This window comes from Pseudomonas sp. SC3(2021), assembly GCF_019856535.1.
GTDB classification, from domain to species: Bacteria; Pseudomonadota; Gammaproteobacteria; order Pseudomonadales; family Pseudomonadaceae; genus Aquipseudomonas; species Aquipseudomonas monsensis.
The window spans coordinates 3408569-3464362 of sequence record NZ_CP082236.1; the positions used below are offsets into that span (position 1 = coordinate 3408569).

52 protein-coding genes, 6 tRNA genes and 1 pseudogene (2 of these 59 only partly in view) are annotated in these 55794 nt (G+C 61.0%); 35 read left to right on the forward strand and 24 right to left on the reverse strand.

The genetic code is table 11. From position 1 onward, the window contains the following. The 3 genes in view from K5Y35_RS15180 to arsC are tightly spaced (at most 2 nt apart) and all read right to left on the reverse strand, a layout consistent with a single transcriptional unit that may run on beyond the window. A protein-coding gene (locus K5Y35_RS15180) for a DUF2069 domain-containing protein (protein ID WP_123466921.1) crosses the window boundary here: on the reverse strand, window positions 1-69 show its 5' end (the start). 357 nt of this gene lie to the left of the window's left edge; the window shows 69 of its 426 coding nt (coding positions 1-69); the start codon lies at window positions 67-69; its stop codon lies off the left edge, out of view. Window positions 70-71: 2 nt separating this feature from the next. Continuing rightward, on the reverse strand, window positions 72-668 hold the full coding sequence (gene wrbA / locus K5Y35_RS15185) for an NAD(P)H:quinone oxidoreductase (RefSeq protein ID WP_128615318.1): 597 nt from the start codon (window positions 666-668) through the stop codon (window positions 72-74). After that, on the reverse strand, window positions 665-1018 hold the full coding sequence (gene arsC / locus K5Y35_RS15190) for an arsenate reductase (glutaredoxin) (protein WP_123466916.1): 354 nt from the start codon (window positions 1016-1018) through the stop codon (window positions 665-667). Before arsC ends, wrbA begins: the two co-directional genes overlap by 4 nt. 114 nt (window positions 1019-1132) lie before the next feature. Here arsC and K5Y35_RS15195 point away from each other — a divergent pair, with 114 nt between their 5' ends. Further along, on the forward strand, window positions 1133-1600 hold the full coding sequence (locus K5Y35_RS15195; protein WP_123466914.1) for a TlpA family protein disulfide reductase: 468 nt from the start codon (window positions 1133-1135) through the stop codon (window positions 1598-1600). 327 nt (window positions 1601-1927) lie between these two features. Here K5Y35_RS15195 and K5Y35_RS15200 read toward each other — a convergent pair whose 3' ends face one another. Beyond that, complete coding sequence (locus K5Y35_RS15200) at window positions 1928-2332, reverse strand: META domain-containing protein (protein WP_123466912.1); 405 nt, start codon at window positions 2330-2332, stop codon at window positions 1928-1930. After that, window positions 2332-2766, reverse strand: coding sequence for a hypothetical protein (locus tag K5Y35_RS15205; protein WP_123466910.1), 435 nt, complete (start codon window positions 2764-2766; stop codon window positions 2332-2334). Before K5Y35_RS15205 ends, K5Y35_RS15200 begins: the two co-directional genes overlap by 1 nt. A 133-nt stretch (window positions 2767-2899) precedes the next feature. Here K5Y35_RS15205 and K5Y35_RS15210 point away from each other — a divergent pair, with 133 nt between their 5' ends. After that, the gene (locus K5Y35_RS15210; RefSeq protein ID WP_123466908.1) at window positions 2900-3352 is read left to right on the forward strand and encodes a hypothetical protein; all 453 of its coding nucleotides are present in this window, start codon (window positions 2900-2902) and stop codon (window positions 3350-3352) included. Between the two features lie 3 nt (window positions 3353-3355). On the opposite strand, the gene K5Y35_RS15215 is transcribed toward K5Y35_RS15210, so the two are convergent. Together K5Y35_RS15215 and K5Y35_RS15220 are read right to left on the reverse strand one after the other, a co-directional pair. Beyond that, on the reverse strand, window positions 3356-4345 hold the full coding sequence (locus K5Y35_RS15215; protein WP_123466906.1) for a 2-hydroxyacid dehydrogenase: 990 nt from the start codon (window positions 4343-4345) through the stop codon (window positions 3356-3358). An 84-nt stretch (window positions 4346-4429) separates the two neighbouring features. Further along, a complete protein-coding gene (locus tag K5Y35_RS15220) occupies window positions 4430-7183 on the reverse strand; it encodes a response regulator (protein WP_123467316.1) in 2754 nt (917 codons plus the stop codon). Window positions 7184-7403: 220 nt separating this feature from the next. Between K5Y35_RS15220 and K5Y35_RS15225 the strand changes: the two genes are divergently transcribed. From K5Y35_RS15225 to K5Y35_RS15255, 7 genes are all read left to right on the forward strand, one after another. Next, complete coding sequence (locus K5Y35_RS15225) at window positions 7404-8129, forward strand: response regulator transcription factor (RefSeq protein ID WP_123466904.1); 726 nt, start codon at window positions 7404-7406, stop codon at window positions 8127-8129. Next, window positions 8116-9540: a sensor histidine kinase gene (locus K5Y35_RS15230; protein ID WP_222832280.1), complete on the forward strand. Its 1425-nt coding sequence runs from the start codon at window positions 8116-8118 to the stop codon at window positions 9538-9540. The genes K5Y35_RS15225 and K5Y35_RS15230 overlap by 14 nt, the downstream gene beginning before the upstream one ends. A gap of 213 nt (window positions 9541-9753) precedes the next feature. After that, a complete protein-coding gene (cysM, locus tag K5Y35_RS15235; protein ID WP_177490603.1) occupies window positions 9754-10656 on the forward strand; it encodes a cysteine synthase CysM in 903 nt (300 codons plus the stop codon). Next, window positions 10656-12029 (forward strand): 23S rRNA (uracil(1939)-C(5))-methyltransferase RlmD, encoded by a 1374-nt coding sequence (rlmD, locus tag K5Y35_RS15240; RefSeq protein ID WP_222832281.1) that lies wholly within the window; start codon window positions 10656-10658, stop codon window positions 12027-12029. The genes cysM and rlmD overlap by 1 nt, the downstream gene beginning before the upstream one ends. Before the next feature lie 101 nt (window positions 12030-12130). Next, window positions 12131-14374 carry a GTP diphosphokinase gene (gene relA / locus K5Y35_RS15245; RefSeq protein ID WP_123466896.1) on the forward strand — a complete coding sequence of 748 codons (2244 nt, stop codon included), beginning with the start codon at window positions 12131-12133 and terminating at the stop codon, window positions 14372-14374. Between the two features lie 129 nt (window positions 14375-14503). Further along, window positions 14504-15337, forward strand: a complete 834-nt coding sequence (gene mazG / locus K5Y35_RS15250) for a nucleoside triphosphate pyrophosphohydrolase (RefSeq protein WP_222834465.1) — start codon at window positions 14504-14506, stop codon at window positions 15335-15337. Window positions 15338-15362: 25 nt separating this feature from the next. After that, the gene (locus K5Y35_RS15255) at window positions 15363-15905 is read left to right on the forward strand and encodes a DUF2058 domain-containing protein (RefSeq protein ID WP_123466894.1); all 543 of its coding nucleotides are present in this window, start codon (window positions 15363-15365) and stop codon (window positions 15903-15905) included. A 69-nt stretch (window positions 15906-15974) separates the two neighbouring features. On the opposite strand, the gene K5Y35_RS15260 is transcribed toward K5Y35_RS15255, so the two are convergent. From K5Y35_RS15260 to K5Y35_RS15285, 6 genes are all read right to left on the reverse strand, one after another. Beyond that, the gene (locus K5Y35_RS15260; RefSeq protein WP_003227153.1) at window positions 15975-16163 is read right to left on the reverse strand and encodes a hypothetical protein; all 189 of its coding nucleotides are present in this window, start codon (window positions 16161-16163) and stop codon (window positions 15975-15977) included. Between the two features lie 389 nt (window positions 16164-16552). Next, entirely contained in the window at window positions 16553-17773 is a 1221-nt protein-coding gene (gene fabB / locus K5Y35_RS15265) for a beta-ketoacyl-ACP synthase I (RefSeq protein WP_007968959.1), read from the reverse strand. An 11-nt stretch (window positions 17774-17784) separates the two neighbouring features. Then, window positions 17785-18300 carry a 3-hydroxyacyl-[acyl-carrier-protein] dehydratase FabA gene (gene fabA / locus K5Y35_RS15270; RefSeq protein ID WP_003227150.1) on the reverse strand — a complete coding sequence of 172 codons (516 nt, stop codon included), beginning with the start codon at window positions 18298-18300 and terminating at the stop codon, window positions 17785-17787. Window positions 18301-18547: 247 nt separating this feature from the next. After that, a complete protein-coding gene (locus K5Y35_RS15275) occupies window positions 18548-20452 on the reverse strand; it encodes an ATP-binding protein (RefSeq protein WP_222832282.1) in 1905 nt (634 codons plus the stop codon). Continuing rightward, window positions 20449-21381, reverse strand: a complete 933-nt coding sequence (locus K5Y35_RS15280) for an ABC transporter substrate-binding protein (protein WP_123466890.1) — start codon at window positions 21379-21381, stop codon at window positions 20449-20451. The genes K5Y35_RS15275 and K5Y35_RS15280 overlap by 4 nt, the downstream gene beginning before the upstream one ends. Next, the gene (locus tag K5Y35_RS15285) at window positions 21382-23505 is read right to left on the reverse strand and encodes a TonB-dependent receptor plug domain-containing protein (protein ID WP_222832283.1); all 2124 of its coding nucleotides are present in this window, start codon (window positions 23503-23505) and stop codon (window positions 21382-21384) included. A gap of 196 nt (window positions 23506-23701) precedes the next feature. On the opposite strand from K5Y35_RS15285, the gene K5Y35_RS15290 reads away from it, so the two are divergent. The 9 genes from K5Y35_RS15290 to K5Y35_RS15330 all read left to right on the forward strand — a co-directional run bounded on the left by K5Y35_RS15290 (window position 23702) and on the right by K5Y35_RS15330 (window position 31795). Next, window positions 23702-24727 (forward strand): NAD(P)H-dependent glycerol-3-phosphate dehydrogenase, encoded by a 1026-nt coding sequence (locus K5Y35_RS15290; RefSeq protein WP_128613915.1) that lies wholly within the window; start codon window positions 23702-23704, stop codon window positions 24725-24727. An 18-nt stretch (window positions 24728-24745) separates the two neighbouring features. Next, entirely contained in the window at window positions 24746-25093 is a 348-nt protein-coding gene (locus K5Y35_RS15295; protein WP_003227139.1) for a DUF4389 domain-containing protein, read from the forward strand. Further along, on the forward strand, window positions 25090-25542 hold the full coding sequence (sixA, locus tag K5Y35_RS15300) for a phosphohistidine phosphatase SixA (RefSeq protein ID WP_123466884.1): 453 nt from the start codon (window positions 25090-25092) through the stop codon (window positions 25540-25542). The genes K5Y35_RS15295 and sixA overlap by 4 nt, the downstream gene beginning before the upstream one ends. Before the next feature lie 128 nt (window positions 25543-25670). Continuing rightward, on the forward strand, window positions 25671-27326 hold the full coding sequence (locus K5Y35_RS15305) for an AMP-binding protein (protein WP_123466882.1): 1656 nt from the start codon (window positions 25671-25673) through the stop codon (window positions 27324-27326). A gap of 31 nt (window positions 27327-27357) precedes the next feature. Beyond that, complete coding sequence (locus K5Y35_RS15310) at window positions 27358-27801, forward strand: hotdog fold thioesterase (protein ID WP_186744970.1); 444 nt, start codon at window positions 27358-27360, stop codon at window positions 27799-27801. Window positions 27802-28091: 290 nt separating this feature from the next. Continuing rightward, window positions 28092-28898: an alpha/beta fold hydrolase gene (locus tag K5Y35_RS15315; protein ID WP_123466878.1), complete on the forward strand. Its 807-nt coding sequence runs from the start codon at window positions 28092-28094 to the stop codon at window positions 28896-28898. Then, on the forward strand, window positions 28895-29749 hold the full coding sequence (locus K5Y35_RS15320; protein ID WP_222832284.1) for an alpha/beta hydrolase: 855 nt from the start codon (window positions 28895-28897) through the stop codon (window positions 29747-29749). Before K5Y35_RS15315 ends, K5Y35_RS15320 begins: the two co-directional genes overlap by 4 nt. Window positions 29750-29864: 115 nt before the next feature. Continuing rightward, window positions 29865-30671, forward strand: coding sequence for a DUF4892 domain-containing protein (locus K5Y35_RS15325; RefSeq protein ID WP_123466875.1), 807 nt, complete (start codon window positions 29865-29867; stop codon window positions 30669-30671). A gap of 71 nt (window positions 30672-30742) precedes the next feature. Continuing rightward, a complete protein-coding gene (locus K5Y35_RS15330) occupies window positions 30743-31795 on the forward strand; it encodes an AI-2E family transporter (RefSeq protein ID WP_222832285.1) in 1053 nt (350 codons plus the stop codon). A gap of 1143 nt (window positions 31796-32938) precedes the next feature. Here the strand turns inward: K5Y35_RS15330 and xopAW are convergent. The 3 genes from xopAW to K5Y35_RS15345 all read right to left on the reverse strand — a co-directional run bounded on the left by xopAW (window position 32939) and on the right by K5Y35_RS15345 (window position 35741). Beyond that, window positions 32939-33787 (reverse strand): XopAW family type III secretion system calcium-binding effector, encoded by an 849-nt coding sequence (gene xopAW, locus K5Y35_RS15335; RefSeq protein WP_222832286.1) that lies wholly within the window; start codon window positions 33785-33787, stop codon window positions 32939-32941. A gap of 143 nt (window positions 33788-33930) precedes the next feature. Continuing rightward, window positions 33931-34980: a sensor histidine kinase gene (locus tag K5Y35_RS15340; protein ID WP_123466869.1), complete on the reverse strand. Its 1050-nt coding sequence runs from the start codon at window positions 34978-34980 to the stop codon at window positions 33931-33933. Next, entirely contained in the window at window positions 34980-35741 is a 762-nt protein-coding gene (locus tag K5Y35_RS15345) for a response regulator (protein WP_371921351.1), read from the reverse strand. Before K5Y35_RS15345 ends, K5Y35_RS15340 begins: the two co-directional genes overlap by 1 nt. 283 nt (window positions 35742-36024) lie before the next feature. On the opposite strand from K5Y35_RS15345, the gene pyrF reads away from it, so the two are divergent. Then, entirely contained in the window at window positions 36025-36723 is a 699-nt protein-coding gene (gene pyrF / locus K5Y35_RS15350; RefSeq protein WP_177490680.1) for an orotidine-5'-phosphate decarboxylase, read from the forward strand. Window positions 36724-36847: 124 nt separating this feature from the next. On the opposite strand, the gene K5Y35_RS15355 is transcribed toward pyrF, so the two are convergent. Continuing rightward, window positions 36848-37852, reverse strand: coding sequence for an NADP-dependent oxidoreductase (locus K5Y35_RS15355; protein WP_123466863.1), 1005 nt, complete (start codon window positions 37850-37852; stop codon window positions 36848-36850). A gap of 238 nt (window positions 37853-38090) precedes the next feature. Here K5Y35_RS15355 and K5Y35_RS15360 point away from each other — a divergent pair, with 238 nt between their 5' ends. From K5Y35_RS15360 to K5Y35_RS28250, 4 genes and pseudogenes are all read left to right on the forward strand, one after another. Beyond that, window positions 38091-38852, forward strand: a complete 762-nt coding sequence (locus K5Y35_RS15360; RefSeq protein ID WP_123466861.1) for an SDR family oxidoreductase — start codon at window positions 38091-38093, stop codon at window positions 38850-38852. A 189-nt stretch (window positions 38853-39041) separates the two neighbouring features. Next, window positions 39042-40442 carry a PLP-dependent aminotransferase family protein gene (locus K5Y35_RS15365; protein ID WP_222832287.1) on the forward strand — a complete coding sequence of 467 codons (1401 nt, stop codon included), beginning with the start codon at window positions 39042-39044 and terminating at the stop codon, window positions 40440-40442. Between the two features lie 990 nt (window positions 40443-41432). Further along, window positions 41433-41609, forward strand: a pseudogene (locus tag K5Y35_RS28245) (HAMP domain-containing protein); the annotation flags it as partial. Window positions 41610-41813: 204 nt separating this feature from the next. Next, window positions 41814-42518, forward strand: coding sequence for a methyl-accepting chemotaxis protein (locus tag K5Y35_RS28250; protein WP_410055928.1), 705 nt, complete (start codon window positions 41814-41816; stop codon window positions 42516-42518). A 309-nt stretch (window positions 42519-42827) separates the two neighbouring features. On the opposite strand, the gene K5Y35_RS15375 is transcribed toward K5Y35_RS28250, so the two are convergent. Together K5Y35_RS15375 and K5Y35_RS15380 are read right to left on the reverse strand one after the other, a co-directional pair. After that, the gene (locus K5Y35_RS15375) at window positions 42828-43091 is read right to left on the reverse strand and encodes a hypothetical protein (protein ID WP_222832289.1); all 264 of its coding nucleotides are present in this window, start codon (window positions 43089-43091) and stop codon (window positions 42828-42830) included. 451 nt (window positions 43092-43542) lie between these two features. Further along, entirely contained in the window at window positions 43543-44301 is a 759-nt protein-coding gene (locus tag K5Y35_RS15380) for a hypothetical protein (protein ID WP_177490681.1), read from the reverse strand. Between the two features lie 382 nt (window positions 44302-44683). Between K5Y35_RS15380 and K5Y35_RS15385 the strand changes: the two genes are divergently transcribed. The 7 genes from K5Y35_RS15385 (at window position 44684) to K5Y35_RS15415 (ending at window position 46862) form a co-directional block, all read left to right on the forward strand. Continuing rightward, window positions 44684-44759 (forward strand) — tRNA-Glu (locus K5Y35_RS15385). A gap of 2 nt (window positions 44760-44761) precedes the next feature. Further along, a tRNA-Gly gene (locus K5Y35_RS15390) sits at window positions 44762-44837 on the forward strand. 104 nt (window positions 44838-44941) lie between these two features. Next, window positions 44942-45017, forward strand: a tRNA-Glu gene (locus K5Y35_RS15395). A gap of 3 nt (window positions 45018-45020) precedes the next feature. Then, window positions 45021-45096, forward strand: a tRNA-Gly gene (locus tag K5Y35_RS15400). A 59-nt stretch (window positions 45097-45155) separates the two neighbouring features. After that, a tRNA-Glu gene (locus K5Y35_RS15405) sits at window positions 45156-45231 on the forward strand. Window positions 45232-45233: 2 nt separating this feature from the next. Continuing rightward, window positions 45234-45309 (forward strand) — tRNA-Gly (locus tag K5Y35_RS15410). A 191-nt stretch (window positions 45310-45500) separates the two neighbouring features. Further along, the gene (locus K5Y35_RS15415; RefSeq protein ID WP_222832290.1) at window positions 45501-46862 is read left to right on the forward strand and encodes an MATE family efflux transporter; all 1362 of its coding nucleotides are present in this window, start codon (window positions 45501-45503) and stop codon (window positions 46860-46862) included. A gap of 51 nt (window positions 46863-46913) precedes the next feature. Here K5Y35_RS15415 and K5Y35_RS15420 read toward each other — a convergent pair whose 3' ends face one another. From K5Y35_RS15420 to K5Y35_RS15430, 3 genes are all read right to left on the reverse strand, one after another. After that, window positions 46914-47552 (reverse strand): LysE family translocator, encoded by a 639-nt coding sequence (locus K5Y35_RS15420; RefSeq protein ID WP_128616052.1) that lies wholly within the window; start codon window positions 47550-47552, stop codon window positions 46914-46916. A 1-nt stretch (window position 47553) separates the two neighbouring features. Next, entirely contained in the window at window positions 47554-48324 is a 771-nt protein-coding gene (locus tag K5Y35_RS15425; protein WP_222832291.1) for a 2OG-Fe(II) oxygenase, read from the reverse strand. An 89-nt stretch (window positions 48325-48413) separates the two neighbouring features. Continuing rightward, window positions 48414-49040, reverse strand: a complete 627-nt coding sequence (locus K5Y35_RS15430; RefSeq protein ID WP_123466844.1) for an alanyl-tRNA editing protein — start codon at window positions 49038-49040, stop codon at window positions 48414-48416. Window positions 49041-49130: 90 nt separating this feature from the next. Between K5Y35_RS15430 and K5Y35_RS15435 the strand changes: the two genes are divergently transcribed. Next, on the forward strand, window positions 49131-50129 hold the full coding sequence (locus K5Y35_RS15435) for a LysR family transcriptional regulator (RefSeq protein ID WP_222832292.1): 999 nt from the start codon (window positions 49131-49133) through the stop codon (window positions 50127-50129). A gap of 79 nt (window positions 50130-50208) precedes the next feature. On the opposite strand, the gene K5Y35_RS15440 is transcribed toward K5Y35_RS15435, so the two are convergent. Both K5Y35_RS15440 and K5Y35_RS15445 read right to left on the reverse strand, forming a co-directional pair. Next, on the reverse strand, window positions 50209-50616 hold the full coding sequence (locus K5Y35_RS15440; RefSeq protein ID WP_007967565.1) for a PA2817 family protein: 408 nt from the start codon (window positions 50614-50616) through the stop codon (window positions 50209-50211). Window positions 50617-50690: 74 nt separating this feature from the next. Further along, a complete protein-coding gene (locus K5Y35_RS15445) occupies window positions 50691-53138 on the reverse strand; it encodes an acyl-CoA dehydrogenase (RefSeq protein WP_222832293.1) in 2448 nt (815 codons plus the stop codon). Window positions 53139-53386: 248 nt separating this feature from the next. Here K5Y35_RS15445 and K5Y35_RS15450 point away from each other — a divergent pair, with 248 nt between their 5' ends. The 4 genes from K5Y35_RS15450 to K5Y35_RS15465 all read left to right on the forward strand — a co-directional run. Further along, window positions 53387-54046 (forward strand): transglutaminase-like domain-containing protein, encoded by a 660-nt coding sequence (locus tag K5Y35_RS15450; RefSeq protein WP_222832294.1) that lies wholly within the window; start codon window positions 53387-53389, stop codon window positions 54044-54046. Window positions 54047-54089: 43 nt separating this feature from the next. Further along, a complete protein-coding gene (locus tag K5Y35_RS15455) occupies window positions 54090-54713 on the forward strand; it encodes a glutathione S-transferase family protein (RefSeq protein ID WP_123466836.1) in 624 nt (207 codons plus the stop codon). A gap of 133 nt (window positions 54714-54846) precedes the next feature. After that, complete coding sequence (locus K5Y35_RS15460) at window positions 54847-55779, forward strand: ABC transporter ATP-binding protein (RefSeq protein WP_222832295.1); 933 nt, start codon at window positions 54847-54849, stop codon at window positions 55777-55779. Further along, a protein-coding gene (locus K5Y35_RS15465; protein WP_222832296.1) for an ABC transporter permease crosses the window boundary here: on the forward strand, window positions 55776-55794 show its start. The gene runs 761 nt beyond the window's last position; 19 of the gene's 780 nt are visible here — the first part of the coding sequence; its start codon is at window positions 55776-55778; its stop codon lies beyond the right edge, outside the window. The genes K5Y35_RS15460 and K5Y35_RS15465 overlap by 4 nt, the downstream gene beginning before the upstream one ends.

The window sequence follows — 55794 nt, forward strand, 5'->3', positions numbered from 1 at the left end:
GATCCGCATTGCCTTGACGCGGGGTTCTAGCCACTCGACGGAGGGCAGGACTTTCGGCTTCTTCGCCACCCTCAGCCCTCCAGTTTTTGTGCGGTCTTGGCCAGGCGCAGGCCCAGCGCGCGACACAGTGCCATTTCGTGCTGATCGAGGCCTTTTTTACCGTCGGCCCCGGCGTGATGGCTGGCGCCGTAAGGCGTGCCGCCGCCCTGGGTTTCCAGCAGCGCCGACTCGCTGTACGGCAGGCCGGTGATCAGCATGCCGTGGTGCAACAGCGGCAGCATCATCGACAGCAGAGTGGTTTCCTGGCCGCCGTGCAGGCTGGCGGTGGAGGTGAACACACCGGCCGGTTTGCCCACCAGTGCACCGGTCAGCCACAGGTTGCTGGTGCCGTCGAGGAAGTACTTCAGCGGCGCGGCCATGTTGCCGAAGCGGGTCGGGCTGCCCAAGGCCAGGCCGGCGCAGTTCTTCAGGTCATCGAGGGTGGCGTAGAGCGCACCTTCGTCGGGAATGTCCGGGGCCACCGCTTCACACTCGGTGGAGATCGCCGGCACGGTGCGCAGGCGCGCTTCGAGGCCGGCCTGCTCGACACCGCGAGCAATCTGCCGGGCCATCTCGTTGGTCGAGCCGCTGCGGCTGTAATACAACACCAGAATGTACGGCGCGCTCACGGCAGCAACTCCAGGATCTGCTCCGGCGGACGACCGATCACGGCCTTGTCGCCGACTTCGAGAATCGGTCGCTCCATCAGCTTCGGATGTTCGGCGATGGCGGCGATCAATTGCGCTTCGCTGAGGTTCGTGTCGGCCAGTTGAAGCATTTTGTATTCATCTTCCCCGGTGCGCAGCAACTGGCGTGCGCTGATCCCGAGCTTGCCGAGCAGGGCCTTGATTTGCGCCGCGTTCAGCGGGGTTTCCAGGTAACGCACGACATTCGGGGTCAGGCCGCGGGCTTCGAGAAGCTCCAGTGCGCCGCGGGATTTCGAGCAGCGCGGATTGTGATAAAGCGTCAGATCGGTCATGGCGGGTCGCTTCTGGCGTAAAGTGGCGGCTATTCTAACTGTGCAGCGCGCAATCCAGAACCGTCAGAGGCGTTGGGTCGCAGGCGCATTCAATTTTTGACCAGGGAACATGACATGACACGGCGATTGGCAGCGGCATTGACGATGATCGGGGCGTTGATGCTGGGGGGCTGCGGCAATGATTACGGGATCGACCAGAACGGCCAGAAAGTCGCGTCCGAGCGTTTGGACAAACAATGGGTGGTGCTCAACTACTGGGCTGAATGGTGCGGTCCGTGTCGCACGGAAATTCCGGAACTCAATCATCTGGCTGAGGAGCTGAAAGGCAAGAACATCGGCGTGTTCGGGGTCAACTTCGACAACGTGCAGGGCGAGGATCTCAAGTCTGCCAGCGAGAAGCTGGGCATCAAGTTCACCGTGCTGGCGCAGGATCCGGCGGACCTGTTCGACGTGCCGCGCAGTGAGGCCTTGCCGGTGACCTACATCATCGACAACAAGGGCAAGGTGCGTGAGCAGTTGATGGGCGAGCAGACGGCGGCGGGGGTGATGGCGAAGCTTGAGGCGCTACAAGCGACCAAGTAACGTCAAAAGCCCCTCACCCCAGCCCTCTCCCGGAGGGAGAGGGGGCCGACCGAGGTGTCTGGCGAGCTACACCGACCTGAGAGATCGAGTCGACTGTAGATTCGCCAAAGCAAGATCCAGTCGATTATGGATTCACCAAAGGAAAATCCAGCCGATTATGGGTTCGCCAAAGCAAGGTCCAGTCGATTATGGATTCGCCAAAGCAAAATCCAGTCGATTATGGATTCGGTGAAGGCCTTTCAGGTCGGCGTACCTCTCCAATATCCCCCAATCAGTCCCCTCTCCCTCTGGGAGAGGGTTAGGGTGAGGGCTTTGGCGGCCTGAGGGTTAACCCTCTTCCAGCCACCAACGCAATGGCTTGCCTTCCGCCGGCCAGAAACGCATCTGCTCGATCGGCGAGACGTCCCAGCGTTCGACGCCTTGCAGCGCCTGCAAGAAGCGTTGTTCCTGCTCCATCAACGCGGGTGCGCAGAGTTTGCGGGTCTTGCCGATTTTGCCGAAGCTCAGCTTGTCGCCGTCGAGGGTGTACGGCGCGAACCAGTGGTTGCAGCCGCCGTTGCCATACGCACGACCATCGTCGCCGAGGGTCACGGTCAGATGGCTGTAATCCATCAATGGTCGCTCGCCGATCCACTCCAGAATGTAGCTGCGGTTCTGCTGCAACTGCACAGGCTCCGCGGCGCAGCCAACCAGGCCTGCACCGATCAGCGCAGTCAGGGCCAGGCCTTTCATCACGCGGGCTCCTGGCATTTCGGGCACAGGTGCTTGTCGCCGACGGCTTTCCAGCCCAGCTCGGCGATGCGCGCCGTGGCGGCCGGTTGCTCGGCGGCCTTGCCCAGTTTGGCGTCCACGGCGAATTCGAAGCTCAGCTCTTTGGCGCAGCTGTCGCAGTTGACCTGCCAGGTGTGAATCGCCAGTTCGCCGAACACCGGGCCCGTGGTCATCGCGGTCCATTGACCCGGCGGGTTGATCAGGTGGCGCACGGTTTCGACGGTCAGTCGCATGGACAAGTCCTTGCTGCCTTTGAGGGTCACCAACAGGGTATCGCCGATGCGGATCGAGCCACCGTTGCCGGTAACCTGATAGCGGCCGGGTACGAGGGCGCGGCATTCGGTGAGGGTGTGTTGCGGGTTCATCAGGGTGTAGCGGAAATCGTGTTCGACCATGGGTCCTCCAAATATGCGCGACATGCTAGCACGGGCTCGATTGCAGAATGGTGCACGCGTGCGACCTTCGATCCGGTTCAAATCGACCGACGCTCATGGCAAACTGCCGCCCTCGACTCTGAAGGAACGGAACATGGCGCTGATCGAATGTTATGAATGCAAGCGGAGCATCAGCTCCGAAGCCCAGGCGTGCATTCATTGCGGGGCTCCGATGGCGGAGCAACCGGTACAGGCGCACGTGCAAGCGGGGCCGGCGCAGGCATCGACAATTTCGTTCGGTAGCCTGCCGCGCAACCGGGCAGTCCCCGAGGCTGCTGCCGTGCCTCCGGTCGCCGAGCCGCTACCGAAAGTGATGCCGGCCGCCGCGGGGCGTCGCCGTCGCCAGCAAGCCGCGCAAGCGGTGGAGGCTCACGTCAATGCCGACGGCAGCCGTCCGGTGGAAGGCTGGCTGAAGATCATGGTGTTTCTGCTGCCGATGGTGTTCGTCTGGTTCCTGCTGCGCAACGGCCATTCGGCGAAACAGCGGCTGTTCGGTTTCGGCTGGCTGGGCCTGCTGATTCTGGCGTCCTCGCTCTCGCCGAAATAACCCTCAACCTTCGACCTGGTTCTGCGGCGATCCTGCCGCCCAGGTCGCGATGTTGTGCAAGGTCGTCGCCGCGATCGCGCCCAGCGCTTCATGGGTCAGAAACGCCTGATGCGCCGTGACGATCACGTTGGGAAACGTCAGCAGACGCGCCAGCACATCGTCCTGCAACGGCAGGTCGGAACGGTCCTCGAAAAACAGCTGCGCTTCCTCCTCATAGACATCCAGCCCCAGATAGCCCAGTTGACCGTCCTTCAACGCGTCGATCAGCGCCGGCGTGTCCACCAGACCGCCGCGTCCGGTGTTGATGAGCATGGCGCCCGCTTGCATGTGCGCCAGTGAGTCACGGTTGATCAAGTGCCTGCTTTGCTCGTTGAGCGGGCAGTGCAGGCTGATGATGCGTGATTGCGCGAGCAGTTCCGGCAGGCTTAGATAACGCGCGCCCAACGCCAGCACGGCGGGGTTGGGAAAGGGGTCGTAGGCCAGCAGTTCACAGCCGAAGCCATGCATGATTTTCGCGAAGGTCGCGCCGATCTGCCCGGTGCCGACCACACCGACCGTTTTACCGACCAGATCGAAACCGGTCAGGCCGTGCAGGCTGAAATCGCCTTCGCGGGTGCGGTTATAGGCACGGTGCAAACGCCGGTTGAGCGCGAGGATCAGTGCCACCGCGTGCTCGGCCACCGCATGTGGCGAGTAGGCCGGGACGCGCACCACCGACAGGCCCAGGCGTTTCGCCGCGACCAGATCGACATGGTTGTAACCGGCCGAGCGCAAGGCGATCAGCCGTGTGCCGCCGGCGGCCAGGCGTTCCAGCACCGGTGCACTGAGATCGTCATTGATAAAGGCGCAGACCACCTCGTGATGTTCGGCCAGGGCCGCCGTATCGAGGCTCAGCCGGGCTGCTTGAAAGTGCAGCTCAAGGCCGGCCGGACAGGTGGCGGCGAGAAAGCTCTCGCGGTCGTAGGTCTGGCTGCTGAAAACAATCGTGCGCATGAATTCCTCCTGGAGCAGCGTGGCCGGTCAGTGTCGACCTGCCACTACCTTAGCGTGAGCGCGCGGCATCGGCATTGTCGTGGATCAGGCGCTGATCCTCGCTTGAGCGGCGAGGCGATTGATCGCCCGCTCCAGTTCTTCCAGCGCCGCCACGGCTTTGGGGTCGCCTTGTTTGAGCAGGGTTTCGCTGCGTTGGCAGGCCGCGCGCAATTGCGGCACGCCGCAGTAACGGGTGGCGCCGTGCAAGCGATGGACGCGTTCGATCAGGGCGTTCTGGTCACGGCTTTCACACGCTGCACGAATGGCCTCGCGGTCGGCTTCCAGCGAAGCCAGGAGCATTGCCAGCATGTCTGCCGCCAGATCCGCCTTGCCCGCGGCCAGGCGCAGACCTTCTTCGTGATCGAGCACCGGCAGTTCATTGTTCGCCGCGGCGCTGTCGCTGACCCGCTCCGGTCCATGATTGCGCAGGGCCAGGCCGGTCCACTTCAGCACCACTTGCGCCAGTTGCCGCTCGCTGATCGGTTTGGTCAGGTAGTCATCCATGCCGCTTTGCAGCAGCGCACGTTTCTCGTTGGCCATGGCGTGGGCCGTGAGGGCGACGATCGGCAGCGGTGTGCAGTGCCGTTCGCTTTCCCACTGGCGGATGGCTTCGGTGCTCTGGCGTCCGTCCATGCCGGGCATCTGCACGTCCATCAACACCAGGTCGAAGGACTCGGCCTGTACCGCTTTCACCGCCGCGTAGCCGCTTTCCACCGCGAGCACCTTGGCGCCCATGTCTTCGAGCAGGGTCTGCACCAGCAGCAGGTTGGCCGGGTTGTCATCGACACACAGCACTTTCGGCGCGCGACTCGACAGCGGCTCGCCCGGCTCATTGCGCGGCTGGCGCGGGTTGGCCAGATCCGACAGCGCCCGGCGCAGCTTGCGCGTGCAGGCCGGTTTGGCCTGCAACTGGCTGTGCGGGTTCGGTACCGAGAGGTGAAACAACGTTTGCTCGGTGGTCGGGCACAGCACCAGCACTTTGCAGCCCAGGTGCTCGAGGTCCCAGACATGCTGGTTCAGGCGTTCCGGCAGCATGTCGCTGCTGGTGATGCCGAGCACCGCCAGATCAATCGCCTGATCGGTCTGGTGGGCCCCGGTGACGCCATTGGTCAGGGTTTCCAGGGTATTGAAGGTCGTGACGTCGAGGCCGCAGTCTTCCAGTTGATGCTGCAACGCCTGGCGCGCCAGTTCATGGCTTTCCAGCAAGGCGACGCGCCGTCCGAGCAGCGGCGCCGAAGGCAGGTCTTCGGCATCGTCGCGGGTTTTCGGCAAGCTCAGGCTGATCCAGAACTCCGACCCTTCGCCCGGCGTGCTGTCGACCCCGATTTCACCGCCCATCTGCTCGATCAGACGCTTGGAAATCACCAGCCCCAGGCCCGTGCCGCCGGGTTGCCGCGACAGCGAATTGTCGGCCTGGCTGAAGGCCTGAAACAACGCGCGCACGTCCTGATTCGACAGGCCGATGCCGGTGTCCTGAATGCTGATGCGCAGTTGCACGCTGTCTTCGTGTTCGTCCTCGAGCATGGCCCGGGCGACGATGGTGCCTTCGCGGGTGAACTTGATCGCGTTGCTGACCAGGTTGGTGAGGATCTGTTTGAGTCGCAGCGGGTCACCGACCAGCGACAACGGCGTGTCGCGATAGACCAGACTGACCAGTTCCAACTGCTTGGCGTGGGCGGCCGGGGCCAGAATCGTCAGGGTGTCCTGCAACAGATCGCGCAGGTTGAACGGGATATGGTCGAGCACCAGTTTGCCGGCCTCGATCTTCGAGAAATCGAGGATCTCGTTGATGATCCCGAGCAGGCTGTCGGCGGATTTTTCGATGGTGCCCAGATAGTCGAGCTGGCGCGGGGTCAGTTCGCTTTTCTGCAACAGGTGGGTGAAGCCGAGAATGCCGTTGAGCGGCGTGCGGATTTCATGGCTCATGTTGGCGAGAAATTCGGATTTGATCCGGCTCGCTTCCAGTGCTTCTTTACGCGCCAGATCCAGTTCGATGTTCTGGATTTCGATGGTTTCCAGGTTCTGGCGCACGTCTTCGGTGGCCTGATCGACGCTGTGCTGCAATTCTTCGCGGGCGTTCTGCAGGGTGCCGGCCATGCGGTTGATGCCTGAGGCCAGTTCGTCCAGCTCCTGACTGCCGAGGGGCGGCAGACGGGTTTCCAGATGGCCGTCCTTGAGTTGCGCGACGGCTTGCTTGATCTGGCCCAGCGGCCGATTGATGGTGCGGCCCATGCGCACGGCGAGCAGGGCGGCACCGGCCAGGCCGGCGGCGATCAGCAACAGGCTGGCGAACAGGCTGCGATATCCGCGCAGCAACATGCCGTTGTGCGACAACTCCAGTTCGACCCAGCCGAGCAACCGGTCGGATTCGGCTGGAATCAGTTCGCCGGCGAGGTTGCGGTGTTTGCCGAAGACCGGCATCAGGTAGCGGGTCGCGTCATTGCCACTGCGCCGTTGCAACTGCGTGCTGTCGCCGGTGGGGGCCTGATTGAGCATGGTCGGGCCGGCGTGGGCCAGCGGCGAGCGATCCGGCGCCAGAAAGGTTACCGCGCGCACGTCCGGTTGTTCGAGGGATTGGGTGGCGATGCGTTCGAGCAGGTCGTTGTTGCCATGGCCCATGGCGGGGGCGACCAGCGGCGCCAGTTGCTCGGCGATCATTTCGCCGCGCTGCATCAATTGGGTCTGCAAGTCGGACTGTTGCGTCCAGGTGAAGTAACCGCCCAGCACCAACGCCATCAGGCTGGTCGGCAACAGGGTCAGCAACAACACGCGACCTTTGATTCCCAGTTTCTTGAGCACGCCCATCTCCTGCATCCCGCTGATCCGTTGACTCATGCGTGCATCCGGCACGCGACATGGGCGCAGTGTAGCGATTTGCTCGCAGGCAATCTCCGGAAAAATGCGCGCGCCATCGGTCGCCGCGCCGGTGCGCGTTTGTCCGGCAGGTCAAGCTTGTGTTGCCCCACGCCCGGCAATCTTGAATAATCGCCGCTCAACTGAGAATGACTTGCAGATACTCATGACTCCTGTTTCCGTTGGCCAGCCGCGCATTCTTTCCATCGAAGACGATCCGGTCCTCGGCGCCTACGTTCACGAACAGCTGGGCCGCAGCGGCTTTCAGGTGACCTGGTGCCAGAACGGCCAGGAGGGCCTGAGCATCGCCCGACGCCAGCCGTTCGACGTGGTGTTGATGGACATTCTGTTGCCCGGGCTGGACGGACTGAATGTGCTGACGCAATTGCGCCAGAGCCATTCGACGCCGGTGTTACTGATGTCGGCGCTGGGCGCCGAGGCGGATCGCATCAGTGGTTTTCGCCTGGGCGCCGATGATTATTTGCCCAAGCCGTTCAGCATTGCCGAGTTGCACGTGCGCATCGAAGCGATCCTGCGACGGGTGGCCCTTGATCGGCGTCCGCCGGCGCTTGCAACGCCGTTGACCACGGGAACCCTGCGCTTTGACGACGCACAGTGCGAGGTGTTTTTCCGCGACCAGGCGGCCGGCCTGACCCGCAGCGAATTCCGCTTGCTGGAAACCCTCGAGCGCAATGACGAGGAAGTCTTGAGCAAGGCCTTCCTTTATCAGCACGTTCTGCAACGCGGCTATGCGGCACACGATCGCAGCCTCGACATGCACATCAGCCAGATCCGCCGCAAACTCAAGGCCATCGGCTACACCGAGCGGGAAGTGCGCACGGTGTGGGGCAAGGGCTACGTATTGAGTGGCCGTGCCGATGAAGCGCTCTGAATTGCCGGGGCGCCATTCGCTGTTCTGGAAACTGGCGTGTCTGCTGGTCGCGTTCTGTCTGCTGATGATCTGGCTGAGCTGGTCATGGGGCCGCTACATGGAGGAGCGCAACCAGTTTCTCTCCGATGAGGCGCGCGGCACGCTTACCCGGTATGCGGCTGAGGCCGAACGGGCCTGGCAGCGCGGTCAGCGTGACGGCATTGACAGCTGGTTGCAGAGCATGGAGTTGCGTGAGGCCGCTTGGGCTGGCGTGATCGACCGCAACTTGCAGTCGCTGAGCAGCGAACCGTTGAATGATCAGGAAGTGCAGCGCCTGACGTTTTTGCGCGGGCTTGACTGGCCAATCCACAAGCAGGGCCGACCGTGGTTGCGCGTGCCGTTTCCCCATGATCCTGCTGCCGGCAGTTTAGTGATTGAACTGCCCGAACGTTTTTTGCCGGGGAAGTACCGGGTGTTCTGGCGGGTGATCACCAACGGCGTGATCCCTGGACTGTTCACTTTATTGCTGTGCGTCGGCCTGTATCGCCTGCTGGTGGTGCCGCTGAACAACCTGCGCGAACAGGCCAACGCCTGGCGCGCCGATCAACTGAATGTGCGGCTGTCGAGCGGCATCACCCAGCGGCCGGACGAACTCGGTGAACTGGCCCGCGCCTTCGACTCGATGGCCGAGCGCCTGCAATCGACTGTCGCCTTGCAGCAACAACTGTTGCGCGATTTGTCCCATGAATTGCGCACGCCTTTGAGCCGGCTGCGTGTGGCCAGCGAAAGCGAGCAGGATCTGCGGCAACTGCGCGAACGCATCGGCCGTGAAGTCGACGGCATGCAGCGGCTGGTCGAGGACACCTTGCAATTGGCCTGGCTCGACACCGACCGCACGCCGTTGCCCGACGAGGCGATCCAGATTCAGGCCCTGTGGGAAATGCTCACGGATAACGCCTGTTATGAAAGCGGCTGGCCGAGCCTGCAATTGCAGTGTGCGGTGCCGTCGTCGTGCTGGGTGCGCGGCAACCTCAACACCTTGGCGCAGGCGTTGGAGAACATCCTGCGCAATGCCATTCGACATTCGCCCGAGGGCGGCATCGTGCGCCTCGACGGACGGCGTGACGGCGATTACTGGCATTTGTGGCTGGAGGATCAGGGCGGCGGAGTGGCGGAAGGGGATCTGGAGCGGATCTTCTCGCCGTTCACCCGCCTCGACGGCTCGCGGCCCGGAGACGGTGGATTTGGCTTGGGGTTGAGCATCGCGCGCAATGCCGTGCAGCGCCAGGGCGCAAGTATTTGGGCGGAGAACAGCGGGGCGGGGTTGCGGTTGAATTTGCGCTTGGTGGCTGATGACGGTGTTGGGCCGACTGACGCCTTCGCGAGCAGGCTCGCTCCCACAGTTGAACCCGGTTCGCCGCAGATTGTGTGACCAACGCTGATCCCCCAGGGGGAGCGAGCCTGCTCGCGAAGAGGCCGTACGCATCACCGCCCACTAAGGTGACCCACGGCAAAAGTCGCACCACTGGTGCGACTTTCAATCCCTTATTCCCATAAACCATAAGCACCGCACTTTGCGTGATATGGCCTGCGCAGGTTTGCCGGTATGATAGGCGCCCCCGCACGTCTGGATTGCGAATACGCCATGACCTTGCAGTACCCAACCATCGCCGATTGCGTCGGCAACACTCCGCTGGTTCGTTTGCAGCGCCTGCCTGGCGCCACCAGCAATACCCTTTTGCTCAAGCTCGAAGGGAACAACCCGGCGGGTTCGGTCAAGGACCGTCCGGCGCTGTCGATGATCACCCGCGCCGAGTTGCGCGGGCAGATTCACGCCGGCGACACGCTGATCGAAGCGACCTCGGGCAACACCGGGATCGCCCTGGCGATGGCCGCCGCGATCAAGGGTTACAAGATGATCCTGATCATGCCGGACAACTCCAGTGCCGAACGCAAGGCGGCGATGACCGCCTACGGTGCCGAGCTGATTCTGGTCAGCCAGGAAGAAGGCATGGAAGGCGCCCGCGACCTCGCTCAGCGCATGGAAGCCGAAGGCCGTGGCAAGGTGCTCGATCAGTTCGCCAACGGCGACAATCCTGAAGCGCACTACACCACCACCGGCCCGGAAATCTGGCGCCAGACCCAGGGCACCATCACCCATTTCGTCAGTTCGATGGGCACCACCGGGACCATCATGGGCGTGTCGCGCTACTTGAAAGAGCAGAACGACAACGTGCAGATCGTCGGTCTGCAACCGATGGAAGGCTCGGCCATTCCCGGCATCCGCCGCTGGCCGCAGGAATACCTGCCGAAGATTTATCAGGCCGACCGCGTCGACCGCATCGTCGACATGGCGCAAAGCGAGGCCGAGGACGTCACCCGTCGTCTGGCCCGCGAAGAAGGCATCTTCTGCGGCGTGTCCTCGGGCGGTGCGGTGGCAGCGATGCTGCGCCTGTCCAAAGAAGTTGAAAACGCGGTGATCGTCGCGATCATTTGCGACCGTGGTGACCGTTACCTGTCGACCGGCATTTTCGACGCGCCCAACTGATGGCCAAGCATGAGAGAGGCCTGCGCTTCCAGCCCACCGGCGGCAGCAAGGCCGCGCAAATTCCGACCGGCAAAAAGCAGCGCCTGACCATCGAGCGTCTGGCCAATGACGGTCGCGGTATCGCATTTTTCGAAGGCCGCACCTGGTTTGTCCTCGGCGCCCTCGCGGGTGAAGAGGTCGAGGCGCGGGTGCTCGGCGCCCACGGCAAAGTGGTCGAGGCGCGAACCGAGCGCGTGTTCAAGGCCAGCGAATTACGCCGCCCGGCACCCTGTCCGCACGCCGGTCGTTGCGGTGGTTGCAGCGTCCAGCATCTGCCCCACAGCGAACAGCTTGCCCTGAAACAGCGCATGCTCGCCGAGCAATTGTCGCGCGTTGCCGGTGTCGAACCTGAAGCATGGGCAGCACCGCTGACCGGACCTGAATTCGGCTATCGCCGTCGCGCCCGCATCGCCGTGCGCTGGGACATGAAGGCGAAGAAACTCGAAGTAGGTTTCCGCGCTGCCGGCAGTCAGGACATCGTCGCGATCAGCGAATGCCCGGTGCTGGTACAGCCCTTGCAACCAATCATGACCCGGTTGCCGGAGATGCTTCGTCGGTTGAGCAAACCGCAGGCGCTGGGGCATGTCGAGTTGTTCAGCGGCTCGGCGCTGGCGGTGTTGCTGCGTCATATGGCGCCGTTGTCCGAAGCGGACCTGACGATCCTCAAGGAGTTCTGCCAGTTCCATGAAGCGCAATTGTGGCTGCATGGCGAGGGCGAGCCGCAACCGGTCGATGCTTCGCAGTCGCTGGGCTATCGCCTGGAACAGTGGGATCTGGATCTGGCGTACCGCCCGGGGGATTTCATTCAGGTCAACGCCGGCGTCAACGAAGCGATGGTTGCGCAAGCGCTGGACTGGCTGAAACCCGGCAGCGACGAACGCGTGCTGGATCTGTTCTGCGGCCTCGGCAACTTTGCTTTGCCGCTGGCCAAAAGCGTGCGGGAAGTGGTGGCGGTCGAAGGTGTGCAGACCATGGTCGAGCGCGCTGCGGCGAATGCCGCTAGTAACAATTTGCATAACACAAAGTTTTTTCAAGCCGATTTATCCCAGCCTTTGAGCGATGCCGAGTGGATCGCAAACGGCTTTTCTGCGGTACTCTTGGACCCACCGCGTGACGGTGCTTTCGAGGTGGTGCGCAAGCTTGCGACCCTGGGCGCGAAGCGGTTGGTGTATGTGTCGTGCAACCCTGCAACTCTGGCGCGCGATACGGTCGAATTGATCAAACAGGGCTACCGGTTAAAACGTGCCGGGATTCTCGATATGTTTCCTCAGACGGCACATGTCGAGGCCATGGCGTTATTTGAAGCGAGCCAGGATGGCTCGTCATCCGTCTGACCTGTCCTGGCAGCGCTCGCTCGAGCCCCGCGAGCGCAAACGGGCAATGAAGGTCAGCGATTTGACGCATTGAATCTGCGTCGTAGGGAAGGTAAAGCAAGATGGTACAGGTGAGAGCACACCAGCCGATCAACACTGACGGCAGTATCAATCTCGAGGCTTGGCTCGATCACGCGGTCAGTGTCGATCTGGCACTGGATCGCGAAGCCTTGAAAGAAGCCTGCGAGTTCGCTCGCGAGGCCGAACAACAGTCCAACGCCGCGAAGAATCTGTGGTCCGAAGGCACCGGCAGTTTCAGTACCGGCCTTGAGATCGCCGAAATTCTCGCTGACCTCAAACTCGATCAGGATTCACTGGTCGCGGCGGTCCTGTACCGCGGCGTGCGCGAAGGCCAGATCGAGCTCGCGGCCGTCAGCCAGCGCTTCGGCCCGGTGGTGGCCAAACTGATCGACGGCGTGCAGCGCATGGCGGCCATCAGTGCCAGCCTCAGCCCGCGCCAGTCGATGGTGATGGGCACGCAAGGGCAGGTGGAAAACCTGCGCAAGATGCTCGTCGCGATGGTCGACGACGTGCGCGTTGCCCTGATCAAACTGGCCGAACGGACCTGCGCGATCCGTGCGGTGAAAACCGCCGACGACGAAAAACGCAACCGCGTCGCCCGGGAAGTCTTCGACATCTATGCGCCGCTCGCGCATCGCCTCGGCATCGGTCATATCAAGTGGGAACTGGAGGATTTGTCCTTCCGTTACCTGGAACCCGACCAATACAAACAGATTGCCAAGCTGCTCCATGAGCGGCGGCTGGACCGTGAGCGTTTCATCAGCGACGTGATGACCCAGCTCAAGGACGAATTGCAGGCCACCGGCGTCGACGCCGACATCAGTGGCCGGGCCAAACACATTTATTCGATCTGGCGCAAAATGCAGCGCAAGGGTCTGGAATTCAGCCAGATCTACGACGTGCGCGCGGTGCGCGTGCTGGTGCCGGAAATGCGCGACTGCTACACCGCGCTCGGCATCGTCCACACCCTGTGGCGGCACATCCCGAAAGAGTTCGACGACTACATCGCCAACCCGAAAGAGAACGGCTACCGCTCGCTGCACACCGCGGTGATCGGCCCGGAAGGCAAGGTGCTGGAAGTCCAGATCCGTACGCATTCGATGCACGAAGAAGCCGAACTCGGCGTCTGCGCGCACTGGCGCTACAAGGGCACTGACGTCAAATCCGGTTCGAACCACTACGAAGAGAAAATCTCCTGGCTGCGTCAGGTCCTCGAGTGGCACGAAGAACTGGGCGATATCGGTGGTCTGGCGGAACAGTTGCGGGTCGATATCGAGCCGGACCGGGTCTACATCTTCACCCCTGACGGTCACGCCATCGACTTGCCGAAGGGCGCAACGCCGCTGGACTTCGCCTACCGCGTGCACACCGAAATCGGCCATAACTGCCGTGGCGCGAAGATCAACGGCCGGATCGTCCCGCTCAACTACAGCCTGCAGACCGGTGAACAGGTCGAGATCATCACCAGCAAGCACGGTACGCCGAGCCGCGACTGGCTGAACCCGAACCTTGGTTACGTCACCACCTCGCGGGCGCGGGCGAAGATTGTTCACTGGTTCAAGCTGCAGGCTCGTGACCAGAACGTCGCGGCCGGTAAAACCCTGATCGAACGCGAGCTCAATCGCCTCGGTCTGCCGGCGGTGGATTTCGACAAGCTGGCCGACAAGGCCAACATGAAAACCGCCGAAGACATGTTCGCCGCCCTCGGTGCCGGCGACCTGCGTCTGGCGCAACTGGTCAACCTGGCGCAGCAACTGGTCGAGCCGGAACGCGGCAACGAACAGCTGGAGCTGATCCCGCGCAAGGCCACCGGTTACAAGCCGGGCAAGCGCGGCGATATCCAGATCCAGGGCGTCGGCAACCTGATGACGCAGATGGCCGGCTGCTGCCAGCCGCTGCCGGGCGATGCGATCGTCGGTTACATCACCCAGGGCCGCGGTGTGAGCATCCACCGTCAGGACTGTGCCTCGGTGCTGCAACTGGCCGGGCGCGAGCCGGAGCGGATCATCCAGGTCAGCTGGGGCCCGGTGCCGGTGCTCACCTATCCGGTGGACATCGTCATCCGCGCCTACGACCGTTCCGGTCTGCTGCGTGACGTCTCGCAGGTGCTGCTCAACGAGCGCATCAACGTGCTGGCGGTCAACACCCGTTCGAACAAGGAAGACAACACTGCGCTGATGTCGCTGACCATCGAGATCCCGGGGCTGGATGCGCTGGGGCGCTTGCTGGGGCGGATTTCGCAGTTGCCGAACATCATCGAGACGCGGCGTAACCGCACGCCCTGATGACCAACCCCGATCAACTGTGGGAGCTGGCTTGCCAGCGATTGCATCACCTCGATTGTCCTGATTCACCGAGGTGTCTGTATCGCTGGCAAGCCAGCTCCCACATGGTTTTGTGGTGAGAGATAAATGATGTACAGCCTTGAAGACCTGCTGCATTTGATGAGCCGTCTGCGCGACCCGCAGTACGGTTGCCCGTGGGACATCAAGCAAACCTACGCGACCATCGTCCCGCACACCCTCGAAGAAGCCTACGAAGTGGCCGACGCCATTGAGCGTGGCGACTTCGATCACCTGCAGGGCGAACTGGGCGATCTGTTGTTCCAGGTCGTCTATTACAGCCAGTTGGCCCGGGAAGAAGGGCGCTTTGAGTTCGCCGGGGTGATCGACAGCATCACCCGCAAACTGATTCGCCGTCACCCACACGTGTTCCCCACCGGTGATCTGTACGCGCCGCTGGACGTGCCGCGTCTGAGCGAGGAACAGGTCAAGCAGCGCTGGGAAGCGATCAAGGCCGAAGAGCGCGCCGAGCAATCCGTCACACCCGAACAACTGTCACTGCTCGATGACGTGCCCGCCACGCTGCCGGCCTTGTCACGTTCGGCCAAGCTGCAGAAGCGTGCCGGGCAGGTCGGTTTCGACTGGCCGGATGCCTTGCCAGTGCTGGACAAGGTGCGCGAAGAGCTCGATGAAGTTCTCGAAGCCATGTCCGAAAATGATCCCGCAGCCGTGGCTGACGAGATCGGCGACCTGCTGTTTTCCGTGGTCAATCTGGCCCGGCACCTGAAGGTCGATCCGGAAACGGCGTTGCGTGGCGCCAACGCCAAGTTCGAACGACGTTTCCGATTTATCGAACAGGCATTGCGCGACACCCACCGTCCCATGGAAGATTGCACCCTCGAAGAGTTGGACGCCCTGTGGGGCGAAGCCAAACGCCAGGAAAAGAATGTGCCCAGCTGCGGCTGAGCAACTGCCCAAGTGAGTAAGCACCATGAGTATTTCCCTTCGCGATCAGTTGCTCAAAGCAGGGCTGGTCAACCAAAAGCAGGCCAAACAGGTCAGCAAGGACAAGCAGAAGCAGCAGCGTCTGGCGCACAAAGGCCAGATCGAACTGGATGATTCGCAGCAGCGCGCCGCCCAGGAAGCCATGGCCGAGAAGGTCAAGCGCGACCAAGAGCTGAACCGTCAGCAGCAAGAGAAAGTCGAGGCCAAGGCCCGTGCTGCGCAGGTCAAGCAACTGATCGAAGTCTCGCGTCTGCCGAAGCTGAACACCGAGGACTACTACAACTTCGTCGACGACAAGAAGGTCAAGCGCATTTCGGTCAACACGCTGATGCGCAACAAGCTCAGCAACGGTTCGCTGGCGATCGTGCACCACGGCGGCGGGTATGAAGTGATCCCGCGTGAGGCGGCCCTGAAGATCCAGGAGCGCGACCCGCAACGCATCGTTCAGCTCAATGTGCAGACTGAAGAGGTCAGCACCGAGGACGATCCGTACGCGGCCTATCAGATCCCTGATGACCTGATGTGGTAAAGCGATAAGGCTGTAACAACACAAACCCCGCTCATGGCGGGGTTTGTCGTTTTTAATGCTGTGGTTGAATCAGGCGGATTTCAGATCCCGCTGCTGTTCTTGCAGTTCCAGTTCGGCCTTGTAGTTGTGGGCGTCGATTTCGTTGTGGAACATGCCGACCAGCAAGTCTTGTTGATGCACATCCCAGATCCGTACACCGGCGGCTACGCCTTCATGGGACATGTGTGAATCGTCGCGTTCAGTTACTTTTACAGTCATCTGCTAGCTCCAAATCTCAAGTTATCTGCAGCAAGGCGTGTGCAGGACTCTTTTATATGATTTGTTAGCTTGCTAAGTAAACGCTTGATTTGCGCAAGGTGTTGTTGCGTTTTTTGCAACAGTGCTGCAGCCCGCGTAATCCGCGACATTCGGTCGCAGGGCGAAAGGTTTCATGACAGAAGTTTCATTTTCAGAGCACCCTGGAACCCTGTGGGAGCTGGCTTGCCAGCGATGACGTCGGCACTGCAAACATCTTCGTTACCTGACACTCCGCTATTGCTGGCAAGCCAACTCCCACAGGGATCAGCGGTGTGCCGGCTGATTTCTTCAGGCAAAAAAACGCCCCGAACCAGTCGGGGCGTTTTCAGGTGTGGCTCAAGCGGGGGGAATTACTTGCCTTCCCAGCGCTTCAGGACCAGCGTGGCGTTGGTGCCGCCGAAGCCGAAGCTGTTGCTCATCACGGTGTTGATGGTGGCGTTTTCGCGGGTCTTGGTCAGCACCGGCAGATCGGCCACTTCAGGGTCCAGCTCGTCGATGTTGGCGGAACCGGCAATGAAGTTGCCTTCCATCATCAGCATGCAGTAGATCGCTTCGTGAACGCCGGCGGCGCCCAGGGAGTGACCGGACAGGCTCTTGGTCGAGCTGATCGCGGGTGCCTTGTCGCCGAACACTTCACGCACACCTTTCATTTCCGCGACGTCGCCGACCGGAGTCGAAGTGCCGTGGGTGTTCAGGTAGTCGATTGGCGTATCAACAGTGGACATTGCCATCTGCATGCAACGGATCGCGCCTTCGCCACTCGGGGCAACCATGTCGTAGCCGTCGGACGTTGCGCCGTAGCCAACGATTTCGGCGTAGATCTTGGCGCCACGGGCCAGAGCGTGCTCCAGCTCCTCAACCACGACCATGCCGCCACCGCCAGCGATGACGAAACCGTCACGGTCGGCGTCGTAGGCGCGGGAGGCTTGTTCCGGGGTGTCGTTACGCTTGCTGGACAGGGCGCCCATCGCGTCGAACAGGAACGACTGGCTCCAGTGCTCTTCTTCACCGCCACCGGCGAAGACGATGTCCTGCTTGCCCATCTGGATCTGTTCCATGGCCGTACCGATGCAGTGAGCACTGGTGGCGCAGGCAGAAGCGATGGAGTAGTTCAGACCCTTGATCTTGAACGGAGTGGCCAGGCACGCGGAAACGGTGCTGCTCATGGTCCGCGTGACGCGGTATGGACCAACGCGTTTCACGCCTTTCTCGCGCAGGATGTCCAGCGCTTCCATCTGGTTCAGAGTCGACGCACCACCCGAACCGGCGATCAGGCCGGTACGCGGGTTGGACACTTGTTCTTCGGTCAGGCCGGAGTCAGTGATGGCGTCTTTCATGGCCAGGTAGGCGTAAGCCGCGGCGTGGCCGACGAAGCGATAGATCTTGCGATCAATCAGTTCTTCAAGGTTGAGGTCGATGGAGCCGGAAACCTGGCTACGCAGACCCATTTCAGCATATTCCGGGTTGAACCGGATGCCAGGGCGGCTTGCACGCAGGTTAGCGGAGACGGTCTCTTTGTCATTGCCCAGGCACGAAACAATGCCCAGACCAGTGATAACGACGCGGCGCATGCGAATAACCCTTAGAAGTTGTCAGTGGAGGTGAAAACGCCGACGCGAAGGCCTTCGGCGGTGTAGATTTCGCGACCGTCGACAGTCACCGAACCATCGGCGATGGCCAGGTTCAGCTTGCCCTTGAGGACGCGTTTGATATGAATGTTGTAGGTGACTTTCTTGGCGGTCGGCAGCACCTGACCGAAGAATTTCACTTCGCCCGAACCCAGCGCACGGCCACGGCCCGGCAGGCCTTGCCAGCCCAGGAAGAAGCCGACCAGTTGCCACATGGCGTCCAGACCCAGGCAGCCCGGCATCACCGGATCGCCTTCGAAGTGGCACGCGAAGAACCACAGGTCAGGGTTGATATCCAGCTCGGCGACCAATTCACCTTTGCCGTACTTGCCGCCTTCTTCACTGATCAGGGTGATGCGATCCACCATCAGCATGTTCGGGGCGGGCAGTTGCGCGTTACCTGGGCCGAACAGCTCACCGCGACTGCAGCGCAGCAGATCTTCCCGAGTAAAGGCGTTTTGTTTGGTCATGCGAGCTCCTCAATAATCCCATGCGGCAGGTGGGGCAAATCTTCCCGGCCGATCGACGCGTTCATGCCTCGTACCGGCAGCCTACTCATAGACTATTGCGTTGTGGTGAAAGTCACAGCACCAAGGACATGAATGTACACTTGTGCACTGAAATTTTTATTCAAGCCCCTTTTGAGGCTTGTTCGGGTGCCTAAGACTGCCGCACTTTCGCTTTTCACGCCAGTCGCAGATGGTCGAAAAACCGTCACTACTGCACCCAGCGCTGCAGAATCTGTTGTAGGTCATTGCGTTTGAACGGTTTGGCCAAATAATCGTTCATGCCTGCCGACAGGCAAGTTTCGCGGTCGCCCTGCAAGGCGTTGGCGGTCAACGCGATGATCGGCACCTCGCGGCGTCCAGGCAGCAAACGGATCTGCCGGGTCGCCTCGTAACCGTCGATGATCGGTAAGCGACAATCCATCAAAATTACTTCGAATTCGCCGCCCTCGGCACTGCGCACCGCCTGCACGCCATCGGTTGCCACACTGACAGTAAAGCCCAGGCTGCGCAGCATCGCTTCAATCACCGTCTGATTGACCGGGTTGTCCTCCACCAGCAACACGTTGCGCCCTTCACCGTGGTCGTTGCCATTCAGTGCACGCGGTGCGGCCAGTTGCGGCAACGCCTGCTTATAAAGGGCCAGGGGAATTTCCAGGGTGAACACCGAACCACGACCTTCCTCACTCTGCGCGCGCAATGTGCCGCCCATGCGTTCGGCCAGGGTACGGGCAATCGGCAGACCAAGGCCCGTGCCACCGTAACGCCGGGAAATCGAACTGTCGGCCTGCTGGAAGGCGTTGAACATCAGCTCCAGACTTTCGGCCGAAATGCCGATGCCACTGTCGCGCACCGAGCAGGTGAACCAGAGCAGTTCGTGATCCAGCGACTGCCATTGCGCTTCGATGCTGACCCGCCCGCGCTCGGTGAATTTCAAGGCGTTGCCGACCAGGTTGACCAGAATCTGCCGGATCCGCGTCGGATCGCCCTGCACCTGCAACGCCCGCATGTCCTCGGGGATGCGCAGGTTCAATGCCAGACCACGCTGCACCGCACTGTGCTGGAACGACTGGGCGCAGGCGCCGATCAGTTCGGCAAGATTGAAAGGAATGTGCTCCAGCTCCAGTTCCGAACGCTCGATCCGGGAGAAGTCGAGGATGTCGTTGATGACCTTCAGCAAGTGCTCAGTGGACTCCGACGCAAGGGCGGCATACTCGATCTGCTCCTCGGTCATGTCGGTGGTTTCCAGCAACTGCAACATGCCCAGCACGCCGTTCATGGGGGTGCGCAGTTCGTGGCTCATCATCGCCAGAAAATCGGATTTGGCGGTGTTGGCCTTTTCCGCTTCCTCGCGGGTCTGGATCAGTTGCGCCATCGCCTGGTGCTGTTCGCGGCTGGCCTGTTCCAGCGCTTGGGCGAGGTTGTTGATGTGCTGCGACAGGGCGCCCAGTTCGGTGTCATCGACGATCGGCAGCGGGGTTTTATAGTCGCCGTCCTGAATCGCCTTGACCGCATTGCCGATATCACGGATCGGCTGCGACAGGCTGCTGGCCAGGCGCCGCGCCAATACGAAGGTGAAGAGCAGGGCAAACAGCGCGAGGATCCCGGCCTTGAGGAGGATTTCCTGCTGGCGCTGACTGAAGGCATCGCTGGACAGCCCGACGATTACCCGTCCCAGATAGTCCTCGCTGGCGCCGCCATTGTTGACTTTGCCATCCTGAAAAAAATCAGTGTGCAGGGCGATCCGTTGCAGGCGTACCGGTGCCTGAAACACTTCCACCTGATGTGCGTGACTGTGGGCGGCGGCCGGTTGTTCGACGTACACCAGAATCCGGTTGGCGCTGTCCTGTACTTCGAGAAACCGCACGTTAGGCGTGGCGAGGGTGGCTTTGAGCAGACTCTCCAGCACTTCGTTATTGCCGGAGATCACGCCGTATTCGGTGGCGGGCGCCAGTTGGTTGGCGATCAGTTGGCCGGTGTGATTGAGCTCCTGGCGCAAATCCTGAATACGCACGAAGGTGAAGAAACTGATCAACAGTAGAGTCAGCAACAGCGCCGGGCCCAGGCTGATCAACTGGGTGCGGGTGTTGATGTCCCAACGGCGACGGAAAATCATGGACGGCGTTCTCCTTCGGCCAGCGCTCTGGCAACAGACGCATCATTCAAGGGTTCGATCCCTAGGGAACGAGCGACCTGCGCGTTACTTGAGACTTTAAAACGTTCGGGATAGAGCGTTCGCGGCCAACTGGCCGGTGGCTGGTCGAGCAATTGATCAAGGATCGTCAGCCAGTCGTTCTGGTCGCTGTAACTGCTGGCGAGGCTGCCGGCGCGGACGAAGGCGACGTTGGGACCGACCAGCGCCACTTGCCGCGCGTAGCTGCTGAGCAGCAGGTTTTTCGCGGTTTTCGGGTTGTACAGGTCGGGATCGTCGAGCCCCAGCAACACGTCGCTGTTTTTCAGCACCGATTGCAGCGGGCGACTGTCGTGAATGTTGTCCCAGCGCTGACTGACAATTTCCAGATTCAGCGGTTGTGCGGCCAGGCTCAGCTCGTGGAGCAGAAATTCGCTGTGCTGATCGAACAGCACGCCGATGCGCCGTGCCTGCGGCAGAATCCGCCGGATCAATTGCAACTGCCGGCTCAGTGGCGGATCGCTCCACAGCAGGCTCAAGTGCGGCGGTTGCGCAGTGCCGAGACGTTGCCGCGCCTGCAGGCGGCTGATGCGCAGCACCAGCGTCGCCGGGCCCTGGGCATCCTGCAGGCGCCAGTCGAGGCTGGGCAGGTCGAGCAGAATCAGGCGCAGGCTGGACGGTAATTTACCCGGTGCCGGCAGACTCGCCAGCGGCTGGAAGTGCACGTTATCTGTCGGTCGCAACTCGCTGAGCGCTTGAACGAACGCCTGCACGCCGGCGCTTTCTTCGGCGCCGGTCAGCAAAATGTCGGCGGCCTGCACCGCCACGCCATGCAGCCACGCGGTCAAAAACAGGCACAAACCCGCCAGCCAGTGGCCAAGGGTTGGCGTCTTGTGAAACAGGCTGCCGCGCATCTAGAACTCCAGCTCGGCGCTGAAGTACATCACCCGGCGTTCGTCGTAATGGTTGTCGACGAAGGTGGTCGGCTGGTTATCGAGGCGCTGTTGCAGTACCCCGGCCAGTTGCAGGTGCGCCTTGCCCAGAGCGATGCGTTTGGCGATGCGTGTGTCGACCCGCTCGAAGCGGTAGCCGTTGAGTGCGTTGTCGCCGTAATAGAAGAGGGCGCTGTTCCAGCCGTGGCCCCAATCGCGTAACCAGCCGGCGGAACCGCTGTTGCTCGCGGTGAATTGCTGATCGAGCGGATTGCTGGCCTCGGCGTCGACATAGGCGTAGGTGACGCGCAAACGGTCGGCCAGGCTCAGGCGCCAGTCGAGCTGGGTTTCCGTGCCGCGAAAACGCGAGCTGTTGGCGTTGCTGGCAATGTATTGGTTGTTGCGTAGCGGTTCGCTGATCATGCCGGTGATCTCGTCGTAGAACAGCTTCACATCGACGGCCAGCCCCAGTTCGGCGAAGTAGCCGTTATAGCCCAGCTCCCGCGAGCGCATGTGTTCCTGTTCGAGGTCGCCCGGGCCGCGGGTCTTGACGAAATAGCGTGCCGACGACTGACCGTAGGCCGACGGCTGCAGATTTTTGACCAGGTAACTCCAGTTCACATTGTTCTCGAACATGTCCGGCGAGCGGATCGCCTCCGAGTACACCGCGCGCAGGCCGTGGCGCGGGTTGATCAGGTAATTGATCGCAAAGCGCGGCGTCAGCGAACTGCCGATCAGTTGCGTGTCTTCGAACATCGCGCCGCCCTGCAACAGCCAGTGGTCAGTCGCGCGCCATTCCAGTTGGCCGAACGCCCGCCACGTGGTGTCGTCGAGTGTGCCATTGAAATAAGTCTCGGAGTCGGCACGGTCGTAACGATAGTTCATGCCGCTGACCAGTCGCAGGCTGTCGGACAGGCTGAGGGTGTCCTGCACTTCGAGGTCGTAACGCGATTCCCGGGCGCTCTGGTCGATATCGCCGCACAGGGTGCGACTGGCACCGTTGCGCCACTGATCGAGCACCTGATTGGCCAAGGCCATTTCCTGCGGCGTGCCGGGCGCGGCGCCGGGACCGGTGAAACGGGTGATGTTGCGCGCCAGACGTTCGGTGTAGTTCGGGTTGAGCTGCCACAACTGCGTCAATTCAGGGCTGAACGACACTTCGGCATCGCAGGCGCGCCACACCTGCTGACGATCCCAATGCTGTGCCGAGCCTTGGATATAGACGCTGTGCTCGGGATTGAGGTCGAGATTCCAGCGCACCGAGCCGGCGTAATCCTTGGCCACTACGTCGGAATTGTCCCCGGCGGCGGTAATCCCCGAGAACACCGGGCGGTAGGTGTAGGGCCGCTGGTTGGTGCCGTCCTTGGCGTTGACCTGCCAGTCGAGGCTCTGGTTGTCGCTGAGGGTGTGGCTGACCGCGAGGCTGAAGCGGTTCAAGCGGCGGCTGTCGCGGTAATCGGCACCGTTGCGATCGCTGTCGAAACCGTCGTCTTCCTGCCCGGACAACGACAGACGCAAATCGCCGCCATTCCAGCCGGTGCCCTGACTGGCATAAAAGTCGTTGATGCCGCGCTGACCACGGGTGTACTTCAACCGCGTGCCGTGGCTGTCGGCGGGGTGGCGGGTGATGATGTTGACCACCGCCATCAGCGCATTGGCGCCGTAGCTGACGGTGTTCGGGCCGCGAAACACTTCGATGCGCTCGATGTCTTCCATGGCCACCGGAATATCGCTCCAGTCCACCGTGGCGAGACCGGCGCGGTACACCGAGCGGCCGTCGATCAGCACCTGCATGCGCCGCGCCTCGGTGGCGTTGGTCCCGTGATAATTGACCGCTGCCTGATTGCCGCTGATGTTGCCGACCATCATCCCCGGCACCAGGCGCAGCAGTTCGCTGATGTCGCGGGCGCCGCTGGCGTTGATCAGTTCGCTGTCGAGCACGGTCATGCTGCCCGGTACTTCCGCCGGTGTCTGTTTCAGACGCGTGGCCGTCAGTACCTGGGGCAGTGCGTCGTTGTCCAGAAACAGGTCGTCCGCCAGCAATGCCGGGCTGAACAACAGCGCCAGTAACACCGACGAACGCGCAGACGAAGGGCCAAAAGACACGGCACAACCTAGATAGCGAAGAATTGGCGCGCATGTTAACCGAGGACAGCGACTTTTCCAGTCACGTTGCAGGCATTTTCCTAGGTTTTATTGGTCTTCTTCCTACAAGTGTCGGTAATTGACGCAGGGGCTGGCCGCGACTCGGTCGCCCCGTATAATGCCGGCATCGCCACTGGTATGGATTAACGGATTGCATATGACTGAACAGCGCCCGATTGCGGTCCTGGGAGGCGGAAGTTTTGGTACCGCCGTGGCCAATCTATTGGCCGAGAACGGCCATCAAGTCCGGCAGTGGATGCGTGACCCCGAGCAGGCCGAGGCCATTCGGGTCAATCGCGAGAACCCGCGTTACCTCAAGGGCATCAAGATTCTGCCGGGAGTGACCGCCGTCACCGACTTGCAGGCAACCCTCGACGCCTGCGAACTGTGCTTCGTCGCGCTGCCTTCCAGCGCACTGCGCACGGTGCTGGCCCCCCATGCCGAGCGCCTGAGCGGCAAGATGCTGGTCAGCCTGACCAAGGGCATCGAAGCCCAGACCTTCAAGCTGATGAGCCAGATCCTCGAAGAAATCGCCCCGCAGGCGCGCATCGGCGTGCTGTCCGGGCCGAACCTGGCGCGGGAAATCGCCGAGCACGCGCTGACTGCCACGGTGGTCGCCAGTGAAGACGAAGACTTGTGCAAGCAGGTGCAAGCCGCGCTGCACGGTCGCACCTTCCGCGTTTACGCCAGTGCCGACCGCTTTGGTGTCGAACTGGGCGGGGCGTTGAAAAACGTCTACGCAATCATTGCCGGCATGGCGGTGGCGCTGGAGATGGGCGAGAACACCAAGAGCATGCTGATCACCCGCGCACTCGCCGAGATGACCCGGTTTGCAGTGAATCAGGGCGCCAACCCGATGACCTTCCTCGGTCTGGCCGGGGTCGGTGACTTGATCGTCACCTGCTCCTCGCCCAAGAGCCGCAACTATCAGGTCGGGTTCGCCCTCGGCCAGGGCTTGAGCCTCGACGAAGCGGTGTCGCGTCTGGGCGAGGTGGCCGAAGGGGTCAATACCCTGAAAGTGCTCAAGGCCAAATCCCAGGAGGTCGGTGTGTACATGCCGCTGGTCGCCGGGCTGCACGCGATCCTGTTCGAAGGACGCACGCTGGAACAGGTGATCGGTCTACTGATGCGTGCCGAGCCGAAAACCGACGTCGACTTTATTTCCACCAGCGGTTTCAACTGATTCAACAGGAAGCGAACCATGAACGATCCGAAAACCGAAGCCAAGTACGAATCCATCCTCCTGCGGGTGCTGTGGATGATCGTCTACGTGCTGGTCTGGCAAGTGGCGCAGTTCATCCTCGGCGCGGTGGTGCTGGTGCAACTGATCTATCGTTTGATTTATGGCGCTCCAAGCGCCGGCCTGATGAATTTCGGCGACAGCCTGAGCCAGTTTCTCGCGCAGATCGGGCGTTTCGGCAGTTTTCACAGTGACCAGAAACCGTGGCCATTCGCCGACTGGCCAACGCCGCGCACCCCGGAAGGTGAAGCGCCGCACGCCGTGCCACCGGCACCGCATCCGGCTCGAGATGAGGAACCCAAGCTATGAAACTCTGGGTATTGCGTCATGGTGAGGCCGAGCCTTATGGCTCGCGCCCCGACTCCGAGCGGGAGCTGACTGAACACGGTCGTCAGGAAGCCTTGAAGAGTGCAGCCCGGTTGATCGGTCAGCCGCTGACGGCGATCTACGCCAGCCCCTATCTGCGCGCGCAACAGACAGCGCAGATTGTTCGCGAGGCGCTGGGTTTCGAGCCGGAAATACGCACTGTCGAATGGCTGACGCCGGAGTCCGACCCGGACAAAGTTGCCGAGCAACTGGTGTCGGTCAGCAATGTACTGCTGGTCAGTCACAACCCGTTGGTGGGCCATCTGCTCAGCTATCTGCAACATGGCGCCGGGTATCCGCCGGAGAAAGTCAGCACCGCGGGGCTGGCCGAGCTGGAAAGCCCTGAGCTGCTGATTGGCTCGATGACGCTTAACAGCCTCAAGCACCCATAACACCGTTCCCTGCAGGCTCACTCCTGCAGGGGCCGCGTGCGGACGAAATTATTTGTCTGAATTTTCCAACCAAGCACTTGCTTGGTTGACTACGCTTGCTCCAGACCCAAAAAACAGGAGCGAGTCGCATGTCTGCTGCCTTCCGATTGCCGCTGGACGTGTTTTACGAACGCGAGGCCCGGCATCCGCGCCAGCGCTTTCTGGTACAGCCCATCGGTGGCGGGCAGGTCGAGACCCTGACCTGGGCCGATGTTGGCCATCAGGCCCGGTGCGCTGCGCACTGGCTGCGCGCCCGGGAGTTGCCGCAAGGCAGCCATATTGCCCTGATCTCGAAAAACTGCGCGCACTGGATCATCGCCGATCTCGCCATCTGGATGGCCGGGCATGTCTCGGTGCCGCTGTATCCCAACCTCACTGCCGACTCCGTGAATCAGGTCCTCACGCATTCGGACAGCGTACTGGCGTTCATCGGCAAGCTCGATGACTGGCCCGGCATGTCCCGAGGCATACCGCAGGGGCTGCCGACCATCAGCCTGCCGCTGCATCCGCCCGGCGCGTTCGATTTCGCTTGGGACGACCTGCAAAAGAGCTCGCCGATCCGTGACGATCCGCGCCCTGCCGGCGAGCAACTGGCAACGATCATCTACACGTCCGGCACCACCGGCCTGCCCAAAGGCGTGATGCACAGCTTCGCCAACCTTGGGTTTGCCACGACTCATGGTACGCAACTGTTCGGGCTCAACGAGAACGACCGGTTGCTGTCGTACCTGCCGCTGTGCCATGTCGCCGAGCGGATGTTCGTCGAACTGGCGTCGATCTACACCGGGCAGACGGTGTTCTTTGCCGAGAGCCTCGACACCTTCATCACCGACCTGCAGCGGGCGCGGCCCACGGCGATGTTCGGTGTGCCGCGGATCTGGACCAAATTCCAGATGGGTGTGTACGGCAAGATCCCGGCCAAACGTCTGGATTTCCTCCTCGGACTGCCGTTCATTGGCAAGCGGGTTGGGCACAAAGTGCTCGCGGGGCTGGGGCTGGATGCCTTGCGTGTGGCGTTGTCCGGCGCAGCGCCGGTGCCGCAGTCCCTGCTCGACTGGTATCAGACGCTCGGCCTCGAGGTGCTGGAGGTCTACGGCATGACCGAGAGTTGCGGCTACTCGCACATCTGCCTGCCTGGCCAGTACAAACAGGGCTGGATCGGCAAGCCGTGCCCGGAGGTCGAGGTGCGCATTGATGAGTCCGGCGAAGTGCAGGTGCGCAGTCAGGCGAACATGCTCGGCTATTTCAAGGAACCGCAGAAAACCGCTGAAACCCTGACCGGGGACGGCTTTCTGCGCACCGGCGACAAGGGCGAACAGGATGCCGAGGGGCGCTTGCGCCTGACCGGGCGACTCAAGGAAATCTTCAAGACCAGCAAAGGTAAATACGTGGCTCCGGCACCGATCGAGAACCGCCTGGCGGTGCATTCACGGATCGAGCAGGTGTGTGTGGTCGGTGACGGCCTGAGTGCGCCGCTGGGCCTGTGTGTGTTGTCGACGGTCAATCAGGACGAGGGGCGGGCGAGCCTGCATTCGAGCCTTGAGAAGCTGCTGGAAGAGGTCAACGCGGTGCTCGACAAACATGAGCGCCTGCGCCGGCTGGTGGTGGTCAAGGACAGTTGGGCGGTGGAAAACGGTTTCCTCACGCCGACGTTGAAAATTAAACGCAATGTCATCGAAGACACTTACGGCGCGCGCTTCGAAGAATGGAGCGAGCGCAGCGAGGCGGTGCTGTGGCAGGATTGAGTGACGATCAAAACAACAAAGGAAGCCTGCGATGACCTTGTGGCGCACCACTCCGAACATCGAGCAGTTGAACGCAATCCAGAAAAACACCATCGGCGAAGTGCTGGATATCCGTTTCGAGTCCTTCGACGAGGAATCGCTGACGGCGAGCATGGTCATCGACCACCGCACCCACCAGCCTTACGGTCTGCTGCATGGCGGCGCCTCGGTGGTGCTGGCGGAAACCGTCGGCTCGATGGCCAGTTACCTGTGCATTGATGCCAGCAAGTTTTATTGCGTGGGGCTGGAGATCAACGCCAACCATTTGCGCGGCTTGCGCAGTGGGCGAGTGACAGCGGTGGCCACACCGATTCATATCGGCCGCACCACCCATGTCTGGGATATCCGCCTGACCAGCGATGAAGGCAAGGCCAGTTGTGTTTCGCGGTTGACCATGGCGGTGGTGCCGTTGGGCGAGCAGCCACCGGCGCGTTGAGTCGGTTTCTTCAGTGATGCCCTCATCCCGGCCCGTGGGCCGGACGTGCGGTTTTCACGTTCTCCATCGACCTGAAAGATCGAGTCGAGTATCGGCTTTGAAAGCCATGAAGATCTGCTCCCAACCTCTCGCCTCCTTGGGAGAGAGGGGCGGGGTGAGGGGGCGGCGATCTCCCGGACACACCATCACGCTGACCAGACTGTCATCATTCCTGGCAGTTACGGTCATTGCCGGGAGGCGCGGTCTTACGGACAATCAACGCCACGTTTCCCGCTCATGGATTTACCCGCATGTCGCAACCGATCTTTTTCGCCCACGCCAACGGGTTCCCCTCGGGTACCTATGGCAAGTTGTTCGCGGCGCTGGCGCCCGAGTACCGGGTCGCGCATCTGGAGCAGCATGCCCATGACCCGCGTTTCCCGGCGGATGACAACTGGTACAACCTGGTCGACGAGTTGATCCACCATTTGCAACAGCAGGATCAACCGGTGTGGGGTGTGGGCCATTCCTTCGGCGGCGTGTTGCACTTGCATGCGGCGCTGCGTTGCCCGGAGCTGTATCGCGGCGTGGTCATGCTCGATTCGCCGGTATTGACCCGTACTGACCAGTGGGTGATCCGCGCTGCCAAGCGCTTCGGTTTCATCGACAGGCTGACCCCGGCCGGGCGCACGCTGGGACGTCGTGAAGAGTTTGCCGATCTCGACAGCGCGCGCAGCTATTTTGCCGGCAAGAGCCTGTTTCGCGGTTTCGATCCGGAGTGCTTCGACGCCTACCTGCAACACGGTTTGCACAAGGTTGGCGACAAGCTGCGCCTGCGTTTCGATCCGGCCACCGAAATCAGCATCTATCGCGGCGTGCCGCACACCAGTCCCGGCCGCACGCGACAATTGCAGGTGCCACTGGCAGTGGTGCGCGGACACAAGAGCAATGTGGTCATGCGCCATCACACCCGCTTCGTGTCGCGCCTCGCCCAGGGCGAGGCGTTGAGCATGCCCGGTGGCCACATGTTCCCGCTTGAGCGCCCGCAAGATACCGCACGCTTGCTGAAGAACCTGTTCAACCGTTGGGAAGCCCGTCAGGACAAGGATTGCGCATGAGCCCGACCTTCGAAGAAGTGCGCCTGAGCCTGCCGCATATCGAGCTGGCGGCGCATTTGTTCGGCCCCGAGGACGGTGTGCCGGTGATCGCACTGCATGGCTGGCTCGACAACGCCAACAGCTTCGCGCGGCTGGCCCCGAAGCTCAAAGGCCTGCGCATCATTGCTCTGGATATGGCCGGGCACGGCCATTCCGGGCATCGTCCGAACGGCGCCGGTTATGCACTCTGGGACTATGCCCATGACGTGCTGCAAGTAGCCGAACAACTGGGCTGGCAGCGCTTCGGCCTGCTCGGGCATTCGATGGGCGCCATTGTTTCGCTGGTGCTGGCGGGTTCGCTGCCGGAACGCATCAGCCACCTGGCGTTGATTGACGGGGTGATTCCTCCTACGGACAAAGGCGAAAACGCCGCCGAGCGCATGGGCATGGCCCTGCAGGCGCAACTGGACCTGCGCGAAAAGCGCAAACCGGTCTACCACACCCTCGACCGGGCCATCGAAGCGCGAATGAAAGGCCTGGTGGCGGTCAGTCGCGAGGCCGCGCAGTTGCTGGCGCAACGAGGGCTGATGCCGGTGCCGGGCGGTTATACCTGGCGCACCGATAATCGTCTGACCCTGCCATCGCCGCTGCGCCTGACCGAGGAACAGGCGATGGCATTCGTTCAGCGCATCCAGTGTCCGGCGCACCTGGTGGTCGCGGCGGACGGCATGCTGGCCAGACACCCGGCGCTGCTGGAGCGTCTACCCTTTAGCCGGGAACAGCTGCCGGGTGGGCATCATTTGCACCTGAACGACGAGGCCGGTGCCGACCTTGTCGCAGACTGTTTCAATCGGTTCTTCGCCATTCCTTGACTTGCTGCGGGCAACTGTCGAGGCTGGTCGGGTTGAAATGGGAGACAACCACGATGGATTGCTATACCGCTGCGACCCCGATCCGCCACGACATGTCTATCCGATGAGCCGGACTATGCGCTCACTCGGTCTGTTGGTGCTGTGCTGTTGCAGTTCCTTGTCATTCGCCGCCGATGTGCCGGGCAGTCAGGATCTGCAAATCGTGCCGCGTCTGGCCGATGCGCAAATCGTCGATTATCGGCCTCCGGTCGAGCTGGAGCGGATCTACCCGTTGGGCTCGATTCGCAAGATCAGCGGGCAGTTGCGCTTCGACGGGCAGGTCACTGCCCGTGGTCAGACCACCTCGGTGACCTACGAATTACCCCCGGAACATTCCGCTACCGAGGCGTTCACCGCCGCCCGTGAAGCCCTGCAAAAACAGGGCGCCGGGTTGTTGTTCTGGTGCCAGGCCCGTGATTGCGGCGAAAGCAGCCTGTGGGCCAACGAGGTGTTCGGCAACGCCAAGCTGTACGGTGCCGACGAGCAACAGGCGTATCTGCTGTTGAGGCTGGCGGCACCACAGGACAACACGCTGGTGGCGCTTTACAGCATCACCCGCGGCAACCGCAAAGCCTATCTGCACGTCGAGCAGTTCGAGGCGATGGCGCCGCTGGGCGAGCTGCTGCCGACCTCGGCGACCTTGCTGCGCCAGCTCAAGAGCACCGGCGAACTGCATTTTCCCCAATTGGTGAATGAGCCCGATGACACCTGGTTACGCCTGATTTCGCGTGGCCTGAACCTCGATACCACCCAGCGGGTGACGGTTTCCGGGCCCAAAGCCGAGGCCTGGCGCCAGGCCCTGATCAATCAGGGCGTGCGCGCCGCCCGGATGGAAACCGGCAGCGTCGACGGCGCTGGCCTGCGCATCGAGCTGTTGCGATAAGCTCTGGCGGGCGAGCACGAACCGCGTGTTCGCCTACTCTTGGCCTGACTGACTTTTTTTCGAGACCTTACATGCTCAATAACGATCGACTGCTGGTGCAGATCCTGCTGCTGGTGTTGTTTGGCGCCAGCCTGTGGGTGATGGCGCCGTTCTGGTCGGCGCTGTTCTGGGGCGCAGTACTGGCGTTTGCCAGTTGGCCACTGATGCGCCTGCTGACCCGCTGGCTGAATGGTCGCGAATCCCTGGCGGCGGCGATCCTGACCCTGGGCTGGATGTTGCTGGTGGCGGTGCCGCTGGTGTGGCTGGGGTTCAATCTGGCCGATCATGTGCGCGATGCCACGGCGTTCATCAAGGATGTACAGGTGGACGGCTTGCCCGAAGCGCCGGCCTGGCTCGGCACGCTGCCATTTGTGGGCGAACGGCTGGTGGGCATCTGGAACAGCATCGATCAGCAGGGCGCGGCCCTGATGGTGTCGGTCAAACCCTATCTGGGACAGGTCGGCAACTGGCTGCTGGCGCGCAGTGCGCAGATCGGTGGCGGGATTCTCGAACTGGCCCTGAGCATTGTCTTTGTGTTCTTTTTCTACCGTGACGGGCCGCGACTGGCGGCGTTTGTTCATGGGTTGCTGCAGCGCTTGATTGGCGAACGCGCGGGTTATTACATCGAACTGGTGGCCGGTACGGTGCAGCGGGTGGTCAACGGGGTAATCGGGACGGCGGCGGCACAGGCCGTGCTGGCGCTGATCGGGTTTTTGATTGCCGGAGTTCCCGGGGCGTTGGTGTTGGGGATCGTGACGTTTCTGCTGAGTCTGATTCCGATGGGGCCGCCGCTGGTCTGGGTACCGGCCACGGCTTGGCTGGCGTGGAAGGGTGAGTATGGGATGGCGGTGTTTCTCGGGATCTGGGGGACGTTCATCATCAGTGGCGTGGATAACGTGCTCAAGCCGTATCTGATCAGCCGTGGCGGTAATCTGCCGTTGGTGATTGTGTTGCTAGGGGTGTTTGGCGGGTTGATTGCGTTTGGGTTTATCGGGTTGTTTATTGGGCCTACGCTGTTGGCGGTGGCTTATAGTTTGTTGACGGATTGGAGTAAGAGTCAGGTTCGGGTTGAGGATCGGCGTTGATTTTTTTGGGCTTTTTTGGGGGGGGGGCATATCCGTTGCTGCGGTAATGGCGGCTTAGGGTTCCGCCCTTACGGCGGGTCACTTTTTCCAGACGCCGGAATGCCGGCCCAGCGAAAAAATAACCAAAAAGGCTTTACCCTGACGTTCGGCCCTCGCCTAGGCTCGGGTCCCTTCGCTCCGGGATCCATCCGGGGGCATCGCCTCCGGTTTGCTTCGCTGCACCTCCTCTCGATGTGTTTGGCTTCGCCAAACGGTCGCTACGCTCCCACCCCCGGATCAATCCCTCCACTCAGCCTGCCGACGGGCCCTCAGATCAAAAGCGGTACTCGAGCTAACGCTCATCGTGTTGAGTGGTGAGAAGCAAGGGCTGTGTGCTGCCTTTGCTTTTCTGTGGGAGCTGGCTTACCAGCGATGGCGGCCTGACAGCCGACCAAGCTCTTGCAGACTGCCCACGATCCATCTGTAGGAGTGAGCCTGCTCGCGACGGCGGCCAGCCAACCAACCAATCCCTAACCGAATGCCTCCAACCCACTGTGGGAGCTGGCTTGCCAGCGATAGCGGCCTACCAGCCAACCAACCTCTTGCAGACTGCCCGCGATGCCCCTGTAGGAGTGAGCCTGCTCGCGAAGGCGGCCTGACAGCCGACCAATCCCTAACCGAATGCCCCCAATCCGATGCAAGCTCCCGAAAGCTGCAATCTTTTGATCTGGCTTTGGCTTTGGCTTTGGCTTTGGCTCTGGCTTTTGATGTTGCTTTTGATCTGCCACCCCATCGGCAGGCCGAGCGGAGGTGTTCATCAGGGGGGTAGGCGCGCAGCGCCGTGCGGCGAAGCCGCATTCATCGAGAGGAGGTGCAGCGAAGCAAACCGGAGGCGATGCCCCCTGGTGGACACCGTAGCGAGGGAACACTGAGCCCCAGCGAAGTGCCGTACGTCAGGGGAAGCCTTTTTGGTTACTTTTTCGGCGTCTGGAAAAAGTGACCCGCCGTAAGGGCGGAACCGTAATCAGCAACACCCGCAGCAACGGATATGCTCAAAAACCCCCAAACCCCAACCGAATTCCAACCCAATAACTGCCGAATACTGCGCACTCCAGCTCCCAAAAAAAACCAAAAGATCGCAGCCTTCGGCAGCTCACACAGCCATTACGTGGCAACGTTGAGATATTTGCCCACCGGTGCCGTACTGGTCAGTGAATACTGCTTGCTCAGGTTGGCAATCATACGGTTTAGCGCTTCGGCAGTCGTCTGCGCAGAAGCCGTCTGCTCTTCATCCGGCCGTTCACCACCTGCCTGTAAAGCGGCTTTCAGCTCATCACTGCTGACACCGCCACTGCTGTCGCTGTCCAGCACCTTGAGCAGCGCGGCGCTGTTGTCGGTGCTGGTGGTCGAGGTGCTGTCGCGGGTCTGCAGCGCGCTGCTCAGTTCGGTAGCGGTCACGCTGCCGTCGCCATCGGTGTCGAGCTGGCTGAACAGTTCGTCACTGTTCGCTTCTGGCGGTGGAGGCGGCGGGGTCAGGCTGGCGGTGAGTTCGTCCTGGCTGACAGTACCGTCCTTGTTCTTGTCCAGGGCCGAGAAGATCTGGTTGCTGTCGGCGCTACTGCCGGCGCTGGTCAGGCCGCTGCTCAGTTCGTCGCTGCTGATGGCGCCGTCGCTGTCGGTGTCGAGGGCGCTGATCAGGGCGTCGGCCAGTTCGGTGTTCGGGGCCTGGTCGCGGGGCGGTGGCGGCGGGGTCATCGCGGTCATTTCTTCGGCGCTGAGGCTGCCGCTGCCGTCGCTGTCCAGATCACCGAACTGTTTGCTCAGGTTGACCAGCAGGCCATCGTCGGATTTCTCAGACAGGGCGCTATTCAGTTCGTCCTGATTCACCGCGCCGTCGCCGTTGCTGTCGAGTTTGGCGAACAGTTGCTTTTGCAGTTGCTGGCTGCGGGCGTTTTGCGTGGAGGTGCTGCTGGTACTGGTATAGCTCGTGTAGTTGCTGACGCTACCGATCATCGGACTCACTCCCTGGGATGGAAAACCGGTGGTGTACCGGCTTATGCAGACTCAAGGGGCAACGTGTCCTGGGTGTTTGGACTTTGTACCGGTGGTTACACAGATTGGCAGCGCACGCAAACCTACAACGATCGGTGGTGTTCTCAGGTGCGCGGCAGGCGGATGATGGCGGTCAGGCCGCCGCCGGGTGTTTCTTCCAGATTCAGCTGCCCGCCCAGCCGCTGCGCCGCCTCGCGCGCGATGGTCATGCCCAGACCGACACCGCCGGAGTTGCGGTTGCGCGAGCCTTCCAGGCGATAAAACGGTTCGAACACCGCCTCACGTTTGTCTTCGGCAATCCCCGGGCCGTGGTCGATCACGCGAATCAGCAGTTGCTCGCGCTGATCCTGCAATTCGATGCGTGCCTGTCCGGCATAGCGCAAGGCATTGTCCATCAGGTTGTTGATGCACGAGCGCAAGGCCATCGGCTGCACGGGCAACGGTGCGCAGTGGCCGCTGACCTGCACGTCCGCGCCCTGGTCCTGAGCGTTTTCGCAGAGCGATTCGACCAGGGCCTGCACGTCCATCAATTGCAGCGCCTCGCTGGTGCGCTGTTCGTGCAGGTAGGTGAGGGTGGCGTCGAGCATGTCGATCATGTCGTTCAGATCCTGACGCATCTGGCTTTGCAGCTTGTCGTCGCTGATGTTTTCCAGGCGCAGTTTCAGGCGTGACAGCGGTGTGCGCAGGTCGTGGGAGACGGCGCCGAGCATCCGCGCGCGTTGCTGGACCTGTTCGCGAATGCGTTGCTGCATCAGGTTGAAGGTGTGTGCCGCTTGCCGCGCCTCCCGTGGGCCGGACTCGTCCAGCGGCGGGCTGTCGAGGTCTTCGCTGAGGCGCTCGGCGGCGTCGCTCAGGCGCTGGATCGGTCGACTGAGCAACTTGGCGCCGTACCACGCGGCAATCATCAGGGTGATGAACTGAAACGTCAGGGGCACCACCGGGCCCCCGAACCATGGGCGCGGTGGGTGTGGCGGGTAACGAAGGTCCCGTGGCAGCGGCTGCCCCTCGGCATTTTGCGCAAACTCCGGGGGCGGTGGTGGGGGCGGTGGACCGTAATGGTGAAACCAGGCAAAGGCCAGCAGGTGCGCTAGGACAATCGCCACGAACAGCACGCCAAACAGGCGGCCGAACAACGTGTCGAAGCGCGCTCGCATCAGCCGATGTCCCTGGCGTCGAACAGGTAACCCTCACCGCGCACGGTTTTGATCAACTGCGGTGCTTTGGGATCGTCGCCGAGTTTCTGCCGCAGGCGCGACACCAGCAGATCAATGCTGCGGTCGAACGCTTCGATCGAACGACCACGGGCGGCATCGAGCAATTGTTCGCGGCTCAGTACCCGGCGCGGGCGTTCGATGAACACCCAGAGCAGACGGAATTCGGCGTTGGACAGTGGCACCACGAGGCCGTCGTCGGCGATCAACTGGCGCAAGACGCTGTTCAGGCGCCAGTTGTCGAAGCGAATGTTGGCTCGCTGCTCGGTACGGTCGTCGCGCACCCGGCGCAGGATGGTCTGGATCCGTGCCACCAGCTCCCGTGGTTCGAACGGTTTGGCCATGTAGTCGTCGGCGCCCAGTTCCAGGCCGATGATGCGGTCGGTGGGTTCGCAACGGGCGGTGAGCATCAGAATCGGGATGTCCGATTCGGCGCGCAGCCAGCGGCATAGCGACAAGCCGTCTTCGCCAGGCAGCATCAGATCGAGCACCACCACGTCGAAATGCTCGGCCAGCATCGCCTGACGCATGGCTGCGCCGTCGGTGACGCCGCTGGCGTGAATGTTGAAACGGGCCAGATAGTCGATCATCAACTCACGGATCGGCACGTCGTCGTCGACGATCAGGGCGCGGATGCTCCAGCGCTTGTCGTCTTTATGCTCATCCGTCATGGTGCTTTGGGTGTTGTGCATGGGGCTGTTCATCTGCCAGTAGGCCGCCAACCACAAAGATGGGCTGCGAGGTGGTGGTTTCAGCATAGGCGTCCTGCCGTGAGGCGGGAAGTGCTGATGTAAGGACGTGTTGCGGCTGGCGAGGCTAGCGTGGGCGCTTGTTGGCGGCGTGTCGGTTGTGTATCGGGATCGACACAATAGCAGCGAGCGCTATGCTGATCACGGCCGGCGCGACGATTTACCGATCATCGGGTGCCGCGCCGCCGCCGGTTCCGCTACAATGCGCGCCGATTTCGACTTGCCTGAGAGCCCATCCATGTCCGCCTGCCAGACTCCTATCATCGTCGCCCTGGATTTCCCCACCCGTGACGCCGCACTGAAGCTGGCCGACCAGTTGGACCCGAAACTGTGCCGGGTCAAAGTGGGCAAGGAACTGTTCACCAGTTGCGCCGCGGAAATTGTCGGCACCCTGCGTGACAAAGGCTTCGAGGTGTTCCTCGACCTGAAATTCCACGACATTCCCAACACCACCGCAATGGCCGTGAAAGCCGCTGCCGAGATGGGCGTGTGGATGGTCAATGTGCATTGCTCCGGTGGCCTGCGCATGATGGCGGCCTGCCGTGAAGAGCTGGACAAACGCAGCGGCCCGCAGCCATTGCTGATCGGCGTGACCGTGTTGACCAGCATGGAGCGCGAGGATCTGGCCGGTATCGGTCTGGACATCGAGCCACAGGAGCAGGTGCTGCGTCTGGCGGCGCTGGCCGAGAAGGCCGGAATGGACGGTCTGGTGTGCTCGGCGCTGGAAGCCACGGCACTGAAAACCGCGCACCCGTCGCTGCAACTGGTGACCCCGGGGATTCGCCCGGCGGGCAGTTCGCAGGACGATCAGCGTCGCATTCTGACCCCGCGTCAGGCGCTGGATGCAGGTTCCGATTATCTGGTGATCGGCCGTCCGATCAGCCAGGCGGCGGATCCGGCCAAGGCACTGGCTTCGGTCGTGGCCGAAATCGCCTGAGCAAACACCGCAAAACCCGTAGGCGTGAGCCTGCTCGCGATCGCGGTGTATCAGTCAACATTGCCGTTGCTTGATACACCGCGATCGCGAGCAGGCTCACTCCCGCAATTGTCGGGTGGTGGCCTCAGACTTTCAGCACCAACTTGCCGAAGTTCTCCCCGCTGAACAATTTCATCAGCGTTTCCGGAAAGGTCTGCAGACCTTCGACGATGTCTTCCTTGCTCTTGAGCTGCCCCTTGGCCATCCAGCCGGCCATTTCCTGTGCAGCACTGGCGTATTGCGCCGCGTAGTCCATTACCACAAAGCCTTCCATCCGCGCACGGTTGACCAGCAGCGACAGGTAGTTGGCCGGGCCCTTGACCGCTTCTTTATTGTTGTACTGGCTGATGGCGCCACAGATCACCACCCGTGCCTTCAGGTTCAAACGGCTCAGCACCGCGTCGAGGATGTCACCGCCGACGTTATCGAAATACACGTCGACGCCTTTCGGGCATTCGCGTTTAAGCCCGGCGATCACGTCTTCGTTCTTGTAGTCGATGGCGCCGTCGAAGCCCAGTTCATCGACAAGGAATTTGCACTTGTCGGCGCCACCGGCAATGCCGACCACGCGGCAGCCTTTGATCTTGGCAATTTGTCCGGCAATGCTGCCCACCGCACCCGCGGCACCCGAGAGAACCACGGTGTCGCCCGCCTTCGGTGCGCCCACGTCGAGCAGGGCGAAGTAGGCGGTCATGCCGGTCATGCCCAGCGCGGACAGATACACCGGCAGCGGCGCCAGTTTCGGATCGACTTTATAGAAACCTCTGGGCTCGCCAAGGAAATAATCCTGCACACCAATGGCACCGTTGACGTAGTCCCCGACCGCAAAACCCGGATTGTTCGAGGCAATCACCTGGCCGACACCCAAGGCACGCATGACTTCACCGATGCCCACCGGTGGAATGTACGATTTGCCCTCGTTCATCCAGCCGCGCATGGCCGGGTCGAGGGACAGGTATTGGTTCTTGACCAGAATCTGGCCTTGCGCCGGTTCGCCGACCGGCACTTCCTGATAGGTGAAAGTCTCGCGGGTTGCGGCACCCACCGGGCGTTTGGCGAGCAGGAACTGGCGATTGGTCTGGGAAGTCATGGCAGGCACTCAAACGGAATGAAGCCTTGTTGATAGACCTTCATCGACGATGTCGCAAGGTTGGCTGCCGGGGCGAATGCTGGTCGATCCAGTGCAGTGATAGTCACCCTCACAGGTTTATCACTGTGACGCATGGGCACCTAAACAGCCGTTTGATAGTGCTGACGCCCGACAGCCCCCGGTGGCTATGCTGCAAGTCTGCACACCCTCTGCATCCAATCCCTTCGAGGACATAACAATGAGCATGACGTTTTCCGGTCAGGTTGCCGTGGTCACTGGCGCTGCCAACGGCATCGGCCGCGCGACCGCCCAGGCGTTCGCCGCCGAAGGTCTGAAAGTAGTGGTGGCCGATCTGGACACGGCGGGGGGCGAAGGCACCGTAGCGCTGATTCGTACAGCCGGTGGCGAAGCGACCTTCGTGCGTTGCAACGTAACCGTTGAAAGCGAAGTGAAAAGTCTGATGGACGAGGTGATCAATACCTACGGTCGTCTTGACTACGCCTTCAACAATGCCGGTATCGAAATCGAGAAGGGCAAGCTGGCCGAGGGCTCGATGGACGAGTTCGACGCGATCATGGGCGTCAACGTCAAAGGCGTCTGGTTGTGCATGAAGTATCAGTTGCCGCTGTTGCTGGCTCAGGGCGGCGGCGCGATCGTCAACACGGCGTCGGTGGCCGGCCTCGGTGCGGCGCCGAAAATGAGCATCTACGCCGCCTCGAAACACGCGGTGATCGGCCTGACCAAGTCGGCGGCCATCGAATACGCGAAAAAGAAAATCCGCGTCAACGCAGTGTGCCCGGCGGTGATCGACACCGACATGTTCCGCCGCGCCTATGAGGCGGATCCGAAGAAAGGCGAATTCGCCAACGCCATGCATCCGGTCGGCCGTATCGGCAAGGTCGAAGAAATCGCCAGTGCCGTGCTTTATCTGTGCAGCGACGGTGCGGCGTTCACCACTGGGCATTCCCTGGCGGTGGACGGCGGCGTGACCGCGTTCTGAAACCGTCCTGCCAGAAAACAACCCGCCTGCGTGCGGGTTTTTTTATGGGTGCGGATCGGTTCCATTAAACCGCTAAACAATGTGTATCAAAGGGTTAGAACGGGGGCTTTTGACGGCGTTGTCGCACAGCCTGTGCGTCGCGGCTGTGATTTACTGCGGGCAGCAAAACGGACAGGAGTTTGCTTGCTCATGGAATTGAGAATTGACCGACAGGCAATGGTGCCGGTGGTGCAGCAGATTGTGGATGGATTGACGGGATGGATCCTGCAAAATGACGTACCACCGACGACCCGACTTCCCTCCGTGCGGCAAATCGCCCGCGACAATCTGCTGAGCCAGTCGTGTGTCGTCGAGGCGTGCGAGCGGTTGGTCTCGCAGGGGGTTCTGAGTGCGCGTCAGGGCGCGGGGTTTATCGTCGCTGCAACGCCATCGCTGTTGAGTGTCGAGGATGAATCTGGCTTGCTGGAGAGCCAGCAGGCCAGGTGTGGTGCGGTGTGTGGCGGCCCCCGTGGCCTGAAGCTTGGAAGCGGTGGTTTGCCGCAAAGCTGGCGTGAGCCGGACGACCTCAGCTACGCACTGCGTGAAGTGGCGCGCACCGACATGGCCAGCCTGTTCGACTACAGCTCGCCACTGGGCCTTCCGGCGCTGCGCGAGCAGATCGCCAAACGTCTCAAACTGTTCGATATCGAGGCGCGCAGCACCCAGCTGATGAGCACCAACGGCGCCAGTCATGCACTGGATCTGATCGTGCGCACATTGTTCAAGGCCGGTGACTGCGTGGTGGTCGAGACACCCGGCTATCCAGGGTTGTTCGACCTCCTGCGCTTGCATGGGCTGCGCATGCTCGAAGTGCGTCGCACGCCGAGCGGGCCGGATGTCGAGGCGCTCGAGGCGTTGCTGCGCCAGTATCGGCCCCGCGCCTTGTTCGTCAATAGCCACCACCACAACCCCACCGGCAGTTGCCTGACACTGGCCATCGCCCAGCGTCTTGTGCAATTGAGCAAAACCTACGATGTGCGCTTGATCGAAGACGATGTCTACGCCGATCTGCATACTGGCAACGGTACACGCCTGGCCGCGCTGGACGATGAGGGGCGGGTGATTTACGTGGGCAGCTTTTCCAAGACTCTGAGCAGTTCGCTGCGGGTCGGATTTGTCCTGGCCGACCGCGAACTGCTGGTGCGCCTGGCCCAGGTCAAGATGATCAGTGGCCTGGGTGGCAGCGGGTTCTCCGAGGCGGTGCTGGCCAGCCTGATGGCGTCTGGCGCGTATCGCAAACTGGTGCAGCGCCAGCGTCAGCGCTTGAATGCCGACCGCGCGGCAGCACTGCAGGCGCTGGAGGACGCCAATTGGCAGGTTTTCGGCAAGCCGACGGGCGGGTTGTTTATCTGGGCGCGTGCGCCGCTGGCCGATCCAGTCCGCGTACGAACGCAGGCGCAACGCAGCGGCGTGTTGCTGGCCGCCCCGGAGGCGTTCAGTCCCAGTGGTGAGACCAGCGACTGGCATCGGATCAACATCGCCTTCGCCTGCGATCCACGCGCCCGGCAGTTTTTCCGCAATACCGGTGTGGATCGACCTCCAGTGTTCTGAAAACGACGCAGACCTAGCTTTTTGCCATTATTCCGACGCCAGAGACTTGTGCCGGTGATTGGCCATTGCGAATCTTCGTCAACAGACTAAGGCAGAGGGCTACGCGCAATGATTTCGGCCGTGCAAGGACGTTTTGCCAACCTCGGTATGGCGAAAAAACTGGGTGTCGGGTTTGTGCTGGTTTTGCTGCTGACCGCTTTGGTGGCAGCCATCGGTGTCTGGTCCCTGCAAACCATCAGCCAGCGCTTCGAAGGGCTCAAACAGATGTCCTCGCTCAACAGCGGCCTGCTCAAGGTGCGTCTGCTCGAGCAGGAATACGCCTTGCGCGGCAATCCGAAAACCGCCGATGCCTTGCGCAAGGGGGTGGACGAGCTGGTCGCTCAGGCCAACGAACTCAAGGCGCAATCGCCGGCCTACGTGACAGTGATGACGGATGTCGAGCAGTCGCTGGGGGCTTATCGCAAGGCGTTCGATGAATTCGTTTCGTTGACCCAGGCGAAGGACCTTGCCCTGGAAATGGCCAGTTGGTCGGTCTCCAGCGTGGCCAACAACCTCGATGTGTTGCAGGCCGGGCTGGCCGATGATGGCGCGTATACCTTGAAAGACACCGAGGGCAAGGACGGTGCGCAGTTTATCGAGCAGGCCGGGCAGGTCAGTCAGGTGTCGATGCTGATGCTGCAAGCGATGAACGAGGCGCGGGTGCGTCTGGATCAAAGTCGCAAAGGCGATGCCGACAGTGCCGGCAAGGGCAATATCGAGCAAGCGGCGCAGGCGCAGACGCAGGCCGAGGCGCTGAAGTTGACGGTCAAGGACGAAGGCTATCTGACGGTGCTCAACGAAGTCTCCGGGCACATTGCCGGCTTCAACGACAAACTGGCCGAATACACTGGGCTGCTGACCCAGGAAAAAACGGTCTACGAGCAATTGCATCAACGTGCCGCACAAGTGGTGGAGCGGGTGGATCAAGCGTCGGTCGCCGAAGACGCGGCGATGCAGGCCGAACTGAAGAAAAACTCGCTGTTGATCATCGGCTCATCGGCGCTGGCGTTGCTGGTCGGGTTGATTGCCGCGTGGGTGATTACCCGGTTGATCGTTGCGCCGCTGCGCAGTGTGATTCAGGTTGCGCAGCAGATCGCGGCCGGTGATCTGAGTGCGACGGTGCAGGTCAACCGTCGCGACGAAATTGGCCAGTTGATGCTGGCCATGCAGCAGATGGGCGCCGGGCTGAGCACGATTGTCAGCGGTCTGCAGGCGGGGATCGAGCAACTGGCGAGCTCGGCGCAATCGCTGTCGGCGGTGACTGAGCAGACCAACCTTGAGGTCAGCAGTCAGAAGGAAGAAACCGAGCAGGTCGCCACCGCCATGAACCAGATGACAGCGACGGTGCATGATGTCGCGCGCAATGCCGAAGAAGCGGCGCTGGCGGCGCAGACAGCGGATGACAAGGTTGAGAGCGGTCAGCAAGTGGTGCGCCAGAGCATGGCGCGGATCGAGCAGTTGGCGGATTCGGCGACGTCGGCCAGTTCCAGCATCGACAGCCTGAGTGCGCAGATCCAGAACATCGGTACGGTGCTCGAGGTGATCAAAAGCGTCGCCGAGCAGACCAATCTGCTGGCGTTGAACGCGGCCATTGAGGCGGCCCGGGCCGGGGAGCAGGGCAGGGGCTTTGCAGTGGTGGCCGATGAGGTTCGCGCATTGGCCCGGCGTACGCAGCAATCGACCGAGGAAATCGAGCGCCTGGTCAGTGCGTTGCGTGCGGCGGCGCATTCCTCGGTGCAACAGATTCAGAGCAGCGGTGAACTGGTGAAGCTGGCGGTCAGCGATGCGCTGCAGACCGAGAGTGCGCTGGGCAGCATTGCGGCGGCAGTGTCGTTGATTCAGCAGATGAATCAGCAGATTGCGGCGGCGGCCGAGGAGCAGAGTTCGGTGGCTGAAGAGATCAACCGCAGTGTCACGAGTATTCGGGCAAGTGCGGATCAGTCTTCGCTGGCGATGCAGGGGAATGCGGCTTCGAGTGTTGAGCTGGCTCAGTTGGGGAGTGAGCTTAAGGGGATGGTTGGGCACTTTCGGCTTTGACTTGGCGGCCTCTGGGCCGCTGCGGGATTCATCCGGGGGCATCGCCTCCGGTGTGCTTCGTTGCACCTCCTCTTCGATGTGTCTGGTTTCGCAAGACGTCCCCGGCTGAATTCCACCACTCAGCCTGTCGTTGGGACCTTGCAGATCAAAGTCAAACGCAGGCGAGCTGCCACTCGGCCTTGTGGCAGGTTCGGTCATTGCGCGAGCCCGTCTGTCAGCCCGGTATTTTCCTGACGAAGGCATTCTCTGCAGGCGCTGCCAAAGGTTGTGGACTTGGCATTGCCTGCGCTTACCTGTTTCGGTTTTGGTTTATCCGAGAATGGGGCTTGTGTCGCTTTCGAATGTTTTGTACGGGGGGACAAGGCTGATGTGGGTGATGGCTTGATGGCGGATGACTTCTGTCTGGTTGGCTCGAAGAGTCGGGTTTTGGATGATTACGGTGACGGTATCAATGCTGACGATTTTTGCGTAGCGGCTGGTGATGCTGTTCTGAAAATCAAAATGCCCTTGCAGATAAACTTTATTGCCCGGACCGATGGCAGTGAGTTGCGACTGTGCAGCTAGGTTGTCCATAGTGACGTGTCCATTTTGTTATGAATGAAGGTTGCCAAATATGCGATCTCGTGAATTCAACTGAAAAGATCGAATGGGCTTCCAGGCAGTTCTGTTCGACAGCCATTCTGGGCAGCGGATTTGAGTGGAAACAGAAGACCACTCCTCTTTATCTGTAGGGTGTTTCTCTGTTTTCTCGGGGGGATAAATAAGCAGTAGCGCAGAGGGAGGTGTGTTTCAGCTTCGAAATGTTTAACGCGTGTACCGAGTTTGCTGTGTGTGGGAATGATCAACCCTGTGGGCTGGCTTGCCTGCGATGGTGGCCTCCCGCCCGACCAGATACACCCGGTCCCCCTGCGGTAGCGAGCCTGCTCGCGAAAGCGCCCCGACATTCATCCAGTCCCTATCGGGTTCACAGCCGCGAGCCCACAAAAAAGCCACCTCTCGGTGGCTTCTCTTTCAACATCTGCAATCAGTCGTAAATCACTTTCTTCTTCCAGTCCGCATCGGCTTCGACGTCTTTGAGGCCGGCGGTCAGTTGGTTTTCTTCGCCTTCAACCGGGGCGATTTTGTCCATGACCTGGGCGTTGGCGCGGGCCAGCAGTTTTTCCAGATATTGCAGTTGTTCGGAGTACATCTGGGGATCCTGCTGTTTGCGCAGGTATTGCACGCCGCGTTCGAAGGCGAGGCGGGCCTGGCCGGGCTGGTTTTGTTGCAGGGACTGTTGGCCGAGGTTGTTGAAGAACTCGATATGCAGCAGTACCAGGATGTGGCGGACTTCGCGGACCCACTGTTTGGCTTCGTTCGGCGGCAGGAAACCATCGTGGGCGGCGCGGGTGATCTGGCCGTGGAGGGCTTCAAGGAGGAAGCGTACGTCCTTGGCCTTGGCTTCGGTCAGGATCGGCGCTGGCGGGTTGTTGACCGGAATCGATTCGCCCTGGGCCACCAGCGCGCTCAGTTCGGTGATGCGGGCCTTGGTCGTGGCGCTGGTTTTTTCCAGGTTCAGCAGGCGCTGGCAGACGTTCAGTTCCAGGCGGGTCAACAGCAGTTTCAGTGCCGGGGTCATGAATTGGCCGGGGAAGGTCTCGGTCAATTCGCCACAGCGGCGCAGGCGGTCATTGAGTTCGACTTTGGTGCGGGCCTTCTCCAGTTTGTTGTTTTCCACCACATGGTTCATGTAGCCAATGGCGATCAGAATTGCGATCCCGGCTATGACAAGCAGGGTGATCATGAGTGGTGTCACCGGTAAGACCTCTTTATAGGGTTCGCATGCGAGTGTAGTGGTTGGCCTTTTAGGTGCCTAGCACCGCTCGACGTGTTGATTCGGCAGGTTCAACCTGTATCGGCCGCGCATGGCTTATATGAATGCTGGCGCTTGATGTGCAGATTGCCATCACTGGGGTGGACTATAACGCCTTGGCGAGTGGCGGAATATAGGCGTCAATCGTCGGGCGACGCAAAACCCCGATTGCTCCCGTAAACGACGTCGAAGTCATTGATTTAAATAAATTTATATCTGGGGGTTGACGACCTTCCAATCCATCCATAGAATGCGCGCCACTTGCAGCGTAAAGCACACAGCGAAACGCGGCAGGGAGTGAATGTTGTAGCGTGTCCCCTTCGTCTAGTGGCCTAGGACACCGCCCTTTCACGGCGGTAACAGGGGTTCGAGTCCCCTAGGGGACGCCAATGCGGGAATAGCTCAGTTGGTAGAGCACGACCTTGCCAAGGTCGGGGTCGCGAGTTCGAGTCTCGTTTCCCGCTCCAATTTTAAACAGCACTGCTTTCGGGCGGGGCTGAGTGAAACCAGAACCAAATCTCAGGATGCGGATCTGGACACCGAAACACACACCATGTGTTCCGGGTAGCGTGTCCCCTTCGTCTAGTGGCCTAGGACACCGCCCTTTCACGGCGGTAACAGGGGTTCGAGTCCCCTAGGGGACGCCATTTGCGGGAATAGCTCAGTTGGTAGAGCACGACCTTGCCAAGGTCGGGGTCGCGAGTTCGAGTCTCGTTTCCCGCTCCAAATTCAAAAGCGCCGCTCGGCTAAGAGCGGCGTTTTTATTTAAGTGAAAGTTGTAGCCTGTCCCCTTCGTCTAGTGGCCTAGGACACCGCCCTTTCACGGCGGTAACAGGGGTTCGAGTCCCCTAGGGGACGCCATTGCGGGAATAGCTCAGTTGGTAGAGCACGACCTTGCCAAGGTCGGGGTCGCGAGTTCGAGTCTCGTTTCCCGCTCCATATTCACAAAAACGCCGCTCAATAGAGCGGCGTTTTTGTATGCGCGTTTTTTGTGTTTGCCCTGCCTTTTACAATTTTCCTACAGCCGATCCGTGAGATCAGGACGCGTCTGACAGTCAGCGCGAGGCAATTCTGGGATAACGACTGGCCTTGCTCACCGAGCTTTTTCTGTTGATTCCGGAGATCCTTCAATGTCATTGAAATCAGTGTCGCGCGGCAGTTTGTCCGAGATCCGTGCCACCGCGCTTCTCGCGCTACCTCTGATGGTCGGCCATGTCTGCGCCGGGTTGATTGCCTTCGTCGACAACCTGATCGCCGGCAACCACGGCACCGACACGCTGGCGGCGGTAACGCTGGGCACCGCATTGTTGTGGCTGCCGATGCTGGTGCCGATCGGTACGTTGATTGCGTTGACGGCGTCGGTCGCGCGTTTACAGGGGGCGGATCGTACCCATGAAATCGCGCCGATCTTTCGCCAGGCATTGTGGCTGGCGCTGTTCATGGGGCTGTTGATGTTTGCATTTCTGAGCCTTGTGCCCCTGTTGCTCGCGCCTGCCGGGATCGCCGAGCAGATGATTCCCGGCGCTCAGGCGTTCCTGCATGCAGTGCGTTGGGGCAGTCCGGCGTTGACGCTGTTTTTCTGCATGCGTTATCTGTGTGAAGGGATGCACTGGATGCGTCCGACGATGATGTTCAGTTTCGGCGGTCTATGGGTGCTGGCGCCGCTGGGCTACGTGTTGACCAATGGCAAATTGGGCTTTCCCGAGTTGGGCGCGCAGGGGCTGGGGATCGCTTCGGCCGTGATGATGTGGCTGCAGGCATCGCTGTTTGCTGGCTATCTCTGGTTTGGCAAGCGTTTGGCGCATTTGCAGCTGTTTGCACGTTTCGATCTGCCGAGTCGCGCTGGGATCATGAATTTGTTGCGCACCGGCATGCCGATCGGCATTGCGATTCTGATGCAAGGCAGCCTGTTCATTGTGACTTCGTTGCTGATCGGGCGATTGGGCTCGACGTTTCTCGCGGCGCACCAGATTGCGGTGAACCTCGCGCAGCTGTGTTTCATGATCCCGGTGGCTGTGGCGGAGGCGACAACGGTTCGCGTGGGCCATGCGTCAGGGCGCGGCGATCTCCAGCGTGTCCGGCAAGCCGCTTGGGCCGGTTGCGTGATTGTGTTGCTGACGCAGAGCGTATCGGTCGTCATCTTGTTGTTGGGCAATGAAGCGATTGCCAGCCTGTATAGCTCCGACATCGCCGTCACGGCATTGGCCTCGACGCTGTTGTTGTTTGCCGCCGCTTTGCAGTTTCCCGATGGCTTGCAGATGCTTTCGGCGGGTGCGTTGCGTGGTCTGCAGGATACGCGCGTGCCAATGTGGCTGGCGGTTTTCTGTTATTGGGGCGTCGGTGTACCACTCGGCGCGGGTTTGGCATTTGGACTGGAGTGGGGGCCGCAAGGGATCTGGACGGGATTGATCACGGCGCTGAGCTTGGCGACGCTTTTGATGGGCGCGCGATTTATCCATAGCAGCCGGGTCAGGGTGACTGCCATCAGTTGAAACAAAAAGGCCCGCCGATGAACATCGGCGGGCCTTTTGTTTGCCGGTGAGTTACCAGGACATCATCAAGCGACCGGCGAACAGGATCAGCACGACACCCATGGTGCGCTCGAACCAGTGCCCCATGCGCAGGAACAGCAGGCGCACCTTGGCGCTGGAGAAAAACAGCGCAACGATGACGAACCACAATGCGTTCACACAGCACATCCACAGGCCGTACAGCGCCTGGATGTTCAGCGGCGTGCTGGCGCTGATGATCGTGGTGAAGATCGCCAGAAAAAACAGCGTGGCTTTCGGGTTGGTGGCATTGGTCAGGAAGCCGGTGGTGAACGCCTTGAGCAGGGTCTGCTCGACTGCCGGCTCGTCGACAGCTTTTTCCCCTTCAATTGCCGACTTGGGTTTGCTGCGCAACAGGCTGACACCCAGATACAGGATGTAGGCGCCACCGATGACCTTGGCCACGGTCAGCAGCCAAGGGGTGGTGTGCATCAATGCGCCGACGCCGAGCAATGTATACAGCACGTGCACGGAGATGCCCGCGCCGATCCCCAGCGCCGTGCAAATGCCCACGACTCGGCCGAAACGCACGCTCTGGCGGATAGTGACGGCGAAGTCCGGTCCGGGGGCGACTACGGCCAGAAAATGAATGGTGGCCAATGCCAGAAATTCGCCCAGGTAGTTCGATAACATCTCAGCTCCAGAAAGTCAGGGGTGAAGCATTGCCGCGGTAGCCGACAAAGAACGAAAGGCTCAAGCGCGGATCTGCCACACCCGGGGTTACCGAGTGCATGCAGCGTGAATTGAACATGATGAAATCTCCGGGATTCGGCCGTACTTCAAGGGTCGGAGGGCCGAGCAGGGCAGGGTCGATGCCATAACTGTCGCCACGCATTTCGTCGAACCGGTCAGCAGAAATGTCGTCATCCCACATCTGTAATGCGCCGCCTTCGGTTGGCATGTTCAGGTAAACATTGCAGGCAAACTGTGCTTCCAGGCTGCGAGCCTGAAAGCTGTCCGGGGCGTCTTTGGCAAAGATGTCGTGATGCGCGAGGAAGCACACTCCCGGCTTCACTACGCGTGACAACCCGACATACATTTTGCGCCCGTACAGGTTTTCCAGATGCGCACCGGCCGGCCATGACTCATCGAGCATGCAGCGCAACGTGTCGACGGGAGAGGAGTAGGGCGCGCAACGGTTACGCAATTCAGCGATGTTGCTGGTTGCACGCTCGAAATAGTCTTCGATCAGCAGCGGCTGGTTTTCTGCCTCATAGAACGCCATGCCGATGCGGCCGATGCTCGGTGCGTTGATATAGCCTTCAAAGCCTGGAGCGAGGATTTTGTCGCCAATCTGGATTGCCAATGCTTCGGGCAAAAAGCCTTTGACGCGGATGGCGAGGACTTCTTCGTTGGCCAGTTTTTTTATGCACGTCTCATCGAGACGATCGACGTCTAGCATCATTTTTTGTAGGTCCATCTATCGGTAGTCAACGGAACCTGCGAATGCGGTTCCCCGGCGTCGGGCGATGCGTGCTGCACCGCCCAAAATCCTTAATCCACGCTGTAGTGGACCGACAAGGTGCCCTTTTTCTGCGCAAGGGACGCGATCGTGACTGTGCCCAGATCCTTCAGGCTACGTACATGGGTGCCGCCACAGCCGTAGGCGGGCAGCTCACCGAAACCGATTTCACGCACTCCTTCGCGCAACGAGGTCAGGCGTGGCAGGTCGTGTTCTATCCATTGGTTGATGCCGTATTGGACGCTTTGCGCATCGACTTCCCGGGCACCTTCTGCCGGTTTGAATTGCACCCGGCCTTCGTCTGGCCAGTGGTGCGCCTTGATCGGCGTCCAGCCCATTGCCTGGATAAAGTGGCCAATCAGGTGGCCGGCCGAATGCATGCGGGAATTGAAGCAACGCTGTTGTTCATCGACGCGAATCTGCGTCATGCCAGGCTTCACCGGCTGATCCACGTAATGCACGATCCGGTCGGGTTCCTGCACTACGCGCAGAACCCGGCTTTCATCTATCCAGCCAGTGTCGCAAGGCTGACCGCCGCCTTGCGGATGAAACAACGTGGCGCGCAGCACCACGGCAAATTCGTTCTCGTGGGGCGTGCAGTCGAGGACTTCCACATTGGCCTTGAGCTCATCACTATGGAAAAAGAGGCGAAGCGTCATATTCCATGCCCTTATTAAAATTTCTATTTTTATTATATGAATCGTGCAATAACGTGATAATCCGTTCAAACATCAAAGGACTTGTGCGCTGTGAGCATAAATCTCCCGCTACCTCTGCTCGGTGAAATGGCGATTTTCGTCAAGGTTGTCGAGACCGGAAGCTTCTCTGAAGCGGCCCGTCAGCTTGGCTCCTCGCCGTCAGCCGTGAGTCGCAGCATTTCGCGACTGGAAAAGGCCCTGGCCACGCGACTGTTGCAACGCACTACCCGCAAATTGCGTTTGAGTGACGGCGGAGAAGAGGTCTTCAAGCGTTGTCAGGAGATGGTCAGTGCTGCCAGATCGGTGATGGAAATCAGCGGCCAGTTCACCCATGAAGCGGAAGGCCTGGTGCGGGTCAGCGTACCGAAAGCGGTGGGGCGCTTCGTGATTCACCCGCACATGCCCGAATTCCTGCGGCGTTACCCCAAGGTCGATGTCGAACTGCTGCTCGAAGACCGACAGGTTGATTTGATCGACGACCATGTCGATCTGGCGATTCGTATCACGGATCGGCCGCCGGCCGGATTGGTCGGGCGGCAGTTGCTGACTATTGACCATCTACTGTGCGCCACACCGCAATACCTGGCTGAACACGGCACGCCGACGCACCCTCACGATTTGCTCAAGCACAGCTGCATTTATCTGGGGGAAACGCCGAGCGATGCGCGCTGGAAGTTCAAGAAAGGCAGCAAGGCGGTGACGGTGGGAGTACGTGGACGATACGCCGCGAACCACACGGGGGTGCGTCTGGGCGCGGTGTTGCAGCACCTGGGCATTGGCAGCCTGCCGTATTTCACTGCCCGATATGCACTCGAACAGAAGTTGATTGTGCAGGTGCTGCCGGACTGGACCTTCCTCGCCTCCTATCATGGCGGACTGTGGCTGTTACATTCGCCGACGCGTTATCTGCCACCCAAGTTGCGAGTGTTTATCGATTTTCTGGTTGAGTGCCTGGAGAGGGAGCCGACGTTGAGCAAGCCAGCGAGGACGGGGGCGCCGAACAATCTGGCGATGGCGTATGAACTGCCGGAAAGTGAGGGGCTTCTATAAAGCAAAAGATCGCACCTTCGGCAGCGCCTGCAAGCCATGCAGGCGCTGCCGAAGGTGCGATCTTTTGATCTGTGGAAACTTAGTGCTTGCTGTCCTGAGCGGACATCGCCAGCAGCTGTTTTTCCTGATTCCAGTCGAACGGTTCGTCGTTCTGTTCGGCTTCGTAGCGACGCTCTTCCAGAGCCTGATACAGGTCGATCTCTTCATCGGACAGGTAGTGCAGGCAGTCGCCGGCGAAGAACCACAGCAGATCGCGCGGGATCAGGTGGGCAATTTGCGGGTAACGGGTAATCACTTGAGTCAGGATGTCCTGGCCCAGGTATTGGCTTTCGATCGGATCGATCGGCAAGGATGCCAGCAGTTCGTCGAAGCGCTCCAGGAACAAGGCATGGCTTTCTTCGGGAACCTGTTCGGCCTCACCTACGGCGACCAGGATACTGCGCAGGTGGTCGAGCAAAACAAGATGATCGGCAACGACGTTGGACACGAGATAAGTCCTCAAGAGCAAAACGGGCGCGGGAGTATAAAGCTCCCGCGCCCGTTTTTATATGTTTGAGGGAATCAGCGGACTTTCCCCTCTGCCTGTTTCAACTCCTCTTTGTCGAAATCATCGACGTCGATCACCTTGCGTCGTGCCGCTTCGGCATCGCGCAGACTCTGCGCTTCCGCCGGTTGCAACACCCCGGCTTCAAGTGCGGCATCAATGGCATGTTCGCCTGCGGCCGGTTTGACCTGACCGCTTTTCAGCGAGGTGTGCAGTTTTTTGTGCAGAGGCTGCGCGGCGTGCAACAGATCGCTGGCGTGTTGCAATGCGCCGACCGCATCGTCTGCCGATTGCGGGCGATAGCAGCCGGCAAGCAGCTCTTCCAGCGCCGGATCGCCTTTCGCGCGACCAATCACCCCGGCGACTTCGGCACCCAGTTTGTCCGACGGGCCTTTGTGGCGACGACCGAACGGGAACACGATGACCCGTAGCAGGCAGCCGAAGACTTTGTTCGGGAAGTTGCTCAGCAGTTCATCCAGCGCCCGTTCCGATTGACCGAGGCTTTCCTCCATCGCCCAGCGCAACAGCGGTTCCATGTGCGCGGGTGAATCCAGATCGTGATAACGCTTGAGCGCGGCGGAAGCCAGATACAGGTTGCTCAAGACGTCGCCCAAACGTGCCGACAGGCGCTCGCGGCGCTTCAGTTCACCGCCCAGCAACATCATGCTGAAGTCGGCGAGCATGGCGAACGCCGCAGCCTGGCGGTTGAGGGCACGGAAGTAGCCCTGGCTGATTCTGTCGCCCGGTGCGTGTTCGAAGTGACCGAGGCCAAGGTTCAGCACCAGTGTGCTGGCGGCATTGCTCACGGCGAAACCGATGTGTTTGAGCAGCAGGCCATCGAACTCTTTCAGCGCCTGATCCTTGTCCTCGCGCCCGGCCAGAGCCATTTCCTTGAGCACGAACGGATGGCAGCGAATCGCGCCCTGACCGAAGATCATCAGGTTGCGCGACAGGATGTTCGCGCCTTCCACGGTGATGAAGATCGGCGCGCCGTTCCAGCTGCGCCCGAGGTAGTTGTTGGGGCCCATGATGATCGCCTTGCCACCGTGCACATCCATGGCGTGGCTGATGCACTCGCGGCCGCGTTCGGTCAGGTGGTACTTGAGGATCGCCGACAGCACCGACGGTTTCTCACCGAGGTCCACCGCGTTGGCGGTGAGCATCCGCGCAGCGTCCATCATCCACGCGTTGCCGCCGATGCGCGCCATGGCTTCCTGGATGCCTTCGAACGCCGACAGTGGCACGTTGAATTGCTCGCGAATCTGCGCGTATTGGCCGGTTACCAGACTGGTGAACTTGGCCGCACCCGTACCGACGGCTGGCAGCGAGATCGAACGGCCGACCGACAGGCAATTCATCAGCATCATCCAGCCCTTGCCGAGCATTTCCTGACCACCGATGAGGAAGTCCAGCGGGATGAACACGTCTTTACCGGAGTTCGGGCCATTCATGAACGCCGCGCCCAGCGGCAAATGACGACGGCCGATTTCCACGCCGGCGGTATCGGTCGGAATCAACGCGAGGCTGATGCCGAGGTCTTCCTTGTCGCCCAGCAGATGCTCCGGGTCGTAGGCCTTGAACGCAAGGCCGAGCAGGGTCGCGACCGGGCCGAGGGTGATATAGCGCTTTTCCCAGTTCAGGCGCAGGCCGATGACTTCCTGACCTTCCCACTGACCTTTGCAGATGATCCCGGTGTCGGGCATTGCCCCGGCATCGGAACCGGCGAGCGGGCCGGTGAGGGCGAAGCAAGGGATGTCGTCGCCACGGGCCAACCGTGGCAGGTAGTGATTGCGCTGTTCGTCGGTGCCGTAATGCAGCAACAGTTCGGCAGGGCCGAGGGAGTTGGGCACCATGACGGTGGAGGCGAGGTCGCCGCTGCGGGTGGCGAGTTTCATCGCCACTTGCGAGTGAGCGTAGGCCGAGAACCCCTTGCCCCCGAATTCCTTGGGAATGATCAGGGCGAAGAAGCCGTGCTCCTTGATGTGCGCCCAGGCTTCAGGCGGCAGGTCCATCGACTGGCCGATCTGCCAGTCGGTGACCATGGCGCAGAGTTCTTCAGTCGGACCGTCGATGAACGCCTGTTCCTCTTCGGTCAGTTGCGCCTTGGGATAGGCCAGCAGTTTTTCCCAGTCCGGACGACCGCTGAACAGTTCGCCATCCCACCATACGGTGCCGGCATCGATCGCGTCGCGCTCGGTCTGCGACATCGGCGGCAGGGTTTTCTGAAACCAGTTGAACAGCGGCGCGGTGAAGTGTTGGCGGCGCAGGTCAGGCAGCAGCAACGGTGCGGCGACCACCGCCAACAGGACCCAGAGCACCACCAGCAGCCAGCCCGGTGCATGACTGAAAATACCCATTGCCAGCAGATAGACGGCAACGATGCCCAACGCCGGCAGCGGGGCGACGCGCCGGTGGGCGAGATAGGCCACGCCAACGATCAAAACCAGTATCCACAACAACAGCATATTCAGTCCTCCGTGAACCAAGGCAAATCGACCCTCCAGAGCTTAGACGGCATCTGTAAAACCGGGTGGTCAGAGCAAGGTGATTGAAATCGTGGGAAACCCCGGATGGTTTTCGTAGGTTCGGTGGGCAACACGTGTGGGAAATCGTTCGCTCATCCCGCGCCTTTGCGTCCAAGTTTGGCCGAAACGTCGTTATCTCTGTGCTTGGGCTGTCGCTAGACTCGGGGCTCACCCAGGAGAATGTCGTCATGCACGAGTATCTGAGTCCCGGCCGCTTCATCGATAGTGACCACCCCGCCGTGGTGGAGTTCGCCGAACAGTACCGTGGAGCCAGCCGCGATCCGCTCGCGCAGGCGGTCAGTCTTTACTACGCCGTGCGCGAGGCGGTGCGCTACAACCCCTACACCTTCAGTCTCGACCCGCAAACCCTGTGCGGCAGCTATGCCCTGGCGACGGGGGAGAGTTATTGCGTGCCCAAGGCCACGTTGCTGGCCGGGTGCGCGCGGCATTGCGGGATTCCCGCGCGCATCGGTCTGGCCGATGTCAGAAATCATCTGTCGACCCCGCGTCTGCTGGAGTTGCTGCGCAGCGACGTGTTCGCCATGCACGGCTACACCGAACTGTTCCTGAACGGGCGCTGGGTCAAGGCTACACCGGCCTTCAACCAGAAACTCTGCGAACTGTTCAACGTCGCGCCGCTGGAATTCGACGGCATCCACGACAGTGTTTTCCACCCGTTCAACCGCGACGGCGCGCAGTTGATGGAGTACCTGGTCGATCACGGCCAGTTCGCCGATGTGCCGGAACAGTTCTTCTTCGAACACCTGAAAAAGTGCTACCCGCATCTGTTCGACGATAAACAGGCGACGGTGCTGGGTGATATGCAGAGTGATTTGAGCCGTGTCTGATCCGGCGTATGCTGCCTGCCCACTCATTTGAAAAGAGGCGGTCATGCTGAAGATCTGGGGACGGAAAAACTCATCGAATGTCCGGAAGCCGCTGTGGGCCGCCGAGGAGTTGGGTCTGGCGTATGAGGCGATTGATGCCGGTGGCGCCTTCGGTGTGGTCGATACGCCTGAATATCGGGCGATGAACCCGAACGGCCGGGTACCGGTGATCGAGGATGACGGCTTTGTGCTGTGGGAATCCAACGCGATCGTGCGCTATCTGCTGGCCAAACATGCGCCGAACAGTGCGTGGTACTCGGCCGATCCACAGGCTCGAGCCAGCGCTGACAAGTGGATGGACTGGACCACCTCGAGTTTTGCCGGACCCTTCCGTACCGTGTTCTGGGGCGTATTGCGCACGCCCGCCGACAAGCAGGACTGGCCGGCAATCAACGCTGCGATCAAGGAATGCACCGAGCTGTTGAACATGGCCGAGCAGGCGCTCGCCAGCCAGCCTTACCTGTCCGGAAGCGAAATCGGTATGGGTGACATTCCCCTCGGCTCCTTCATTTATGCCTGGTTCGAAATGCCCATCGAGCGAGCGGCGCAGCCGTATCTGGAAGCGTGGTATGCCCGGTTGAAGCAGCGTCCGGCGTATCAGAAAGCAGTCATGACCGCGTTGACTTGATAATAACTATCGACACACTTGACTGTACTTGTGTGGCGGCGGCAAGCACCATTGCGTTCGCGCGCCGTGGTTGTTTTGTTCGCCGCCCGGCCCAATCTTTCCTTTTCTTCCCTTCTTGGTGCGTAAATCCGATATGAGTTCCGCTCTGTCCATCCGGCAGCTAACCAAAACCTACGGCAACGGGTTCCAGGCCTTGAGTGGTATCGATCTGGACGTCGCCGAAGGTGACTTTTTCGCCTTGCTCGGCCCCAACGGTGCCGGCAAATCCACAACCATCGGCATTCTCTCGACCCTGGTGAACAAGACCAGCGGTACGGTGAATATCTTCGGCCATGACCTGGACAAGAACCCGGCAGCGCTCAAGCGCTCGATCGGCGTGGTGCCTCAGGAATTCAACTTCAACCAGTTCGAAAAGACCTTTGACATCGTCGTGACCCAGGCCGGCTACTACGGCATTCCGGCGAAAATCGCCAAGGAACGCGCCGAGCAGTACCTGACCCAACTCGGTCTGTGGGACAAGCGCGATGTGCCGTCGCGGTCGCTGTCCGGCGGCATGAAGCGTCGCTTGATGATCGCCCGGGCGCTGGTGCATGAACCGCGCCTGCTGATCCTCGACGAACCGACCGCCGGGGTCGACATTGAGCTGCGCCGGTCGATGTGGACGTTCCTCACCGAACTGAACGAGAAGGGCATCACCATCATCCTCACCACGCATTATCTGGAAGAGGCTGAGCAGCTGTGCCGCAACATCGGCATCATCGACCACGGCACCATCGTCGAGAACACCAGCATGAAACAACTGCTGGGCCAGCTGCACGTCGAGACCTTCCTGCTGGACCTGAAAGCCGACTTGAACGTGGCGCCGCAATTGCTCGGCTATCCCGCCCGGTTGATCGACAGCCATACCCTGGAAGTCCAGGTCGACAAGTCCATGGGCATCACCGCGCTGTTCACTCAATTGGCGCAGCAGAACATCGAAGTGCTGAGCCTGCGTAACAAAACCAATCGCCTCGAGGAGCTGTTCGTGTCCCTGGTGGAGAAAAATCTTTCGAAGGTGGCGGTATGAGTTCCGAATTCCGTC

Bases quoted from the DNA above. Each gene is read 5' to 3' on its own strand.
- arsC (WP_123466916.1), bottom strand. From the start codon at position 1,018: ATGACCGATCTGACGCTTTATCACAATCCGCGCTGCTCGAAATCCCGC.
- K5Y35_RS15195 (WP_123466914.1), top strand. From the start codon at position 1,133: ATGACACGGCGATTGGCAGCGGCATTGACGATGATCGGGGCGTTGATG.
- K5Y35_RS15200 (WP_123466912.1), bottom strand. From the start codon at position 2,332: ATGAAAGGCCTGGCCCTGACTGCGCTGATCGGTGCAGGCCTGGTTGGC.
- K5Y35_RS15205 (WP_123466910.1), bottom strand. From the start codon at position 2,766: ATGGTCGAACACGATTTCCGCTACACCCTGATGAACCCGCAACACACC.
- K5Y35_RS15210 (WP_123466908.1), top strand. From the start codon at position 2,900: ATGGCGCTGATCGAATGTTATGAATGCAAGCGGAGCATCAGCTCCGAA.
- K5Y35_RS15215 (WP_123466906.1), bottom strand. From the start codon at position 4,345: ATGCGCACGATTGTTTTCAGCAGCCAGACCTACGACCGCGAGAGCTTT.
- K5Y35_RS15225 (WP_123466904.1), top strand. From the start codon at position 7,404: ATGACTCCTGTTTCCGTTGGCCAGCCGCGCATTCTTTCCATCGAAGAC.
- K5Y35_RS15230 (WP_222832280.1), top strand. From the start codon at position 8,116: ATGAAGCGCTCTGAATTGCCGGGGCGCCATTCGCTGTTCTGGAAACTG.
- cysM (WP_177490603.1), top strand. From the start codon at position 9,754: ATGACCTTGCAGTACCCAACCATCGCCGATTGCGTCGGCAACACTCCG.
- rlmD (WP_222832281.1), top strand. From the start codon at position 10,656: ATGGCCAAGCATGAGAGAGGCCTGCGCTTCCAGCCCACCGGCGGCAGC.
- relA (WP_123466896.1), top strand. From the start codon at position 12,131: ATGGTACAGGTGAGAGCACACCAGCCGATCAACACTGACGGCAGTATC.
- mazG (WP_222834465.1), top strand. From the start codon at position 14,504: ATGTACAGCCTTGAAGACCTGCTGCATTTGATGAGCCGTCTGCGCGAC.
- K5Y35_RS15255 (WP_123466894.1), top strand. From the start codon at position 15,363: ATGAGTATTTCCCTTCGCGATCAGTTGCTCAAAGCAGGGCTGGTCAAC.
- K5Y35_RS15260 (WP_003227153.1), bottom strand. From the start codon at position 16,163: ATGACTGTAAAAGTAACTGAACGCGACGATTCACACATGTCCCATGAA.
- fabB (WP_007968959.1), bottom strand. From the start codon at position 17,773: ATGCGCCGCGTCGTTATCACTGGTCTGGGCATTGTTTCGTGCCTGGGC.
- fabA (WP_003227150.1), bottom strand. From the start codon at position 18,300: ATGACCAAACAAAACGCCTTTACTCGGGAAGATCTGCTGCGCTGCAGT.
- K5Y35_RS15275 (WP_222832282.1), bottom strand. From the start codon at position 20,452: ATGATTTTCCGTCGCCGTTGGGACATCAACACCCGCACCCAGTTGATC.
- K5Y35_RS15280 (WP_123466890.1), bottom strand. From the start codon at position 21,381: ATGCGCGGCAGCCTGTTTCACAAGACGCCAACCCTTGGCCACTGGCTG.
- K5Y35_RS15290 (WP_128613915.1), top strand. From the start codon at position 23,702: ATGACTGAACAGCGCCCGATTGCGGTCCTGGGAGGCGGAAGTTTTGGT.
- K5Y35_RS15295 (WP_003227139.1), top strand. From the start codon at position 24,746: ATGAACGATCCGAAAACCGAAGCCAAGTACGAATCCATCCTCCTGCGG.
- sixA (WP_123466884.1), top strand. From the start codon at position 25,090: ATGAAACTCTGGGTATTGCGTCATGGTGAGGCCGAGCCTTATGGCTCG.
- K5Y35_RS15305 (WP_123466882.1), top strand. From the start codon at position 25,671: ATGTCTGCTGCCTTCCGATTGCCGCTGGACGTGTTTTACGAACGCGAG.
- K5Y35_RS15310 (WP_186744970.1), top strand. From the start codon at position 27,358: ATGACCTTGTGGCGCACCACTCCGAACATCGAGCAGTTGAACGCAATC.
- K5Y35_RS15315 (WP_123466878.1), top strand. From the start codon at position 28,092: ATGTCGCAACCGATCTTTTTCGCCCACGCCAACGGGTTCCCCTCGGGT.
- K5Y35_RS15320 (WP_222832284.1), top strand. From the start codon at position 28,895: ATGAGCCCGACCTTCGAAGAAGTGCGCCTGAGCCTGCCGCATATCGAG.
- K5Y35_RS15325 (WP_123466875.1), top strand. From the start codon at position 29,865: ATGCGCTCACTCGGTCTGTTGGTGCTGTGCTGTTGCAGTTCCTTGTCA.
- K5Y35_RS15330 (WP_222832285.1), top strand. From the start codon at position 30,743: ATGCTCAATAACGATCGACTGCTGGTGCAGATCCTGCTGCTGGTGTTG.
- xopAW (WP_222832286.1), bottom strand. From the start codon at position 33,787: ATGATCGGTAGCGTCAGCAACTACACGAGCTATACCAGTACCAGCAGC.
- K5Y35_RS15340 (WP_123466869.1), bottom strand. From the start codon at position 34,980: ATGCGAGCGCGCTTCGACACGTTGTTCGGCCGCCTGTTTGGCGTGCTG.
- K5Y35_RS15345 (WP_371921351.1), bottom strand. From the start codon at position 35,741: ATGAACAGCCCCATGCACAACACCCAAAGCACCATGACGGATGAGCAT.
- pyrF (WP_177490680.1), top strand. From the start codon at position 36,025: ATGTCCGCCTGCCAGACTCCTATCATCGTCGCCCTGGATTTCCCCACC.
- K5Y35_RS15355 (WP_123466863.1), bottom strand. From the start codon at position 37,852: ATGACTTCCCAGACCAATCGCCAGTTCCTGCTCGCCAAACGCCCGGTG.
- K5Y35_RS15360 (WP_123466861.1), top strand. From the start codon at position 38,091: ATGAGCATGACGTTTTCCGGTCAGGTTGCCGTGGTCACTGGCGCTGCC.
- K5Y35_RS15365 (WP_222832287.1), top strand. From the start codon at position 39,042: ATGGAATTGAGAATTGACCGACAGGCAATGGTGCCGGTGGTGCAGCAG.
- K5Y35_RS28250 (WP_410055928.1), top strand. From the start codon at position 41,814: ATGACAGCGACGGTGCATGATGTCGCGCGCAATGCCGAAGAAGCGGCG.
- K5Y35_RS15375 (WP_222832289.1), bottom strand. From the start codon at position 43,091: ATGGACAACCTAGCTGCACAGTCGCAACTCACTGCCATCGGTCCGGGC.
- K5Y35_RS15380 (WP_177490681.1), bottom strand. From the start codon at position 44,301: ATGATCACCCTGCTTGTCATAGCCGGGATCGCAATTCTGATCGCCATT.
- K5Y35_RS15415 (WP_222832290.1), top strand. From the start codon at position 45,501: ATGTCATTGAAATCAGTGTCGCGCGGCAGTTTGTCCGAGATCCGTGCC.
- K5Y35_RS15420 (WP_128616052.1), bottom strand. From the start codon at position 47,552: ATGTTATCGAACTACCTGGGCGAATTTCTGGCATTGGCCACCATTCAT.
- K5Y35_RS15425 (WP_222832291.1), bottom strand. From the start codon at position 48,324: ATGATGCTAGACGTCGATCGTCTCGATGAGACGTGCATAAAAAAACTG.
- K5Y35_RS15430 (WP_123466844.1), bottom strand. From the start codon at position 49,040: ATGACGCTTCGCCTCTTTTTCCATAGTGATGAGCTCAAGGCCAATGTG.
- K5Y35_RS15445 (WP_222832293.1), bottom strand. From the start codon at position 53,138: ATGCTGTTGTTGTGGATACTGGTTTTGATCGTTGGCGTGGCCTATCTC.
- K5Y35_RS15450 (WP_222832294.1), top strand. From the start codon at position 53,387: ATGCACGAGTATCTGAGTCCCGGCCGCTTCATCGATAGTGACCACCCC.
- K5Y35_RS15455 (WP_123466836.1), top strand. From the start codon at position 54,090: ATGCTGAAGATCTGGGGACGGAAAAACTCATCGAATGTCCGGAAGCCG.
- K5Y35_RS15460 (WP_222832295.1), top strand. From the start codon at position 54,847: ATGAGTTCCGCTCTGTCCATCCGGCAGCTAACCAAAACCTACGGCAAC.